This window comes from Bacillus sp. 103mf (genome assembly GCF_900116295.1).
GTDB lineage: Bacteria > Bacillota > Bacilli > Bacillales > Bacillaceae_G > Bacillus_A > Bacillus_A bruguierae.
Genome location: NZ_FPAF01000002.1, coordinates 514,949 through 572,619, shown reverse-complemented (window position 1 = coordinate 572,619; position 57,671 = coordinate 514,949). Strand labels below are relative to the sequence as shown.

The following is a 57,671-nucleotide window of genomic DNA, read 5'->3' as shown; positions in this document are numbered from 1 at the left end:
TAAACCCAGGTACGGCTAATAAATAGAAATAAAAAGTATAGCGCATAGCCGATAATAAACTTCATATTTATTTCTTGTTTCTGTCTCTTCTCTGGAATTTCAGTGTGAGCTCGAATACTGTATGAACGAAATTCTAAGCGTTCCGGATAACGCTTTACCACATCCAACGCCCTAGTGGCTACAGTTTCTGTATCACCTGATTCGAACGAATACTTCACTAATAAGAACTGTGCGTCCATATGCTCCGGCTGAATCGAAAGTAGATGCTCACAGTCCTTGATAGCATCTGCAAACTGCCCACGGTCATAGTAAATCTGGGCCCGATAAAGTAAACCATCTGGGTCATCCGGGCAAATGACAAGTATGTCATTGAATGATTGTAACGCACGTTCTTTATTTTTGATGCGCAAATAATAAATGCCCTGCATGCGTAAAAGCTCTGGGTCTTCTTGATAAAGATCGTATGCAAAATCGAGTGCACTTTTTGCTGCTTCTAAGTTATTATTCATAAGTGTGTGCTGGACTTCTTCACGTAAATGTAAATACGCTTCAAAATCTAGATCATCACTTTTCTTGAAAATATCATAACGCATTTCCTTTGCACCGTTAATTCTCTCTAGAAGAAATTGTACCGTTTCTTCACTATATTCAAACTCTAACTCCTCTTCTTGTTCACTAAAGTGGAATACATTGTCGAGAAGTTCCCAAGTTGAGCGTGGGAAATGGTAATGATATTCTAAAAAATCTATTAATCTATCTTGAATTGCTGCAGCATGTTCTACGTTCCAGATCACATCGGAACTTAATAAGTTTTCCCAATTTTTTGGTTCAATCCGTGCAAAGAAATCGTCATACAGCGTCTCGATTTTTTCCATAAATACGTGAACAGGATGCTCTGAAACGAGAGTCGCAGCAAGTTCAGTGTTCCCATCAATCCATGTAGGAAATGCAGGATTGATATAGGAGTTCTCTTCGTTTTCATCCGTTTTTTCTAGTTGAGAGGGAGGTGTGCTCTGCATTTGTTTTGCATTTTTTATCGCTTTATCAAATGCTTCTCTCAGTCGCTGGTATCCTTCAGGATCGTCTTCGGGATGATAAATCTTTAGAAGTTTTGCATAAGCCTTTTTAATAGCTGGAATATTGTCGGTAGGCTCAATTTCTAGTGTTTCCCAAATGCTCATGAATGACTGATCCACCTTTCTATATTCTCTAAATGCTCTTTTAATACACGAGCAGCTTCTTTCACTTTTTTATCATCTTGCGTTGTGAGCACACTTTCAAATTGTTGTAACAAGGTAGCGACTTTTTGGCGTTCGTCACCGAGTAACTCTTCATAGAGCCGTTCACCTTTTGCGAGCAGTAATCGGTTTTCGGACCGGTCTCGGGGATGAATTTTAATTTCTTTCAATTCCAAAAGTCTGGCTTCGATCTCTTTTTCCGTAAGGTTTCCGGCATTTTGTTGAATAACGGCTCTTTTTTTCTCTCCAGTTGTTGTACTTATCACTTCGACTTCGAGAATACCATTAATATCGTATGTATAACGTACGTCAACAGACTCCTTCCCAGCAGGAGCGGGGGGGATTTTGATTTTGAGTTCACCAAGTTTTAAGTTGTTTTTTACTAGACGATGTTCTCCCTGATAAACATCAACAAGTAGAGATTGCTGTCTATCATTGACGGTATAAAGTCGTTCAACTCTGCTTACAGGAATCGGTGTATTTCTCTCGATAATAGGGAAGAAATATCCGGACTCTTTTGTACCGTCTCTAAGTTCTTGAACAACGTTTGTTCCTAACGTATATGGACAAACATCAGTTAAGATGACTTCTTCTAACGCTTTGTTCCGTTCTTTTAAAGCAACCTGAATCGCAGCGCCTAAAGCAACCGTTTCATCAGGATTAATATTCGCATAAGGCATACGTCCGAACATTTTAGAAATGACGGATCTGATAAGCGGCATTCTTGTCGCACCGCCAATTAGAATGACAGCATCTAAATCATTAGGATTTAGCGACGCATCACGAAGTGCGCGTTCAATAGGATAGCGAAGGCGTAAGAGAAGCGGGGTTACCAATTTTTCAAATTCGCTTCTATTGATATGAGTTTCGTATGTTTTATTATTGATAGCGACTTTCATACCCGCTGTAGGCTTATCACATAATGTGAGCTTACAACGTTCTGCTTGTGTATAAATTAACGATAAGGTTTTTGAATCAAGTGAATCAGAATCGAGTTGGTGTGACTCTAAGAAAAAGGTCATTAGGCTTTTTGTGAAGTCTTCGCCTCCGAGGTAATTATCGCCGGCAATTGATTTAACATCCATCACTCCTTCAAATAATTCCAAAATGGACACGTCGAATGTACCGCCGCCTAAATCAAATACAAGAAATTTTGTTTCTGCCGCTTCCTGGTACAGTCCGTAAGCGATGGCAGCTGCCGTTGGTTCACTAATAAGCCGTTCAACTTTTAATCCAGCAATTTCAGCAGCCAGTTTCGTAGCCTTGCGCTGAGCATCGTTGAAATAAGCTGGAACGCTAATAACAGCACCTGTAACCGATTCATTTAAATAAGCTTCTGCATCTTGTTTTAAAGATTGAATGATAAAAGATGAGAGCTCTTCTGAAGAAAAATTGTATGTATCTAATTGGTATTTTTTCTCTGTCCCCATAAATCGTTTAAACGTTGATGCTGTAACGTGCGGATGGGTAATAAGTCGCTCTTTAGCAATGTGTCCGACTAAAATTTCACCGCTCTCTTCAACGCTGACGACCGATGGTGTAAGATATTCGCCAAGTGCATTCGGGATAAGAGCTGCGCCGTTATCCGACCAATAGGCTACTAAACTATTCGTTGTTCCTAGATCAATTCCAATCGTTGCCATAATAATCTCCTCTCTTTTTCATCTATCTTACTATACCATTATAATGAGGAAAAGTATGAGAAAAATGGAATCATAAGGTTGTATTTCTTGAAGGGGAGGGAATGAAGATCTGGCTATTTTAGTAGTTTAGAATAGGGCAGGGATTTTGGTAGTTATAAATCTAATTTTCAGCATTAACTCAGAAGGTGGATTTTTGCGGAGTTAAATGAAGGATAAAAGGAATCTGAATCGTAAATGCTATTTATGAATTGAATAGCCAGTATATGAAACATGAAGAAGATGAGTTCTATAGTAAATAGGGCTCATCTTCTTCATGTTTCTTTTGATTTAGATAGATGATTACGTTGGGAATGATAATGGCGGAAAGAAGAATAGAAATATAGCATACATAGAATAAGAGAATGTACAGATCAGTATGGTTAGAAACGAAGTGTAGCATAAATGATACATGTTTTATATTGAAAATCATTGGCAATAAATATTTTAATAGATTAATTTACAATATTTTGCTATTATGAAAAATATGGTTAATATAGGTAAAAAAGGATTAACTTGAATATTGAAGCGTACCGCAGAATTTGTAACTGGCTTAATCGGAGGAATCTTTGGATGTCTATTTTCTCGGCTTGTTGTATTTGGTCTTGTTTCCTACGCTACTTTTGGAGATAGCGTATCGTAGGTACATTAGATAATAAAATTATGTAACTATTTCAGTGTTTTAATAAAGTTAGAGTATTGAAATAGTTACATAGAGTAACTATTTAAAACCTAGTGTTAACTGTATGTTAGGCAAGAAGGGGGAATAAAAACTTATATGCGTAGTTTCATTTAATAAGGTTTGAAAGCGCCTTCGTCTTTATAAAACGTAAAAGTTTTTCCAATAAGTAAAAGGGGTTGTCGTATTGAAACAGAAGAAGTTATTGTCACTATTTGTAGTATTTCTTATCTCGTTAACCACGTTTATGCAACCAATGGTAACTTTAGGTGCTGGGAACGATACTGTAAATGGTTCTAAGATTAATCAAGAGTATGTAATTAAGAACCCAGATGGAACTCCAAAAGTAGAGTTCAAAAGAGGTGAACAAGTTACTTATAATATAAACGTAGCAACTAAAGGAGACCCTAATACCGGTGTTGCTTTAGACTACAAAGTTAGATTAGAGTTACAGGATGCTAGGGCTTATCTTATTGAGATTCCAAAACATCAAGGTTATATTAGTGACGTAAAAGGTTTTGTAGAAAATGGTAAAAGGGTAGCGGTTATTTCACTATCAAAAGTACCTAATGATACTAAAGTAACGATTCCTGTCAAGTTTAATTTTCATGACGATGCACCTAACGGTCATACAGTAACCCTAAGTGCAACATTACAGTCAGACACAGGAGAAAATTTAGCTTTTGCTAATGATGTATTGTTTAAGGTTTTTGTACCTGTAACTCCTAAAGTAACAAAAGATGTTGAGGGTAAAGACCATTTAGAAATTGCAAAAGGTAAAGAGTTTAATTACAATTTAAAAACAGTAGTATCAGAAAACTTAAAGGGATATGAGTCTTTAACTCTTTCTGATACATTAGATAACAATTTAACAATTGTAGGTACAAAAGTACTTGTTGATGGAAAAGAATCAGAATTAAAAGCTAATGTTAATAAACAGTTGGTAACATTAAAATTAACTCGTGAGCAATTAGAAGTGATCAAAGGTAAAGAGATTAAAGTTGTAGTTACATCCAAGATTAACGAAAACGCACCTATTGAAATGATAAGTAGCAAAGCAAATATTCGATTAAACGATAACCCTTCGGAAGATTCTAATGTTGTAACGGTAATGCCTACTAAAGAAGAATCAACTAAAGAAGAACCAACCAAAGAGGAACCAACTAAAGAGGAACCAACTAAAGAAGAATCAACTAAAGAAGAACCAACCAAAGAGGAATCAACTAAAGAGGAACCTTCTAAGGAAGAACCAACTAAAGGGGAACCAACTAAAGAAGAACCTAAGCAACCGCAAAAAGAAATTCCTAAGATGAATCAAACTAATAATTCAACAGTTACTCTAATTGGTACATTGTTAGTATTAGGAGCATTATTTTCATTCTTTATTGTAAGACGTAGGAAGAATTCTTAATATGGTAATAAAGAAACCTTCATGCATAAGTATGAAGGTTTCTTTATTACAGTTGAACCATATTTAGAACAGCAGATATTAAAATGTTTAGTATATTTTAATAGGAGACTAGGAGGTTTAATATGAGAAATAAATTCTTATATGTGTTAATCGGATTAACCTTTGTAACTGGGATTGGTTTGATTGTGTACCAACCTCTTTTTAATTATTATGTAATCCCGAAACAACTAGAAAAATCGTATGAAGAAAACTATAACAAAATAACTACAAATGGGATAAAAGAGAACGTATACAATTCAAGTAAAAAGGTAAATGCTTTTGATTACGATAGTGTACAAAGTGTAGACGAGTTTGATTTTAATTCTGTAAAAGGTAAATTAGATAAAAACATGATTATCGGGTTGATTTACATTCCGAATGTACATATTAAACTCCCTATTTTATACGGTACAAATTATGAGACAATGATGCTAGGTGCAGGTACTTTAAAACCGAATATGACGATGGGTGTAGGAAACTATGTACTTGGTAGTCATAGTATGAGAAATAAAGAGTTATTATTTACACCTACAAGAAATATGCGTAAAGGAGATTTAATATATTTAACAGATAAGGAGTATGTATATACGTATAAAACAACTTCAAAAGATGTTATTTCTCCAAAGGAAACACATGTAATGGATGATAAGAATGGGTTAAATGAAGTAACATTGATAAGTTGTTATGACAGTAAAGGGGAAACAAGATTAGTAGTAAAAGGGAGATTAGAATCAAAGAAAAAGCTAGAAGAGGTAGATGGAAAAGTTAAGTCTCAACTAACGAGTTATTAAGAGTTTCAATAATTTAGTGGAGTTAATATAGTCATATAGACACGACTTAGTTAAGTACTTACAATGGATTTCAAGGAGGAAGTGCTCGTAGGACAAACAAGAAATTTAATGAAGAGTTTAAATGATGGTTGAGTTATATTGTTTGGGACAACCTGTAAAACAATTAAGCAGCGAGTATGGGGCTCAGCTCATTGCCATAAAGTTTAGACAAATTTGTATCGATACTAGAAGTTCTATCGGGATGCTATTAATAGAAAGAAAAGTAAGGGCAGCGGAGAGATACACATATCTCGGCTGCCCTAATCGTATACTATATAGAGTTTGTCCGCTTTTTAACAATCGGAACATGAAGAAAGTAATTCATAATTTATATAACTAGAGTCATAGTAAATAAATTGGTTTCCTCCTAAATTTAACCATCCATTTTGTTCGTAATATACTTTATAGGATTCATTATGATGTAATGTTCGAATCACATTGCCGCTTGTAGAAGGTTGATCTCTTACATTCACATTATCACCTGTAATCGTAGCAACACCTATATAGTTGCAATAACAAATATAACTAGGATCATAATAAATAAATTCATTTCCCCCTAAGTTTAACCATCCATTTTGTTCGTAAAATACTTTATAAGACTCATTACGATGTAATGTCCCAATGACATTGCCGCTTGTAGAAGGTTGATCTCTTACATTCACATTATCACCTGCGATTGTAGCAACTCCTATAAAGGAGCTGTTAGGTCCATTATTATTGTTATTAATATTCAAATCTACATAGGCTATATTACAATCGACATTCCCGTTAATGCCTTGTACACTTCCGGTATCTGTGTATTGCCAAATATCACAATCCATTCCTGGACCCCTTGTATTATAACGTGCGACCCACAATAAAGTATTTTGTAAACGAGAAGGGTTTAGACTATTCTGGAAGAAATATAAATTGCTATAAACTCCGGTACTAGTATATCCTGCATTTTTTAATTCTGTTAAAAATGCATTCACAGCATCTGTTAATGTATCCGGATCTAAATTTCTATCATTGACTTCTACATCGACAAATACAGGGGCAGTTAATGTTACGCTCTGTAAATTTTTAATGAAGAAAGCAGCCTCTTGTTTCGCATCATTAACAGAAATTGCTCGAAAAAAGTGGTAAGCCCCTGTCAGGATGCCAACATTATTAGCGCCATTGATGTTGTATTGAAAGGTTGGATCTACATAATTGGTACCTTGCTCAGAACCCTCTGTTACTTTTGTAATCATAAAGTTTACTTGGTTAGGATCATTCTTTACTTGATTCCAATCAATTGTCCCTTCATGGTGACTGACATCAATTCCAAAAGACATAATATAACACTCCTAAACTGTTTATTTAATATTTTGAGGTATTATACTACTTTATATTCTAAATCTTTTAAATTGTTAATGAATGTTTAAAGAGATTTATACCATTTCTACTATTTGTGATAAGTGTGTTTATGTTAATGTTAAATAAGAAAAGACATCCAAAAGGATGTCTTTTCTTGTTTTCTAGATCTACATATTAATTGGTTTTTTACTGTAAAGATGGTGATTCTTAACTAGAAAATTTAATTACTCGAAAATTATCTCCTTGTATATTTCTAATATCTAAAGCTTCTCTATCGTTAGTATGTCCTGTTAAATAAACAGTTTCTGCATCCTTTTTTACTACAAACATTGCATGATAGTAACTTCCGCCTGATTTTTTTTGAAGTTGTATAACATCTCCAACTTCAATATCTCTCATAATATTTAATTTATCTGGTGTAATTACTTTTTGAGTTTTACTCCAAAAAGTATAAAAGTCTTCGACGTTTATCCATGTACTAGATTCAGTGAAAATATTATATCCTTGTTTTTTGCTGTACCAGTAATTTTTATTTGTATCAATTCCTGAAGGTGGTATAGTTGATGGAAGTGTTTCTTTTATTCCACCAGCTTTTAGAATTTGAGAGACATAATTCATACAATCGTTTGGATCCCATTTTGCATACTCAGGATTCCTCTTATTCCACCAGTTCTTCGCATAATCTAATGCATTTTTTATATTAAGTTGTTGATTTTCTGCTAAATTATTAGTCACTAATTCATCTTGGTTTTTTTGATAGTTATCTATTGTTGATGCTAAAGCAATTGTATTGTCTAGTGTATTTTGAGTGACCAAAATGCCAAAAAATAATGTTGTGCACATAATTTTTTTCTTAAATTTCATACAAACATCTCCTTACTGTTGTTTTTGAATTTAATTATATTGTTTTGGTGATATCGCGTACATTTTATATAATTAAGAGATTCCTTTGTTTTATTTTTTTAATAGGTTATTTATGTTAATCCGAAATAAATTTTATTAAACTCGGATTATTTTTATATACTATCAAAAACTTGATATTGTAAATTCTTCCACAAACTAACGAAGAAACCTTTTAAAAAGAGTTGAGAAATAAAATATCAATATACATATAAATCTCCCTGTTTTAATTCATCACAAATAAATTCTATGTTATTGGTGACTGTTGCTGAATCAAATCATCTCGTTTACGAATACAGTATCACTATGATACAATATGGATATTAATGCCAGAAAGGATGATGGGTGGACGATGATTAACTAATCTTATTTTTAAATGTTGAAATTGGATATTTCAATTTATAAAAAATAGGATTAGTCTGCCCATTTTCTATAAGAACGTATTGCTATTTCGTACAATAGCTTATTTGGGTATAAATCATATAACGACTAATCCTGCCAAATATAATTGGGAGGATTTTTTGTTCTCCTTTTATAGAAAGGGATGGATAGTATGAAGGAACTTTTAAAACTAAAAGATGTTTATGTAGAAATCATGGAAAATACTTTGTTAGAACAAATGAATGCTACAGTGAAACAGGGAGACATCATCGGAGTAATTGGAAAGAATGGTGCTGGAAAATCCACCTTGTTACAGTTGATAAATGGAAAAATAGCACCAACAAAAGGACAACTAGAATGGCAACAAACGAACGTAACGATGGCATATGTTGAACAAGAGAAAGAGGCATTTACATCTAAGGAAGTAACAACAGTAGAAGCGGAACTTCTTGCAAAGTGGAGCGTACCAACAAACGATTTTCATACGTTAAGTGGTGGAGAAAAACTTAAAATCCGACTTGCGAAAGGATTTGCGCAAAATCCAACTCTTTTAATGCTAGATGAACCGACAAATCATTTAGATGAAAATAGTACAGAACTTCTTATTGAACAGATAAAAAACTATAGTGGAACAATCATTGTCGTATCACATGATCGTTATTTCTTAGATGCTGTTGCAACGAAGATTTGGTCGATAGAAGATAGAAAACTAATTGAGCATAAAGGGAATTATACGAGTTATATGAAAGCTCGAGAACAAAAAAGGCTCACTCAGCAACGCGAATATGAAAAGCAACAAAAAAACATTGAGCGTATAGAATCACAAATAAAAGAATTAACATCATGGTCGCAAAAAGCACATGCACAGTCAACAAAAAAAGAGGGATTTAAAGAATACTATCGTGTTAAGGCAAAGCGAACGGATGCGCAAGTTAAGTCAAAACAAAAACGTCTGGAAAAAGAGCTTGAAAAAACGAAAATAGAGCGTGTTAAGCCAGACCCAACTGTAGAGTTTTCCATTCAAGCAAATAAAAAGGTAGGAAAGCGTTTTTTAGAAGTGAAACAATTAAAAAAATGTTTTAAGGGAAGAACATTATTTGAGAAAGCTAATTTTACAATTCAACATGGTGAAAAAATTGCAATAGTTGGTCCTAATGGTTGCGGGAAAACAACATTATTGAAGATGATTATGGGACAGGAAACAGTTGAAGGAGAAGTATGGATTTCACCATCTGCAAACATTGGTTATTTAACACAAGAAGTATTTGATTTACCACTTGAAAAAACACCAGAACAATTATTTTATAAAGAGACTTTTGAAGAAAGAGGAAAAGTACAAAATGTAATGAAGCATTTAGGCTTTACATCTTCTCAATGGAAAGAGCCGATCAAGCACATGAGTATGGGTGAGCGTGTAAAGTGTAAGCTCATGGCGTACATTTTAGATGAAAAAGATGTACTTATTTTAGATGAACCGACAAATCATCTTGACTTACCTTCACGCGAACAGCTTGAAAATACATTAGCGCAATATAATGGTACGTTGCTTATTGTTTCGCATGATCGGTACTTCCTTGAAAAAACAGCTAACAGCAGACTCGTGTTTTCAAACAATAGCATCCAAAAGCAATTGAAGGAACCATCTCAAAAAAGAGATAGCCTCGCTGAATTACGTTTAAAGCTTGAAACAGAGAGACAAGAAGTTTTAGGAAAACTCAGCTTTTTAACTCTTAAAGATGAAGAATACATGGAACTTGATAAAAGATTCAAAGAACTTACAAAGCAAATAAAGGAGCTTTAATTGAAAATATTTGTATAAGAATGTATTAGCTGCTCAGAAAAAAAGAAAAGCTGATCTTCCTTAGTTTAGAGGAAATCAGCTTTTCTTTTTTATTTGCTTAGTGTACAAAATTTACGCCATCGCCATCAAATTAAAAATTGGTTGTGGCCCAAAACGAAATTTTCGTTTTGGGGGATTATTTTTTTCTTTCATAAACGCTTTATTTACCAGACAGGTTTTACCCTCGATGATAATTTCCCTTCATTTGCTTCATAAACTAATTTTGTTAAATCTTCTTTGAGCATTTGCATTCGTTCAGCACCGATCTTTTCAATCCAGCGCCCTTCAATCTCAGTTAGTATCTCATCTTTTGTTTTCACCGCTAACCAACCTCGTTCGGTCAAAACAATAATTTTTCCTCTCTTATCAGTGGGATGAGTTTGACGCATTACATAACCACTTTTCTCAAGATGATCCACCATTTTACTCACAGCTTGCTTTGTAATTCCTAAGTATTCAGCTAGTTCTATACCTGTCGCTCCATTAGGGGTGATACGTTTAAACATAAAACCATGTGCAGGTCTAATATCTCCAAACCCTAATTCACTCATTCTGTCATTTAGTTCATCAATCAAAGTACTAAAGGATAATGACAAAAGTGATGTAAGATCCAATTTACTAAATACTTGATGATTCATACTTAAAACCTCCTTGAATAAAGTCAATTAAGTTGACTTTATTTGAAGTCCATTGTACTATACACAATATAGTCAATCAAGTTGACTATATTGTGATGATGAAAGAAATAGGATTCACCGAAATAAAAATGAATAAATTATGATGGGTTCCCTTTCTATGAATTTTATAAACAAACAGATTTTGGTCCATTTGAATTCATATATACACATGATTTCAGAGAAACTGGTGACACTCCAGAAGCGCTAGCTGGAGAAATGGAATACAGTTTTAAAACGACAATATAGATATAAAGTGAAACTTCCATCAGTGGGGGTCTTACTGCCTAAGAATAGCGGGATAAATATGAATCAAAAAAGTATCGCTATTTAAACAAGAAGCAGCAAATAGTAAAGGAACAGCAATTGATTATGCGAAAGAAATTGCCACCTGTTTTGCGGGGTGGTTCAATGTTATGTATTACCCAAAATAAAATTAGAATTACAGAGGTGTGTCTCATGACTAATATCGTTAAAATTAGAGCAAGTGTATTTATTCCAATGTCTTGGACTGAACCTAGGAAGGATATTCAAACAGGAAACGTAATTCAATTCGAAGGTGATTCACGTGAATTTACACCTTATGCTGTAAACGCTATGCGTTCCAGAGTGGAACAAGAAGTAGTTGTAGATTTTTACAAAAAAGAAATTTTCACATATGCGAATACTGGCATAACAACAGAAAGAGTCACAACTTCAGATGGTTCCGTTAATAAAAGAACAGGAAAAGCGAGTACAGAAGGTATTTTGTGTACTGATATTGTATGGGGGTCTGATGACGTCAAGTTTCAAATGGGTGCAAGTGCTAGCAACCCATTAAATGTATATGCACCTCCCGTTGACTACCTATTAACAGTACATGTCAAAAAAGATGGTACTGTCGATATTCAAGGTACACATGATGGATTTCCTTGTTTTGAATTTTATAAGCAAGTAAATTTTGGGCCGTTTGAACAAATTTATACACATGATTTCAGAGAAACTGGTGATACTCCTGAAGCACTAGCCGGAGAAATGGAGTATAGTTTTAAAAAAACAGTGTAGATACTTTATTAGACGTGTACTGAGCGGTGGATGTTGTAGAAGAGGAAAAGTTGTTTCATTTCCATGAAAAGCCGTCCTATAAGAGCAAATATACAAATTGTTTTAGTCCAAGCACAAGAAACAATGGAGCAAGTATTAGAGAATATGGCAATGGAACAACTCGTTACATCATTTATAAAACCTCCTTAAATAAAGTCAATTAAGTTGACTTTATTTGAATTTTATTGTACTATGCACAACATAGTCAATTTGGTTGACTATGTTGTTTTTATTATAAAAGAAATGGGATACCCATTTTTAATGTGTAAATATAGAACAACGTAAGAGTGAGTAACAGGAGGAAAAGAGAATGACAACAGTTTTATTTGTAAAAGCAAACAATCGTCCAGCAGATCAGGCGGTTAGTGTGAAATTATATGAGGCTTTTTTAGCAAGCTATAAAGAATCACATCCAAACGATACAGTGGTAGAGCTTGATTTATACAATGAAGAATTGCCATATGTAGGAGTAGATATGATTAACGGTACATTTAAGGTTAGTAGAGGACTTGATTTAACAGCAGAAGAAGCAAAAGCTGTGGCTGTGGCTGATAAATATTTAGATCAATTCCTTGCAGCTGATAAAGTTGTATTTGGTTTCCCGTTATGGAACTTAACAATCCCAGCTGTACTACACACATATATTGATTACTTAAACCGCGCGGGCAAAACATTTAAATATACGCCAGAAGGTCCGGTAGGTCTTATCGGGGATAAGAAAATTGCACTATTAAACGCAAGTGGCGGTGTATATTCTAAAGGAACAAAAGCTGAAATGGAAATGGCTGTTAAATATGTAGCAAGTATGATGAACTTCTTCGGTGTAAAAGATATGGAGAAAGTAGTGATTGAAGGCCACAGCCAATTCCCTGATAAAGCAGAAGAAATTATTGCTACAGGGCTTGAAACGGCTGTTAAAGTAGCAAGTACGTTCTAATTAACAAAACCCTTGTCACTCAATATGGCAGTACCAACACTTTTATAGCGGTGGTACTGCTTTTTTATTCTACTTTTGGGTGGTAAGAACATAAACGATAGAAAGCAGGATTACATTATAATGGAACGATTATGGACAAAGAACTATATAATGCTGACAATTACAGCATTATTACTATTTAGTGGTTTTTATTTACTCATGCCAACACTACCGATGTTTATTAAACAATTAGGTGGGAGTGAATCTCAAGTTGGATTTATTATTGGAGTGTTTACAATATCGGCAGTCATTTTACGTCCTATTGTTGGCGGATTAATGGATCGATATGGCAGGCGCGTATTTATAATAAGCGGACTACTATTTTTTGCAATTACAATGTATTTTTACGATTGGGTAACAGGCGTTATATTTTTAGTGGTATTACGTATCCTTCATGGAATTAGCTGGGCAATTGCTACAACTTCGATCGGAACGGCTGTGACTGATGTGATTCCACCATCTCGTCGCGGAGAAGGCATGGGATGGTATGGACTGGCAATGACTTTAGGCATGGCTTTAGGACCAATATTAGGTCTTTGGGTAGCAAAATCATTTTCATTTCATTATCTATTTCTTCTATGCACAGCATTAGCACTTATTTCATTCATACTCGCATTTGGTACAAAAATTCCAGCAGTTCAAAGTGCAGCAAAAAAACCAATATCATTTTTTGAAAAAACCGTTTTACCAATCGCTATTGTTACATTTTTTCTATCCCTTACTTTTGGTGGCATTACAACATTTTTACCACTGTTTGCGGCAAAAATTCAAGTTAATGTTGGTACTTTTTTCTTAGTTTATGCTGTCACACTTACAGTAATTAGACCACTTGCAGGGAAGATATCCGATAAACATGGAGAAGGGGTCATTATTGTTCCTGCACTTTGTACACTGATAGTCGCACTATTAGTCCTAGCAATGACAAAAGGGCTTGTTGGACTAGTTATTACAGCTATTTTGTATGGAATTGGATTTGGAGCAGCGCAACCTGCTCTTCAAATAGTAACTATACGATTAGCTCCACCAGAGAAAAGAGGTGTAGCAAACGCTACATTTTTTACTGCTTTTGATTTAGGGATTGGTTTGGGGTCTATTCTTCTAGGATTTGTTTCACAGCTCATGGGATATCAAATGCTATTTATTGTTTGTGCTGTATCTGGATTTATTAGTCTGTTCATTTTTATTTTGTTGGTAAAAAAGTCACTAAAATAATTTTTAATTTATGAAAAAAGCGCTATTCTTTTTGTAGAAATGTATAAAAAGGATAGCGTTTTTTATGAACTTTTCGATGCAAGATGATTTTCATTTGTTTGTTGAAAAACTACCATTATCTTTCTAGGCTGCATATGAAAAAGCCCATTTGTTTAGACAATGGGCTGTTTTTCTCAGGGGCTAGTGAGTACTAACCACTAAGACGGTTTGATGGAAAATTTATTGTAACACAATTGTTTTTATCTGAAAATACGAAATCATATGCAATATTGCATATGATACAAATATTACTTCGTGCTATATTAAAAATGTGGGGGGAATAGTATGCAAAAAGTTTTTGTGGGGAGTTTAGTAGCATTAGCGATGCTAACGTGTATGTCTTTTGAACGTAACGAAGTTGCAATGAATCCTAAAGAGGACACTGAAGAAGGCGATTTAATGTCTATCTTGCCATTTGAGTATTAATAAAAAAGAAACAATCGCTTATAACAGGAGATTGTTTCTTTTTTATTAATTTTCCTTGTAATATATACAAGTTAAAAAACGACATAAAAATCCCTTTCCTTTTAGGGAAGACGAGAGGATCTGGCCGTGCATAGAAGCGGTCATGTTATGTTCTGCATAGCGGTGACTTGTATGTAGAAAAATTAAAATGGATTTATATATAATCTTATCTGTAGTAGTCCCTTTTATATCTAATCTTTTTCTTCGAGCCCATTCATTTTTAGATTCATATAATAAACCAATCTAAATATCAACGGAAAAAACAAAGATCCTATTAGGGATGGAAGAAATACTGTATTAAAAAGTGAACATACTCCCAAAAATATCACCGCAAAAAAGTAGAGCACAATAGCATTCCAATAAACAAAGCGTGAAAATTTAGTTTGGAACGTGTTACCTTTTTTGCAAGGTTTACCAAATATAAATTGGACAAATTTAATCAATGTAATCACTTCTTTCTGTAATAATGAAGGTTTTTATTCTATTAGAAATGGCTTCGCCTAATTATAGTGTGTTAAGAGTTTCAATTCCATCTGTTTTTTTCGTTAATAAAGTGTCTATTGAAAAGCGATTATACAGAAATAGTTTTTAATCAAATGCTTTTCATTTATATTATCTAGACAGTATGAAATGGAAATGTTATATTTTGAATTGCAATCCATTTTTTACTATTTTACTATAGTTATTAAAATAAGAAAGGAGAGATCTTGCGTGCAATGGTATTTAAAAGTACTTAAGAACTATGTAGGATTTCGAGGGAGGGCTCGTCGTAAAGAATATTGGATGTTTTTCCTTATTCATGTAATAGTATTCTGTGTACTTGCATTCCTTGGAGAAGTAGTGTCAAAAACATTTTTGTCAATTGCTGGGATGTATGTGATCGCAATGACATTGCCAATGCTTGCTGTTAGGGCTCGCAGACTACATGATACTGGAAAAACAGGATGGTTACAACTGCTAAGCTTTATTCCTATCATTGGCCGTATTGTTCTCCTTATATTCTTTTGTCAGAATAGTCAAGAAGACGATAATAAATACGGCCCAAATCCTAAGTTTGATGGCAAGTGTTAATATTTTTTACTACATGTGGTAGCGTGCACATGCACAGTATATGAATGGAAAATTAATCGTTATCTAAATTCTTCAAATTAAATTATTCTTTTTAGAATAGGATGAAAAAATATTATTTGGAGGAGAAAGTTGTGGAAAAAGTGATTAGAGAATCTTTGAAAGATATTTTTATAAAGATATTTTCAATCATAATATTTGTTATACATAGTATTGGAATTACATTGTCTTGTTTCTATGCAGTAATACTTGCATTATTTTGGGATGATCCAAGTCTTGATATGAGTAAGGACTATCTACCTATGGTGTGGAAAATGATGTATCCAATATTACTAGGTTTTCTATTCTTGGTAATCGCATTATATGTAAGTGGGACATATGAGAAAAAAACAGATGATGCCATTTCAAAAAAGAGAAAAAAACGAGGGATTTTTCTTTTATTTGCATTGATTATTCCATTGATATTAGTTTGTTTAAGTTTTGTATAATCTTTATTGTAATGGTGTTTACTAGTTTTTAAGTCCAATCTTTATTGATATACAAAAGGAAAAAGAAGACAATCATCTATAGATGATTGTCTTCTTTTTCCTTTTAATAGATTTAACGTATCCAATCTTCAAGAATTCGTACTGTTTTATTTGTTGCATCCATCTCTATTTTCATACCAATTGGAATGGTTAACATCGGGTGGGTGTGGCAGCAATCAAAATCTGCAATAAACGGTATGTTAATGCCATCTAAAACTTCTAATAGAATCTCATAAGGCTTTTTATTTGTACCACTATCGTTAAATTGCTCATGCTTTCCAAGGATTAAACCAGAAATTTTATTAAATACTCCATTGAGTTTTAGTAATGAAAAACTTCTTTCAATAGTAGCAGCATCTTTTGTTGTATCTTCGATAAAAAGGATATCTCCATCTTTTATTTCTGGCATGTATTCGCTACCCCAAATGCCAGTTAAAGTGTCTAAATTTCCTCCAATTACCCTTCCTGTTGTCTTTCCTGCATTTACACAGATCCAATCATTTTTTATACGTTGTTTTTCCTTCGTTTTTTCTTCCCAATTGATAAACTCATCCGTCCAACAAGGCGGCTTTTTAATAGTATATGGGAGCTTCTGTTTCTCTTCTAGCATTTCACTAAAATATTCGTATGTAAAGTTGACAAATGGTTCAAATTCACCAAATGAAGGGATTAATGCAGGTCCATAAAATGTAGTTATTCCAGTTTTGGCGTATATCCCAAGTAATATTGCAGTAACATCAGAATAACCTATCATGATTTTCGGGTCTTTTATAAATGCGTCATAATCAATATAAGGCAATATTGAATTAGAATTCATCCCACCAATGGTTGACATGATACATTTGATGTTCGGATTTCTTATTAACTCATTGAATTCTTCGGCCCGTTCTTTAATATTTCCAGACCGGTAGTTATCGTGTTTTCCAGTTAAATTTCCTTCTATTATATAAAAACCTTTGTCCTCTAAAAATTTTTTGGCTCGATAAAATCTTTTCGGTGCTGTATAAGTTGCTGGTGATGAAGGAGAATAAATTCCAATTAAATCTCCTTTTTGTAATTTGCTAAGTTTCATTGTTTTCTCGCTCCCTTGAAAGGCATTGGCATTTATATTGAAATGAAAAACTAGTGTTTATGTATAATGCTTCCTTCTGTTAAGTTATTTTTGAAAATTACTTTTTACCCAATGTATAATAAATGGAAAAGTGATGCAATATGAATCTTTATACATACAAAAAAGAACAAGTCTATCAATGAGTAGTTCCAATTCAAGAAGGGAAATTGAGATACAGAAACGAATGTTTTGTACTGTATTTCGAGAAAAAATTTGATTGTGGAGGGATTATTTATGTATGTAACAATTTCAGACTTCATTAAGGAATGGAATAGGGAAGCATTACTAACTCAAAAAGTTTTGGATGGTTTGACAGATGAATCCTTAAAACAACAAGTGTATCTAGAAGGTCGTACATTGGGGAGGATTGCGTGGCATTTGACAACAAGTATTCCGGAGTATTTAGCTCATTTCGGATTGAAGATAGATGGAGTAGAAAATGCAGAAAGTGTACCAACCTCAGCGAAGGAAATTGCTGAAACCTTTAAAGATATAAGTCTCGATGCGGCCAAAGTTATTGAAGAACAATGGACAGGTGAATCCCTAAAGCAAATACAAGAAGCATTTGGAAGACAGGAATCAAACGCTACAATCTTAATGGGGCTAATTAAGCACATTGTTCATCATCGTGGACAAATTACAGTTCTTATGCGTCAAGCAGGAATCAAACCATTTGGAGTTTATGGTCCACCAAAAGAAGATTGGATTCATTTAGGCGTGGAAAATCCGCCACTTTAAAAATAGTATAGTGCTACGGATTCATACTTCAACAAAGAATGGGAAACCTTTATAGTTCAGGTTTCCCTTAGATTTATCTAAATATCAACATTAAAATTTACTGAATGAAAAGGAGAAGAGAAATCAAGAAATCATTATTTCTCTTCTTTTTTATGTTAGGATTTGAATGTTGCTAAAAAATGTATAACTAAACTTGAATATTGAATTCAATCATCATCGCATCTTCTTTTTTTACTGCATTTATCTTTACGGCGTTTGTGACAGTCAAAACATTGAGAAAAGGAGTTATCGCTGCATTGTTCTGGATTTTGTTCGCGTGGGTTAAAGCTAGGGTTAGCTAGCACCTCGTATGGTCTCATCATGTCGTAATCTTCGTGTTCAAGAATGTGGCAGTGCCACGGGTAGGTTCCTGTAAATGGACCAAAACGTGCAATAATTCGAGTAACTTCCCCGGGATTGGCGCGAACAGTATCTTTCCATCCTCTCTCGTTTGGATCGGGTGGTATTGGTGGCCCGACTTTAAGGTTAAATCCAGTTGGATCGCCGGTAAATACAGCACGATTCAAAATTTGAAAATTGACAAGGTGCAAGTGAATCGGGTGAGTGTCTGGTGTCGTATTGTACAGCTCCCAAATCTCTATGGTTCCATTATATGGGCTTTCTGTAATGGGCTGATTCCATTCCAGATTGTTTAATAATGGCATAGGGCGTCCAAATTTATCGGTAGCTTCAAGTAAAGTGTTTTTGCGTGTCATTACAGCATCCTGGGGATTAAGTTGTTCCAAGCAACTCAACTTTTCAGGAATTTTACTTTTGTCAGGTTTGTAGCATGTTTGTTTGACGCGAAATTGCATAATCTGCTTCAGATCTCCAGAAGGACTTTCGCCGTCAGGGAACGGGGTTGGTGCGTCATTTGTTAAAATAATATTCTCACCATTATGGTTTGAAAAATCGACAATGACATCGGCGCGTTCCGCAGGGGCAAGGATGAGTTCGGATACTAGGACTGGTTTTTCTAAAAGTCCTCCATCCGTACCAATTTGGACAAAATTTTGCCCAGAGCTCAGCTGCATACGATAAAAACGAGAATTGGAGCCATTTAGGATGCGGAACCGGTATTTTCGCGGTTCAACCTCAAGATAAGGCCATACTTTTCCGTTGACTAAAATTGTGTTACCGAAAAATTCCGGAACAACTGACGGATTTGGTAATGCAGGGTCGATTGGTGGAGGTGGCTGCGGGGCTGGGGGCGGCATATTTCCTGGTTGGGATGGATAAAATAGTTCACCATTGGCATAGAACGAGCGATCTTGAATGACCAACGGAATTTCAAATTTTCCACTAGGAAGATTCAACTTTTTCTCTTCTTCATCTCTGAGAAGATAGAAGCCTGCAAGACCTGCATAAACGTTCAAACGGGTGATTCCAATGGCGTGATCATGATACCAAAGTGTTGTAGGGCGTTGACAGTTTGGATAATAGTAGACTTCAGTCACGAATTTCGTCCCAACATTTTTAAAATCTCTTGTGAACCATGCATCAGGATATCCGTCACTTTCTGGACGAACCCGACCGCCATGTAAATGGACAACCGTCCTAACAGAAGGTTGGTTTGATTCCGCACCATGAACAGTTTGGTCGACAGGCAGCAGGTGTTCAAAGGGCAATTTATTTTTCCATTTTACAAAAATAGGGTGATTTCTTTCTACTTCGAATGTAGGGCCAGGGTACATACTGTTGTACCCCCAGACGGTAGTTGGCGGCAAATCACGATGTAATTTTTGTTTGACTTGCCTCATCGTTACCTCATAGAATGGGATTCCATCATAGTTACCTTTTGGCTTTAAGACAGGAGGAATGGGTAATGCATCTGCAAATTTTTTTAAAGACACTTAACTGCCTCCTTTTTTAAAAATCAAATATTGTTTATCATATATAATATGAATTTAATGGCGGTATAGACGAATTTCTAATAGAAAATGAATGAAATAGGCTTGAATCGTAAAAAAGCAATTCGTCTAAGGAAAAAATCTCATTTACATGAGCTGCGGTGAACCGTACCCTAAATAAGGGATACGGTTTTTACCATTCGTTAAAAATCATAACAGTATAAAAATACATTAAGTTTTTCTTCCATTCATGTACTATTATTTATTGTTTGAGGAAATAAAGCATTTGTTACTTCAAGATAAAGAAGCTTTTCTTAAAGAAGGAGTTAATCATTCACTCTATTGTTCCTATCAAGCAAATGCGATTATTGGCATCATTATTGAGTGGTATCAAAATGATTTTTCTTATAGTACAAGTTATTTAAATGATCAGCTTGTTCAATTCTTAAATATGAGCGTAGACGTCTAGTTCAATTAGTATGGTGAACAGCATTATATAAATACGATGTAAAAAACCACTTTCTTTTTAAGGGAGGACGAGAGCATCTAGCCGTACATAGAAGCGATTAGAGCCTTTTCCTACCACATGTAAGGTTGAAAACAAAAGAAGAAAGCAAGTAGCGGTCATGTTGTGTTCTGCATAGAAAAGACTTATATGTCAAAAAATTCAAAAGGATATATAAATAAATACATAGATAAATAACCCATGAAGAAAGTCTTCACGGGTTATTTATCTACTTATGTAGTAAGAACAATATTAATAGCTTTCGTCAGCCTTAGGATTTGGGCCATACTTGTTATCGCCTTCTTGACTATCCTGGCAACAGAATACAAGGAGAACGATACCACCGATGAGAGGAATAAAGCTCAGCAATAGCCACCATCCGCTTTTTCCGGTGTCATGTAGTCTGCGGAAACCAACAGCTAAGGATGGTAATAGGATTGCTAGAGTATAAAGTCCAAATAGAATGCTAAATATGTCTGCTATTGCCCCAAGTATTGAAAATATAAAGAAGATAATGAAGTTAATAAGGGAAAACATCCAGTATTCTTTACGACGAGCTCTTCCTTGAAATCCTACATAGTTTTTAAGTACGTTTAAATACCATTGCATATAAGGTTCCTCCTTTTTTTATTTTGATAATAATTACGAAATTGTAATATAACATTTCAATTTTATCCTGTCTAGACAATAAAAGGAAAATGCTGATTCTATATAAAAAAACCTTAATTTTTTAAGGTTTTTTTATAAGAGTGGAGCAGAAAGTTTAGTTCTCTTTCTGCTTTGTCAATAACAAACTCCTTAAAACATGCGCCCGGTAACTTTCTAATTTTCGCCCCTCATAATAATTAATTCCAAGCTTTTTCAACTCATACACGTACCAGCCTTTTGTTCCGTAATACATGATGAATCTTCTCCTTTTAGATTTTTAACAGTATATGCTTGAGTAGGAAAAGGAAAGCTTGTTTTACTTATGGAAAGTGTGGATTTTTCTGCATGCTATAATAATAGAATTAAATTCAAAATAGCGGAGGACTTGCGATGCCAATCTACAACAAACTAGTACGTGATCGTATCCCAGAAATTATTGAAAAGACAGGAAAGACATGCACAACAAGAATGTTAGATGAAAAAGAATATATAGAAGAAATGTGTAAGAAAACAGGAGAAGAATTAACGGAATATGTAGAAGCGGAAACACAGGAGCATAAAGTAGAGGAACTAGCGGATTTACTGGAGCTTATCAACGCACTAGCATAGCATGAAGGCGTAACGCTCGAAGATGTGGAAAAAGTCCGCAAAGAAAAAGCTGAAAAGCGCGGTGGGTTCGGGGAGAGAATTTTCTTGATTGAGGTAAGTGATAATTAAGTAGCGGATTGTAGAGCCTGTACTATTTAAGATTCTGTTAATGAAAGAAGAAAAAGGCACTACTTATACAAGTGATGCCAAGCTATTTGTTAATTTCAAAAAAGCTCCTCCCGTATAAGAAGGAGCATTCCTCCATCAAGCCGACTGTCTCTTAGCCTTCTCAAGCAAACTAGCCAAAATATGCGTACGATATGACTCTAGTTTTCTACCTTCATAAGTACGGATACCTAATTTTTTTAATTCACTTACGTACCAACCTTTGCTGCCGAAATGCATATGATCGCTTCCTTTCTTGTTTGGAGTGATTCTGATTGTATTTTTTGTAAAATGATGAATTTCCATAGGAAAGAGGTTAACTTCTTTGTCAAAGACATATATACTAGAAGTAGTATATATTGAGGTGGATTGAACAGCGTGATTATTGAAAAACACGAAATTCAAATTGATCAGATTACGAGTGGCAAGGTCAATATTTTTACGTTTTATCGTAATAAGAAGCAAATTGACCATCCGTTTTTACAATTGCAGGATCCTTCTCTGACTGCAAATTATTTTTTTCATTTTCATCTAGATGCGGAAAGCTTGCGTCTCTTACATGAAGAGTTTCCAAGTATTTATCCGTACAATCGGAAAGAAAGTATTCAGCAGTGGACGGATAACATGAAGGATGAGTTAAAGCGCCTTATTCAAACAGGTATGTGGAATAAGCGTGTTCGATTTGGCAATCGAATTGTAGAAGTTGTGTTTCTGTGGTGTGAAGAAGATATAGTGTGAAAAAGAAGCGGTGTAACGCTTCTTTTTTTAGCGCTGGAATAAGACAAGCTTTCCGCTTGAAGATGTGCAGCGGTGCGTGTGTTCATACAATTGTTTGTCTCGTAAAAGGGTTTCACCTTTTGATTTTGCTTCTGCTTCTGTCGTAGCCTCAAATGATTCATCTAGTACTTTGGAACCGTCTTTTTCGAAAACTGTTAGTGTGTATATGCCCATGAAAATTCCCTCCAAAAATAATCAGAATGTTATAACTATTGTGTCACAAAATGGGCAATTATGCAAAAGAAATATGTGACATTATTTGTAATAAGTAAGATGGATTATTTAATGATGCGCAAGGTCACTGGGGAAATGGAGAGGTAAAAATTTCATTTAGTAATGGCATAACTAATGGCATAGGTGATAACAATTTTAATCCAGATGGTACTGTAACACGTGAACAGTTGACTGCGTCCTTATATAGAGCTATTCCGGTATCTTCAAGGCCGCTTCAAGTAAACTAACTAGTTAAAACCGATTCATTCGAGTCGGTGTTTTCGTTTTGGGGAACAATAAATTTCTTAACTCGATAGCGATGTGGGAATGCCCTTTTTTAACTTTTTTCGACGAAATATGACAAATTAAAAGTGTTTTATTTGTTATGATATTTTTGCATAATTAGAGAAATATGGAATTATGAAAGCATGTGTTTACGAAAAAGGAGAAATATCATGACAAAATTAAGGTAATCTCTTTTGATAGAGAACAAAAGAGATTGGTAGAAGTAGAGGAAAGTAAGGGTAGGGATGAGTCAGGTGATGGAAGATAATCTTAGAAGAATTCAGTATTTGCTGAAGGCTGGCGATGCTGATCGGGCAATGAAAGAAGCCGAAATGCTTATAAAGGAAGACCCAGAAGACGCTTCAGGGTACCTTTGTTTAAGTTATGTCTATTTTTATGGATTTGGCGATAATGATAATGCAAGTAAGTATTTAGAAGAGGCGCTCAAACTGGATTATTTAAATGAGCAAGTGCTCTCAGTAGGATTAGAGATTTTCTATGGTCAAAATAATTATAAGAGAGTAAGAGAACTCGCAGAGATTGGAATGAAAAATTACCCTGAAAATGGAAAGTGTTATTTCTATATGGGTGAAGCTGTTAGATGTTTTGAACCCGTTAAGAATTCACTCGTGTATTTCGAGAAAGCGATGGAGCTCGATCCTGAAAATGAAATTTATGTAGGAAATTATGCGTATATTCTTTTTACCTCTTTCCCTAAACGGCAAGAGGAGGCATTACAGGCAGAACAGCGTGCTTTGGATCTAGATCCAGAAAATACGACTAATCTTGTTTTGTTCGCAGTTGCAGCGACGTATAAGGGGAATTTTAAAAAAGCAAGGATGTTAGCGGAAGTCGCGGTGCGGCTAGATCCAAATAATAAAGACGCATATACGATTTATAAGAAGACGGTTGGGACAAAAAATAAGTTTTGTGATTTCACCGCAAGGGTTGCACATGTTTTAGGTCTACCTATCTCAAAATTCTGCTCGTTATTTACGTTTGTATATTTCAAGAATAAAAACATATATTATTTTTTATACTTTTTAAGTTCATTTGGTTGGGGGATTCTGCCTATATATTTAATAGGTTGGTATGCAGGTAGCGTTTATATTGTATTTCTTGTGATGTATTTTATCTCTTCTAACATCCAACAGAAGATCTACAAAGAAGTTGGTTTAGGAACATCGTTTGATGCGAAAGATAATCTACGCAGAAATCAAATTACAAAAGAGCAAGAAACGTCTAAAATGGCACATACAGTTGAGAAAGTAGAACCTACGACAATTGCAACAAAGGAGTTATCACCAGAAGAAATTGAGTCACAGCTAACAAGTAAAGAAGCTATGTCTGAAAAACAACCAACTGAAGAAGTAGCTATGCAGCCGCAGTTATCATCGGAAGAACATAAGGAAATTCAATCGTATTCAAATATTGAATACCCACGATACAACAAGTGGTATATTTGTTTGTTAATTATACTGTCTCTTACTCTCGTTTTGCGTGTTGGGAATGTATATAACCCTTATCATAAAGAGGATAAAAATATGGAGCCGAATATTGGCGAAGAACAGAAGAAGAGTTATACCTCTTATCATAAAAAGAATAAAAATGCGGAGCCGAATATTAACGAAGAACAGAGGAAGAGTTTCATTATATCTAAGGATAAAATACCGAAAGAAGAAGAACTGGACCTAATTGGTAAGATTTCGTCAGCATTATGTTCATTAGAAACAAGTGACTTTAGTGAGAACTCGCTTCGGCAATTTGTAACGGATAATTATGTGCCTGTTATGATGGAAAAGGTAGGACAACCAAGTATACAGAAATTAAGATCTGAACATCTTGCTAGAGTATATAAAGAAGGGACAAAGGCATACTTATTAATGAAAAGTGATGATAGTACTTTTATCATAGAAATGTTAGAGGGAAAAATTAATCGTATTTACGGCGAAAATTGGGATAATAGTGAGCAAGAAATAAAAACATATAATGAATTACTTCATAACTTTATAGTGCAAAGTATGCAGCAAAAGTAAAATAAGCCAGATGCTAAAAGCATCTGGCTTATTTTGGCTTAGGTATGGGGTACATTCTTTCTGAAGTTATAAGATAGAACTTTCACTTTATGTTTAACAGTTTGGACGTAAAAAGGTATAATTCTAAAGGAATGTCTTTACAAACAGAGAAAAATTTTCATGAAAAAGGGGTAATGAGATTAGATGATAATAGGGATCATATGTTTAATTTTAGGAATAGATTTAATTTGGTGGAGTAGAGGGAATTTATGGTTATTGGTACCTGGCATTCTATTTACAGCTGTGGGTGTTATATTAACTGTGACGTTTATTTGGTTGGATAAAGAAGTAAGAAAATCAAAGAAGAATAGTTAGAAGTTATATGAATGCAAAAGTGAAACTTCCATAGTGGAAGTTTTTTTGCAAGATTTCACTGATTGAGTTCTCCTTTAGTTCATGAATTTATCCGCCTATCATGTTGGAATTATTCACAAAGGATCAGGTCTTGGTATGGCAGTTGGATTTGTAAAAAAATCAACGCCTACTGCAATATGTCTCGAGGTAATTTTCCTTTTTCATTTTCTTCAATAAAAATACGTTTAAATTCGTCCGTATAAGTAATTCCTTTCTCACTCACAGATTTTACGCATGGATTCCTTGATAGAGCTTGAACTTCTTTTTCTGTAAATAATTTTTTCGTCATTTTGAAATTTCTCCGATTCTAATTTTTTTCTTATTATACAAGAAATATCCTATAGAACAGACTTTTTTTTAAGTGTCTATTCTATAGGATACATTTTAAAACGAAGCTTCTTTTGTTTTATTCGACAAAATACTACAACGTGAAAGCATCTTGTTTGTTATGATAATTTTTGTTGATTAAAGATTTATATTTTTTGAGTTGCAGTTATTTTTTGCTATCGGGAATACCCGCCCAATTGTAATAGCTATATAAAAAGCATGTATCGGGTAGTTGGGAAGATAAGGGGGCGATTCTCCTTGACATCGTCCAATCGTTAGAAGTTTCATATTATACATAAAGTGAAACTTTAATCAGTGGGGGTTTTCTTCATCCCCCACTGATTATTAGTTGAACCAATCGGGCTTTTACGGGCAGTTTATCTCCCACCTAACTTCTTTAGAAAAGCGGAAGCGGCTCGTCCAGAATCGCAGGACGCCCACGCCTCTGACAGAGAGGCGCTTTTTGCCTCGTCCGAGGGGGCGAAACGACCGGAGACTCTAGCCGTTAGAGCTGGACAATGCTTTCTCAGAATCTTGAGGTGGGAGTATTACTGTCCACGAATAGCGGGATAAATAAAAAAGAGGGTGAATGAAGTGGAGAAATATTATGACAAAATTAAAGTAATCTCTTTTGATAGAGAGCAAAATAGAATGGTAGAAGTAGAGGAAAGTAAAACGAGTTTTGCAGATGTTGGCGGGATGGAAGATATTAAGAAGCAAATTAATATGGATTTCATCATGCCAATTAAGAATCCTGAATATTTTCAAGCATTTGGTAAGAAAACGGGGGGGAGTTTGCTGTTTTATGGTCCTCCTGGCTGTGGGAAGACGTTTTTAGCGCGTGCAGTAGCTGGGGAAATTAATGCGAATTTTATTCATTTGGAGCTACAAGCTATCCTATCTATGTGGTCAGGTGAAGCTGAGAAAAATTTACATGAGGTTTTTGAAGAAGCGCGGAAAACAAAGCCTTGTATTTTGTTTATAGATGAGTTAGATGCATTTGGCGGGAATAGACAGAAAATGGGCGCCCATCATCAACGTACATTAGTGAATCAACTGCTAGTAGAACTGGATGGAATGAATTCTTTTAATGAAGGTGTCTATATTATTGGAGCGACGAATACACCGTGGTATATTGATCCGGCACTCCGCCGTCCGGGACGTTTTAATTCACTTGTTTTTGTGGCACCGCCGAGCTATGAAGAACGTCTGACAATACTAGACTTAAAGACAAAAGATAAGCCTCGAACAGATTTACAGCTTGATATTGTCGCAAAGTATGCGGAACATTTTTCAGGCGCTGATTTAACGTTTTTAGTTGAGGATGCGATTAATCAAGCAATTCAACGTTCATTTGAAACAGGGCAACTGCAGCCGCTTTCCAACGAAGATTTGTTAGAAGCAATGAAGAAACGTCAGCCAACAACTTTAGATTGGTTTTCAACAGCGAAAAACTATGCAACATTTAGTGATGTAAATAAAGATTTTGATAAAGTGCTCGATTATATGGAAGAGCATAGGTTGAAATAGAAAATAAGGGCAGGGATGAGTCAAGTGATGGAGGATAACCTTAGAAGAACTCAGCATTTGGTGAAGATTGGCGATGCTGAACGGGCAATGGAAGAGGCTGAAATACTTATAGAGGAAGATCCAGAAGATGCTTCTGGATACCTTTGTTTAAGTTATGTTTATTTTTATGGGTTTGATGACAAAGATAATGCAAATAAGTACTTGGAGGAGGCGCTTAAACTCGATCATTTAAATGAGCAAGTTCTTTCAGTGGGATTAGATATTTTCAGTGATCAACAAAATCTTGAAAGAATAGAAGAACTAGCGGAAATCGGTATAAAAAATTATCCTGAAGATGGTCAGTATTACTTCTATATGGGCGAAGTTTTTAGATGTCGTGAAAGCGTTAAGGATTCACTTGTTTATTTCGAGAAAGCGATGGAGTTGGATCCTGAAAATGAAATATATGTAGGAAGGTACGCGTATGTTCTTTATGCATCCTTCCCTAAACGAAAAGAGGAGGCATTAAAAGCCGAAAAGCGTGCCTTAGAGTTAAATCCAGAAAATACGTTCAATCTCGTTTTATTTGCAAATATAGCAAAACATAAGGGGAATTTTAAAAAAGCAAGGATGTTAGCGGAAGTCGCGATGCGGCTAGACCCAAATAATAAAGGAGTATATGAGCTTTATAAGAGTATGATTGGGACAAAAAATAAGTTTTGTGCGTTTACCGCAGGCTTTTCACATGTTGTAGGTCAAGCTTTTGTGAAGTTTTGTTCGTTATTTAGGTTTGTACGTTCCAAGAATCCAAAAATATTTTATTGTTTATGCTTGTTAAGTTTGTTAGGTTGGCTCATTTTGCCTGTATATGCAACTGGTTGGTATGCAGGGAGTGTTTATATTGCAATTCTTGTTATGTATTTTATTTCTTCTAGAATTAAAAAGAAAATTTATAAAGAAGTTGGTTTAGGAACATCATTTGATGCGAAAGAAAATCTACGTAAAAATCAATTTACAAGAAAGCAAGAAATTTCTAAAATGGCACGTACACTTGATAAAGTAGAACCTGCGGTAGTTTCAACGCCGAAATTATCACAAGAAGAAGTTGAATCACAATTAGCAAGTTTTTGGAGCACTGGAGCTGTGTTTGAGAAACAGCCAACTGAAGAAGTAGCTGCAGCCACACAACCGCAGTTATCATCGAAAGAGCATAAGGAAATTCAATCGTATTCCAATATTGAATCTCCGCGGTATAACAGATGGCAAATTTATTTAATCATTACGCTGTCTCTTACTCTCGTTTTCCGTGCTGTGCAAGTATTTAACCTTTATCATAAAGAGGATAAAAATCCGATGCCAAATATAAGCCTAGAAGAGAAAAAGAGTATTACTGAGTCTGCACATAACGTACTTAAAATAGATCAAACGAAATTAAATGTGCCTATGGTTACACTCATATTCCATTCATTAAAAATAAGTGACTTTAGCGAGAATTCGCTTCGCCAAATTGTAGCAGATCAGTATGTACCAATTGTTATGGAAAAGGCAGGACAACCAAGTGTAGAGAAATTAAAAAATTCACATCTTGATAGAAATTATGAAGAAGGAACAAATACATACTTATCGGTGAAAAGTGATGATAGCACTTTTATATTAGAATTTGTAGGGAAGGAAATTAATCATATTTACGGAGAAACCTGGGATAATAGTGAGCAAGAAATGCAAAGGTATCATGAATTACTGAATAAGTTGGAAACACAAGGTGTGGAAGCGAAAGGTAAAAAAGACTAAAGTATAAGCAGGACAACGTAACGAATGATAAAGATAAGCTGGATGTTTTTTTACATCTGGCTTATTTTTGTTGTTTTAATAAGGACGAGAGTATCTAGCCGTTTCGGGCGCATCCCCAATTCGAAAAAAAGTGTTAAAATAAAGTGAAACTTTACCTATTAGTGGACTGTGAATGAGTGAAAAAACAACAAAAACTATTTTTTTAGGTAGGCGAGAGCATCTGGCCGTGTATAGAAGCGGTCAGTGACTTTTTTGCTACATGCGAAGTTAAAACAAAGAGAAAAAGCGAGTGTAGGCTCTTTTTTTTCTGCATAGCAGTGACTTAGATATTGAAAAATCAAAATGCATTTAGGCAGTAAGTTTCCCGTTTCAAGATTCAAAGAGAAACGAGGAAGATCAAAGCCAGTATGGACTTGATTGGGCAGAGTATGACGGAGAAAGGACGTTACGTTGTGAAAAAAGTAAAGTTTATTCATGCGGCAGATTTACATTTGGATAGTCCGTTTAAAGGGATGGAACTGAATGTACCGGCTTTTATATGGAAAAGAATGAAGGAAAGTACGTTTCGTTCGTTTGCGCGCATCATGGATAAAGCGATTCAAGAGCAGGTTGATTTTGTTTTGCTTGCGGGTGATTTATATGATGCAGAGACGAGAAGTTTGCGAGCGCAGGTGTTTGTTCGTGAGCAAATGAAGCGTCTGGCGCAGTATGATATTCCGGTGTATGTGATTCACGGCAATCATGATCATTTAGGCGGAAGCTGGGCGGCAATTGAGTTTCCAAGTAATGTACATATTTTCACAGAGCCTTATATAGAAGAAAAATCATTTTATAAAAACGGGGAGCTCCTTGTCTCCATTTACGGATTTAGTTATCAGCAGCAAGCTGTGACGGATAATATGACAGAGCAATATAAAAAGATGACAGGTGCACCGTTTCATATCGGCATGCTTCACGGAAGTGTGGAAGGAGATGCGGATCATAATCGGTATGCGCCGTTTCAAATTCGTGAACTGAAGGAGAAAGAGTTTGATTACTGGGCGCTTGGTCATATACATAAACGTGAAGTGTTAGCAGAAGAACCATGCATTGTGTACCCTGGCAATATTCAAGGGCGGCACCGAAAGGAAACAGGAGAGAAAGGTGCGTATGTTGTTTCCTTGTCTCAGCAAGGGACAGAACTGACATTTTTCCGTACGAATGATGTTGTTTGGGGTGAGGTTTCTATTCCTATTGATGTGTTAGAAACGGTCGATGATCTTATTCATACGTGTACGGAGAGCATGAACGGTATGCGAAGAGAAGAGGAAGGTTTGCTTGTGACGATGACGTTTACAGGACAAGGACCGCTTGCTTCTTATTTGCGTGATGAGAAGCGCGTAGAAGAAATTCTTCATATTGTCTCATCTGGCGAGGAGCGCAGTAATTTTGTACATGTTGTGAAATGGAAGAATGAAACGATTTCGTTTGCGGAAATTGAGAAGTTGAAGAAAGAGAATCATTTTATTGGGAATGTGCTGCAGGAGCTTGAATCGTTCTCGAGTATGGATGAGGTGCTGCGAACAATTTGGACTTCACCTGTTGCAAGGAAGGTGCTCCATTCGTTTTCTGAAGAAGAAAAGAAAGAGATTCAAAAGGGCGCCGAGAATATTATTTTAGAGCAATTATTAGAACAAGAAAGGAGTAAGGGATGAGAGTTGAGAAACTTCATATTTACGGATATGGAAAATTAGAAAATGTCCGGCTGAACCTTTCTATGCTTACCGTATTGTACGGGGAAAACGAGGCGGGGAAGTCGACGATTCGTTCGTTTATGAAGAGCATTTTATTTGGTTTTCCAACAAGGGGGCAGCGCCGCTATGAGCCGAAGGAAGGCGGGAAATACGGCGGTGCGATTACGGTTTCTACTAGGGAGTACGGTCGATTAAAAATTGAGCGTCTTCCGAAAACGGCGGCCGGGGAAGTGACAGTTTATTTTGCAGATGGAAAAACAGGCGGTGAGGAAGTTTTAAAGCTGCTGTTAAAGGGAATGAATGAGCAGTTGTTTGATTCTGTGTTTTCCTTTGACATGCATGGGTTGCAAAACATTCACAATATCGGCGAAGGGGATATTGGTAACTACTTATTTTCCGCAAGTGCAGTTGGCAGCGATGGGTTGTTACGCCTGGAAAAAATGCTTGAGAAGGAAATGGAGCAGCGCTTTAAGCCAAATGGCCGCAAGCCGGAAATTAATGTAGCGTTGCAGGAGTTAAAAAATCTGCAAGATCAGCTTGCAGATTGGCAAGGGAAAATTGCGGCGTATGAAGAGCTTGTCGGAAAGAAAAAGAGTATGGAAGAGCGCCTTTCTATTATTCGTACCGAGCAGCAAGAAGCGGGGAAACGAAAGCAAGATTATGAAGTGCTAGAAGCGTTGCAGCCGCTCTTTTTAGAAAAGCGTGCGTGTGAACGATTTTTACAGCAACATGCAGGACTTGCGTTTCCAGTTGATGGTTTGCGGCGTTATGAAGGGATAAAAGCACGGCTTGAACCGCTTCAATTGCAAGGAGAGGCGCTGCAAAAGAAATTAGATAGTGCAAAGTCTGAAATAGACGCGTTGCAAGTAAATGAGGAGTTGCTTCAGCAAGATATGTACGTAGAAGAACTTCGTTTGCAGCATATGTCTTATGAAGCAGCGCTGCAAGAAGTGCGGGATTTGACAGGGCGTATTTTACATATAGAAGAAGAAATACAAGATTTGCAGCAGCAAATCGGCGCAGCATTTGCACGTGAGGACGTTCTTTCTTTTCAGACGAGCTTAGCTATGAAGGAAACGATTACGCAAATGGTGCAGCAAGCAAAAGAGTTAGAAAAGCGTAAAGGGCAGTTAGATGAACGGTTTAAAACAGCGCAGGAGCAGTTAGAGGAACAGGAAGAAGCAGTGAAAAAGCTGCAGTCGCAAACATTACCGGTCCAGGAGCGGGAAAGATATTTGCCAAAAGTGCAAAGTGCAGCGTCCCGGCAGAAACGAAATCGCAGTGCGGTACAGATGAATAAAACGGCAATGGCATTGTTCGTTATGGATGTTTTGCTACTGCTTGCCGGTGTTTTCATGGATAATCGTAAGTTATTGTTTGCAGGGGTCTTTTTGTTAATTGGTCTTGTTGTTTTTTATGTAATGTATAGTAAGGGAGCGGATGAACAGGAAAGCGATGAAGCGCTTGAAATCAGGTATCGCCTTGAGAAAGACGATGAAGTGCGGAAGCTATTGGAGCGTGAGGAATTTAAGTTAAGGCAAATTGAGCGCGGGTATGAACGTGTTCTTTCTGAATATGATGAGTGGGAACGTGATTTGTTTGGTGTGAATGAGCAAGTGAAATTGTATAAAGAGACGTACGCACTGCCACATCATTTTACATATGCTCACATCTTGCCGGCGTTTGAACGAATAGAAAAGATGCAGCAATTGTACCGCGAATTAGCGAAGCAGCAAGAACGAAAAGAATTACAGGGAGACATGATTTCTCAATTTGAACATAAACTAATGAAGCTAACGGTTGTTACAGAAAGAAGCGTGGATACACCGTCGTTATTTTTGTATGGTTTAAGTAAAGATGTGCAGAAAGAAAAGGAAAAACAATTGCAGAAAAAGCAGCTGACAGAAAAGGCTATAGCGTGGGAAGAAGAGTATGCTGGAGTAGAACAGCAGATTCATCATCTATTGGAAGAACGGCAGCAGCTTTGGGACATTGCTGCAACACCTGATGAAGAGGCTTTTTTAACGGCGGCAAAGCAAGCGGAGCAGATGGAAGAGAAGCAGCAGCAGCTTGATCGGTTAATTCCGCAAATGGATGTATTGGAAGGGCGATTAATGACGTCAGCGCTAGAGAGCGGTTATCGTCTAGATGGATATGAAGAGGAGCGACAAAAAGAGCAGGAGCAAATAGATAGGCTAATGCGGGAGGAAAAAGAATTGACGCATACACTTGCAGCTCTGCGCCACGATATCGCACAGTTAGAAGAAGGCCGTACGTACGGTGATGTCCTGCATGAGTGGGAACTGAAAAAATCAAAAGTGCGTGAACAAGTGAAAAAGTGGGCAGCGTATGCGGCGGCAAAGGCGGTATTAAGTAAAACGAAGAAGTATTATCATGAAGTGCAGTTGCCGCGTATTTTGCAAAAAGCAGAAGAGTATTTTGTATATTTAACGGGCGGAAACTATGTAAAAGTCTTTTCGCCAGATGCAGAAGAGCCGTTTATTGTAGAACGAAAAGATGGACTGCATTTTTATAGTCATGAATTAAGCCAAGCGACAGCGGAGCAGCTCTATTTATCGCTGCGGTTTGCACTCGCGCATACGTTTGAAGGGCAGTATCCGTTTATTATTGATGATAGTTTCGTCCATTTTGACGTGCTGCGAACAGAGCGAACCGTGCATCTTATGAAGGAATTAGCGAAAGAGCGGCAAGTCATTTTCTTTACTTGTCACAAGCATCTTTTATCTTTTTTTGCAGAAGATGAAATTCAGCGATTAAAGCAGTAAGGGAAAAGCGATGTAATATATAAATACAATTTGAAAAAACAACATATCCCCCTCTCTTTTTACGTGGACGAGAGCATCTGGCCATGCAGAGAAGCGGTCAGGGCTTTTTTCTGCCACGTGCAATGCTAAAATAAAGATAGAAAACGAGTGCAAGTCACTTTTTGCATTGCATAACAGGGATTTATATGTTGAGAAATCAAAATGGATTTATATATGCTATACTAACTATATCGATGACGGTGGAGGAAAATATATGAAAAAGAAAATTGCACAATATGAAGTTGGTGAGCAAGTCGAGTTATATTTAATGATTAAATCGGCAACAAAAGGGATTGCAAGTAACGGGAAACCATTCTTAACGGTCATTTTGCAAGATCAAAGCGGAGATATTGAAGCGAAGCTGTGGGATGTGTCACCTGAAGTAGAGCAGCAATATGTAGCAGAAACAATTGTGAAAGTAGCGGGAGATATTCAAAATTATAAAGGCCGCATTCAACTTCGCGTCAAACAAATTCGTGTGGCAAATCCAGGTGAAGTAAATGATATCTCTGATTTTGTGGAAAAAGCACCGCTTAAAAAAGAAGATATGGTTGAGAGAATTACACAATACATATTTGAAATGCGTAACCCTAATATTCAGCGCATTACGAGACATTTGCTGAATAAGTATCAAGGAGAATTTTTAGATTACCCAGCTGCAACGAAAAATCATCATGAGTTTGTTTCAGGACTGGCATATCACGTTGTGTCGATGCTTGACTTAGCAAAAGCAATTGCAGCGCTATATCCGTCTCTTGATAAAGACTTATTGTATGCAGGCGTGATTTTACACGACCTCGGTAAAGTCATTGAATTATCAGGTCCAATTTCCACAACATATACGTTAGAAGGAAATTTACTTGGCCACATCTCCATCATGGTAAATGAGATTGGCAAAGCAGCAGACGAACTAAAAATTGAAGTAGAAGAAATATTAATTCTTCAGCACATCGTCTTATCACATCACGGCAAAGCAGAGTGGGGCAGTCCGAAGCCGCCGCTTGTAAGAGAAGCAGAAATTCTTCATTATATTGATAACTTAGATGCGAAGATGAATATGATGGACCGTGCACTGAGTCGCACGAAACCAGGTGAATATACAGAGCGTGTTTTTGCGCTTGATAATCGTTCGTTTTATAAACCGACGTTTCATAACTAAAAAGATTGAAAAAAGATTCTACTGCTATGGTAGAATCTTTTTTTTGATTATTGAAGTGTGAAATAGAACAAAAAATAATCCGTTTTACTGCAGAAGAAATTATTCTGATAAAATAATCCGCATCCAATTTTCGATATATTACAAAAATATTGAAAATTACACCAATCGATAATAATATATAAATATCGACAAAAAGAGTCGGTAACTTATACATAATAGGGAGGGACTACGTTGAAAAAGAACAGAAAATTACAAACTTTTTCAGTGTTGGCAACAGGGGCTATGCTTAGTTCTATGTTTGCTTTCGGTGGTCATGCTGCGTATGCAGAATCATCACCAGCGCCGTCTAGCTTCATAGATGAGCATTTAATACCGGAAGAACGCTTGGCAAATGCGTTGAAACAACGCGGGGTTATTGATCCATCTGCATCACAAGCAGAAACTTCAAAGGCTGTAGAAAAATATATAGAGAAGAAGAATGGCGAAAATCCTGGAAAGGAAACAACGCCAGAAGACAGCCTTACGCAAGAAGCTACTGACTTTATGAAAAAAGTAAAAGATTCAAAAATGAAAGAGAAAGAGCAGCAGCATCAAACTGAGAATGGTGCAACAAATGGACAAGCACCCGGATTTAATGCTGGAAAGTTAAATGGTAAAGTGCCAACGTCTTCAGCTAAGCAAGCGCAGTATAACGGTGCTGTTCGTAAAGATAAAGTTCTTGTTTTACTTGTAGAGTTTAATGATTTTAAACATAACAATATTGCTCAAGAACCAGGATATATGTTTGCGAATGATTTTAATCGTGAGCATTATCAAAACATGTTATTTGGTGATGAGCCATTTACGTTATTCAATGACACGAAAATTAAAACATTTAAGCAATATTATGAAGAGCAATCTGGCGGCAGCTATACAGTCGATGGTACTGTAACGGAATGGTTGACTGTTCCAGGTAAAGCTGCAGATTACGGCGCTGATGCTGGCACTGGTCATGATAATAAAGGACCTCTAGGACCACGTGATTTAGTAAAAGACGCGTTAAAAGCAGCGGTAGCAAAAGGAATGAATTTAGCTGATTTTGATCAATTTGATCAATATGATTACAACGGTAACGGTAATAAAAATGAACCTGATGGAATTATTGATCATTTAATGGTTGTTCACGCTGGAGTTGGCCAAGAAGCTGGCGGCGGAAAATTGAAAGATGATGCAATTTGGTCTCACCGTTCAAAACTTGGTGCAAAACCTTATGCAATCGATGGAACAAAAGCATCTGTTCCAAACTGGGGCGGAAAGATGGCTGCATATGATTACACAATCGAGCCTGAAGATGGTGCAGTTGGTGTATTTGCTCATGAATTTGGTCATGACTTAGGTTTACCGGATGAGTACGATACAAAGTATTCTGGACAAGGTGAACCAGTTGAAGCTTGGTCTATTATGAGCGGCGGCAGCTGGGCTGGAAGAATTGCTGGAACAGAACCGACAAGTTTCTCTCCGCAAAATAAAGAATTCTTCCAAAAAAATATGAAGGGTAACTGGGCAAACATTGTTGACGTAGACTATGATAAACTTCGTGGTATCGGATCGGCAACATATTTAGACCAAAGTGTTACAAAGTCAAAACGTCCAGGAATGATTCGTGTAAACTTACCTGATAAAGAAGTGAAAAACATTGAACCTGGTTTTGGAAAGGAATTTTATTATAGTACAAAAGGAAATGACATCCATACAACATTAGAGACGCCATTATTCGATTTAACAAATACAACGACTGCAAAATTTGATTACAAAGCATTCTATGAACTAGAAGCAGCGTATGATTTCGTTGATGTATATGCGATTACAGAAGATGGAACGAAAACAAAGCTTGATAGAATGGGTGACAAAGACATCAAGAATGGTGTGGATACAACAAATGATAAGTGGATTGATAAATCTTATGATTTAAGCCCATTCAAAGGTAAGAAAGTAAAACTACAATTTGAATATTTAACAGATGTTGCTGTAGCTTACAGAGGATTTGCACTTGATAATGCTACTTTAACGGCAGATAATAAAGTTGTTTTCTCTGATGATGCAGAGGGGCAACCAAGCTTTGGATTAAAAGGCTTTACTGTTTCTAATGGAATTGAATATAAGAAACATAACTACTATTTAGAGTGGAGAAACTATGCTGGTTCTGATGAAGCACTGCAATACGGACGCGGCCCAGTTTACAATACAGGGCTTGTTGTATGGTATGCAGACCAAAGCTTTACAGATAACTGGGTTGGTGTCCATCCAGGCGAAGGATTCCTTGGAGTAGTAGATTCCCATCCAGACGCGATCGTAGGAACATTAAATGGTCAACCGACTGTGAAAAGTAGTACGCGTTATCAAATTGCAGATGCTGCGTTCTCGTTTGATCAAACACCAGCGTGGAAAATAAATTCGCCATCACGCGGAGTATTTGATTATAAAGGATTACCAGGCGTGGCTAAATTTGATGACTCTAAAGTATATATGAACAACTTAATTCCAGATGCAGGACGAAAAGTTCCAAATCTTGGACTGAAATTTGAAGTAGTAGGTCAAGCTGATGATAAGTCAGCAGGAGCAGTTTGGATTCATCGCTAAGGTGAAAGTTTCTTCAAAATAAAAGAGTCATAAAATCTCCCTTCCTTTCATACAGTGAAACTAACAAAGCTTGTCTGATGAAAGGAAGGAACTAGAATGGAAACTTTACCATGGTGGATTTATCTTGTTATTATTGGAATTGTTGTGAGCGGTTATATGGTCTTATATACGTCCAAAAAAGAGCAAGAAATTGATAATGAGTTTATTGAAAAAGAAGGCGAAGTGTATATGAAACGCCTCGCAGAAGAACGGGAGCGACGTCATCTCGATAAGGATGAGGATTCCGTTTTGCTTTAATACTTATGAAAGAGGATGTGTAGCCGAATGGTTGCCATCCTTTTTTTCATTGTGGTGCTTTGAAATAAAGTTGAATGGTTTATAAAAAAGAAAAGCTAAAATATCTTATTTTAATCAAAATAAAATATTTTAGCTTTTCTTCTTGAATATCCAATTTGAAGGACTCTTGTTCTACATATCTTAATGTATTTTGGGGCGTACTCTATCTATATGATAAATAATTATAAAAAATAAGTCTACATTTTTCATAATTTTCTTATTATATTTAGGCTACTGAGCTCAGCGAAATTTATGTAGGTGCTATATGAAAGGAGCATAGAAATGAAATCTAATCATGTTCCAGTTTTAATTATTGGAGGCGGTTTGACAGGGCTAACCTCTGCATTATTTCTTGCGCATCATAAAGTTGATTATTTACTTATTGAAAAGCATGCTACGACTGCGATTCATCCGAAGGCAGGGGGAATTACTTTTCGTACGATGGAATTATTCCGAGAATTAGGTTTAGAAAAAAACATTCGCGCCGCTGGAAAGTTACTAGAGAACTGCCGTGGAAGGATTACTGTAAATACAATGGCTGAAGCAGACCCTGAAGAGTTAAAAAGGACTAGAATAGCTCAGTACGAAAGTGATGAAAGTATGGCCGCAATCATTAAAAAGATTAGCCCGTCAAAGAGAACATCGTGTTATCAAATTGATTTAGAACCGATGTTGCTGCAAGAGGCCCGGAGGTTAGGAGGGAAGCTGTGGTTTCATCATGAACTTGTTTCTTACAAGCAGGATAATATAGGAGTAACTGCTATTGTACGAGATTGTGAAACGAAAAAAGAACAAATTATTCACAGTGATTATTTAATTGCAGCAGATGGGGCCAAAAGCTCTATACGTAAACATGCAGGTATTCCAACTACTGGTCGTGGTAATATCGGAGGTCATTATATAAACATTTACTTTGAAGCGGATTTGAGCGATCTCATACAAGGAGATGCCTTTATTTTCTCTATGATTTTACACCCTGAAGTTTCAGGTGCACTTCTTCCAGTTAATAATAGCGATCGGTGGATTTATCATGTTGCCTATAATCCTTTAAAAGGAGAAACATCTGAAGATTTTTCTGAAGAGCGCTGCAAAAAAATTGTTCGAAAAGCCATCGGGAGATCAAATCTTAATGTGAAAATATTAAGCATTTCACCTTGGGAAGCGACAGAGAGTACAGCAGTCCGTTTTCAAGATAATCGTGTTTTTTTAGTTGGTGATGCTGCTCATCTTATGCCGCCTACGGGAGGATTCGGTTCAAACACAGGTGTTCAGGATGCTCACAATTTAGCTTGGAAATTAGCTGCTGTTATACATGATGAGGCGAATCCGAAATTACTGGAAACCTACCATGAGGAGAGGCATTCCGTTGTACAATTAACCACGGATTACGCAAGCAGTATATTGCTCCGTGCTATGAATAAACAAGAAGATAACTTGAATAACATAGATAGTCTAGCTGTTACTGCAGGGTACAAATACTGTTCGGCAGCAATTATAAATCAAGATGCAACTCCGCATAGAATGGATCTTTTAGAGCTTGGCGGAAGACCAGGAACACGCGCTCCGCACATGTGGGGTACTTATCAAGGAAAGCGTATTTCCATACTTGATTTAGTGGGGAGAAGCTTTGTGTTGTTTACTGGTTCAGAACATAACTCTTGGTCAACTGCGGCACATACTGTTGCTGCTCATTTAGGAATGAGCATTCATGTGTACCGAGTTTGTCCAAAAGGAGACTTTGTTGATCAGGACAACATCTTTGGGAAGTTATATGGAATAAATCCTGAAGGGGCCGTACTCGTAAGACCAGATGGATGTATTGGATGGCGTACAGAAGGAGGCGTATTAGCCCCTGACTTGGTGCTTGAAGAGGTGATGAACTGCTTATTAGGCAATTCATCTTTAAATGAGAAATAATTTTGAGGCATAATATTGAACTACTATTACGATAAAGAAATAAAATACTAATTAACTATATATGTACAAGTTAAAAAACGACATAAAATCCTTTTTTAGGAGAGGACGAGAGCATCTTGCCATGCATAGAAGCGGTCAGGGCCTTTTCCTACCACATGCAAGGTTTAAAACAAAAGGAGAAAGCAAGTAACGGTTATGTTGTATTTTGCATAACAGCGATTTATAAAGAAAAGTGGAGCCGACTGTTTAAGCCTGCTGGCTAAGGTTCTTTCACACAGAAGGTGTTTTTTACCTTCTCGTGTGGAAGGTTCTTAGACATGAGGGCTTAGGAGGCAGAGATAGACAAAGATGTCGGAAAATTAAAATGGATATATATAGTAAAGGCTCTTTAAATTTAGAGAGCCTTTTTTTACATAAAAAAATGTTACATGTATATAAAGCATCCGATAGTTTATTAACGTTTAGAATCTTTCGTAGCATTAAGTTTTGAAATTCTTTTCCCGTCTTTATAGTCAAGACAAGAAACCTCAATCCACAATCCATCAAATACCGTAAAGTAGAAGCCATAACTATTACCTCTTATCTTATAAGGTTCTTTATCTATTTCAATACCTCCCTCTATTAAGCGATTATATACTTGATCAACTTCATTTGGTTCTTCTACTAAGAAACCAATATGAAAAGCTTCTGGGTATATCGCATCTTTTCCCCCTTTAAACGCTTTTGGATCACTTAATACAAGAATAAATCCATCATTATCACTCATGACTACAAGAGCTTTTCCTTTCGCTTCTAAAAATTGAAAATCAAAAAATGTTTCAAAAAAATCTCTTGCTGCCGATAAATCATTCACACATAAATTTAAGTGATTTAATTTCATCTACTCATCTCCTTTTAAATGTGGGAGTGTCAGGAAAATGCGGATTTACAACGTTAAGCATATTTTTCTGGTGACTATCTTGATCTTAACGAATCTATTGAGACTTGTTGTTATTTCGAATTACAGATTATTTCATATAGATTACTATAAGCATCCATAAAGCCAAAGCACTAACGATAGCAAGTGCTATACGCGTAGATAGTATCCGTACTTCGAAGTCGGTTTTCTTGGAAGGTTCAGGATATGCAATTACGTAAATGCCCTTTAATAGAGCGAGCCATGCAATGATTGTGATGAATCCCTGCCAGTTGAGTGCCCATACATTATGAAGGATAACAGTGCCTAACCCTAAAAAAATAGATAGAAGGCCATACATAATCCCAAATCCTCTGTCTTCGACTACTAATTTTTTCAGCTCACGTAGTACCGATGGACGTACGAAAAGTATTCCTGATACGATAACTATCATCCATCCCCAAAACAGTCCTAAAAAGGTGCTTGCTTCCATTATTATCTCACTCCTTTTCATTCTATTTATATTTCAGCCATTTCCACCTTTAGAACAGTTTCATGTGTAAGCTAAAGGATGTTGTGAATTTATGCATAAGGAGGAGTCTATGGTATGAGTACTAAAAACGTTCATTTATAGTACTAATATCCTTAAAAGTACTTATTTTTCAGTTCCAAAACGTATTCTGGAAAGAAGATGTCGATTTTTTTTATTGCACGAGCGAAGTAAAATAGTTCCACAAACATGTAATATATGATAAAATAATAGAAACGTATGTTCTGTTTTACGGTTATATATGTTAAACATTTTAGAAAGAGGTGCTTGTGATGATTTTAGGTATTAACCCGTATGTAGTGACGAATGGTAATGGACAAGAGGCTGTTAAATTCTATGAAAGCGCATTGGATGCAAAAGTTGTAAGCCTTCAAACGTTTGGAGACATGCCTGAAAATCCGGAATTCAAGGTTCCTGCTGAGGCGAAAGACCGTGTGTTACATGCGCATTTGAAAATTGGTAATACGGATTTGATGATCTCTGACACATTCCCAGGCCAGCCACACCAAGTTGGATCACAAGTGACTATCGCTATTCGCATAGAAAATGCAGAAAAATCAAAAGAAGTGTTTGAAAAGTTACAAGACGGTGGCCAAGTAGTAATGCCGCTTCAAGAAACGTTCTGGAGTCCATTATATGGCCAAGTGAAAGATAAGTTCGGAGTAGAGTGGCAAGTTTCAACGCTAGGTGCTAATATGTAAGTCATTGCTAGGAAGAAACGGGACTGACCTATCTTTAGGGTCAGTCCCGTTTTTACGTGCCGTCGATATCGACGATTTTCGCAATATATCGGCGATTCGACATGATATAAAGACCCTTCGACAAAATTCAACACAACAGTCATCAAGCCCAGCTGGAACAAAGGTACCATCTTTTCTTTTTCCCTAATTGGTGTACTATAAGAAATAGGAAGATACGAAAAAGGGGATTTTCAAATGGAATTTCAGGAACAAAAAATATTACCAGCGGTTCGGCAAATAAAAGATTTAGAGAAGCTGTTACATAGTTCATATGAATATATTGTAATTTTAGATATTCATGTTGGTCAGTTGAAAAGTGTTGTGGCATTAGCAAAGCAGTATTGTAAAAAAGTCTTTTTACATGTGGATTTAATTCATGGCTTGCAAAGTGATGCGTATGCAACGGAATATGTATGCCAAGAGTTTCGTCCGTACGGTGTGTTATCTACAAAGTCTAGTGTGATTATGAAAGCGAAGCAAAAAGGTGTCGTTGCGATTCAACGGGTTTTCTTAATTGATTCTAGTGCAATGGAAAAGAGTTGTGTCCTTTTAGAAAAGACAAAGCCAGATTACATTGAAGTGCTTCCAGGGGCTTTAACGGACGTAATTGCGGAAATGAAAGAGCGAACTGAATTATCTATTTTGGCAGGCGGATTTATTCGTACTGTGGATGATGTGGAAAGGGCTCTAGCAGCTGGTGCAACAGCAATTACCACGTCGAAAAAAGAGCTATGGAAACATTTTCATAGAAAGTGACAAAAATGTGAAAAAACTAATTGACACCGCTTTCAAATAGGTTTAACATTATAGATAAGTTAATAAACGTGACGGAGAAAAGAAGAGATCCACATTTCATTGTTTCTATGATTTTATAGAAGCTTGTATTTGTGGATTTTTTCTTTTGAAAATTTAATTTTTCTCTTTCACTGAAAGCGCTTTAATTTGATTATGGAGGGGTTATATGTCACCATTTTTAGGGGAGTTAATAGGGACAGCATTACTAATCATTCTTGGCGGCGGCGTTTGTGCTGGTGTTAGTTTGAAGAAATCATTTGCACAAAATTCAGGATGGATCGTTATTACGATGGGATGGGGCTTAGCGGTTTCGGTAGCTGCTTATGCAGTTGGATCGATTAGCGGAGCGCATTTAAATCCAGCAGTAACAATTGGACTTGCGTTTAAAGGAGCATTTCCTTGGAGCGACGTACCAAGTTATATCGCAGCACAAATGATTGGGGCAATGATTGGGGCATGTATTGTATACTTACATTACTTACCACATTGGAAAGAAACAGAAGATGCAGGCACAAAATTAGGCGTATTTGCAACAGGACCAGCAATTCCAAACACATTTGCAAACCTTTTAAGTGAAATGATTGGGACTTTTATTCTAGTATTTGGTATTTTAGCAATTGGAGCAAATAAGTTTGCAGATGGTTTAAATCCGTTTATTGTAGGTTTCTTAATTGTAAGTATTGGTTTATCATTAGGAGGGACAACTGGTTACGCAATCAATCCAGCACGTGACTTAGGACCTCGTATTGCACACTTCCTTCTTCCGATTCCAGGAAAAGGCGGATCGAACTGGAAATATGCATGGATTCCAGTAGTAGGACCGATTTTAGGCGGATCATTAGCGGGATTATTCCATCAAGTTGTATTTGAAGGAAAGCAAAACTCAGCACTTATCTATGTAGCAATTGCAACAGTGATTGTTCTAGCAATCTCTTATATGGCAAGCAAACAGAGCGGGAAAAATACAAATAGTAGAAAAGTAGCATAAGGGGGAAATAAACATGGAAAAATTTATTCTTTCATTAGACCAAGGAACAACAAGTTCACGTGCGATTCTTTTTAATAAAGAAGGTAAAATTGTACATGCTGCGCAAAAAGAGTTTACGCAGCATTTTCCAAAGCCAGGTTGGGTTGAGCATAACCCGCAAGAAATTTGGGGATCTATTTTAGCGGTTATTGCAACTTGTTTAAGTGAAGCAGAGGTAAAACCGGAGCAAATCGCTAGTATCGGTATTACAAACCAACGTGAAACAACGGTTGTATGGGAAAAAGAAACTGGCAAACCTGTATACAATGCAATCGTATGGCAATCTCGTCAAACAGCAGAAATTTGTGAAGAGTTAAAAGAAAAAGGCTATGGCGACATGGTTCGTGAAAAAACAGGTCTTTTAATTGATGCATACTTCTCTGGGACGAAAGTAAAATGGATTTTAGATAACGTAGAAGGTGCAAGAGAGAAAGCGGAGCGCGGCGAGTTATTATTCGGAACAATTGATACATGGCTTGTATGGAAATTATCTGGCGGCAAGGTTCACGTAACAGATTATTCGAATGCATCTCGTACATTAATGTATAACATCCATGAGTTAAAATGGGACGAAGAGCTTCTTGACATGTTAACAGTACCGGCAAGCATGCTTCCAGAAGTACGTCCATCTTCTGAAGTATATGGTCACACGGTTGATTACCATTTCTTCAATCAAAATGTACCGATTGCAGGTATTGCGGGTGACCAACAAGCAGCACTATTCGGCCAAGCTTGCTTCGGTGAAGGTATGGCGAAAAATACATACGGAACAGGCTGCTTTATGTTAATGAACACAGGTGAAAAAGCAGTAGCATCTGAGCATGGTCTATTAACAACAATCGCATGGGGCTTAAATGGAAAAGTTGAATACGCATTAGAAGGTAGTATCTTCGTAGCAGGATCTGCAATTCAGTGGCTGCGTGATGGACTACGTATGTTCCAAGATGCAAGTGATAGTGAAGCATATGCAACGCGCGTTGAGTCAACTGACGGCGTATATGTTGTACCTGCATTTGTTGGACTCGGAACACCGTACTGGGATAGTGAAGTACGCGGAGCAGTATTTGGTTTAACACGCGGTACGACGAAAGAGCATTTTGTCCGTGCAACGCTTGAATCGTTAGCATATCAAACAAAAGATGTATTATGTGCAATGGAAGCAGATTCTGGCATTGAGTTAAAAACATTACGCGTAGATGGCGGCGCAGTGAAAAATAACTTCTTAATGCAGTTCCAAGGCGATATTTTAGGCGTGCCAGTAGAGCGTCCAGAAGTAAATGAAACAACAGCTTTAGGAGCTGCATATTTAGCTGGTCTTGCGGTTGGATATTGGAAAGATCAAGAAGAAATCGCAGCGCAGTGGAATATGGATAAGAGCTTTACACCAGCAATGGAAGCGGGTACAAGTGAAGAGCTATATGCTGGCTGGAAAAAAGCAATTGAAGCAACAAAAGCTTTTAAATAATTATAAACAGTGTTACAATGATGATAAGTTAATAATTCGGTAGGAGATTTGGAGAGACCACAACACGCTATAGAAGTGATTCTATGGTGATGTTTGTGGTCTCTTTTTTCGTAATAAAAGGGAGGAATTACCATGAAATTTTCAAGTCAACAGCGTCAAAATGTTTTAAATGAAGTAAATAAACAAGAATTAGATGTTATTGTCATCGGCGGAGGAATCACAGGAGCAGGGATCGCATTTGACGGAGCAAAACGCGGATTATCAACAGTTGTGTTTGAAATGCAAGACTTTGCTGCAGGTACATCAAGTCGTTCTACAAAGCTTGTTCACGGTGGTTTACGTTATTTAAAACAGTTTGAAGTGAAAATGGTAGCTGAAGTTGGGAAAGAACGTGCCATTGTATATGAGAACGGTCCTCACGTAACAACACCTGAGTGGATGCTGCTTCCATTCCATAAAGGCGGTACGTTCGGCGCATTTAGTACATCAATCGGTCTTCGTGTATATGACTTTTTAGCAGGCGTTAAGAAAAGCGAGCGCAGAAAAATGTTTAGCCGCGAAGAAACGATGAAGAGAGAGCCGCTCGTGAAACAAGAAGGATTACAAGGCGGCGGTTACTACGTAGAATATCGTACAGATGATGCACGTTTAACAATTGAAGTGATGAAAGAAGCAATCAAACATGGCGCAAAAGCAGTCAACTATGCAAAGGTAGACGGCTTCTTATATAAAGATGGAAAAGTATGCGGCGTACGTGTAGTCGACTTATTAGGCGGAAACGTATATGAAGTGTACGGTAAAAAGATTGTCAACGCATCAGGTCCTTGGGTCGATACACTTCGTGAAAAAGATAATTCGAAAAAAGGGAAAGTACTACAGTTATCAAAAGGTGTGCACCTTGTTATTGATCAAAAACGTTTCCCATTAGGGCAAGCAATCTACTTTGATACGCCGGATGGACGTATGGTCTTTGCGATTCCGCGTGGAGGTAAAACGTATGTAGGGACAACAGATACATTTTATGATAAAGACGCAGCGGTGCCAAAAATGACGACAGAAGATCGCACATATATTATTAATGCGATTAACTACATGTTCCCGAGCGTAAACATTACAGAGAAGGATATTGAATCAAGCTGGGCCGGTGTTCGTCCATTAATTTATGAAGAAGGAAAGAGCGCATCTGAAATTTCTCGTAAAGATGAAATTTGGACTTCTGAATCTGGTCTAATCACAATTGCCGGCGGAAAATTAACAGGATACCGCAAAATGGCAGAGATGGTAGTAGACTATGTAACATCTTTAATGCAAAAAGAAGGGCACGGTTCATACCCAGCAAGTGCAACGAAACATATGCCAATCTCTGGCGGTCATGTTGGCGGTTCTAAAAACTTCCCAACATTCATAGCGAAAAAAGCACAAGAAGGAAAAAAATACGGTTTAACTGTAGAACAAGCAGAGCAATTTGCAAAATTCTACGGTTCAAACGTGGATGTACTCTTCGAATTAGCGAAAGAATATAAAGGAGAGGCAGAGCGTCATAACATGCCGCTTGACGTACTTCTTCCACTCGTATACGCAATGGAATTCGAAATGACAACAAAACCAGTTGATTTCTTCGTACGTCGTATGGGAGCAGTATTCTTCAACATTCATTGGGTATATAAATGGAAAGATGCTGTTATCAATTACATGGCAGAAGCTTTAAACTGGAGCGGAGAAGAGAAGCTGCAGTATACAGCTGAATTAGACGCAGCATTAACAGATGCAGTTGTTCCGGTCGATCAACAAGATCAGGCATCTGCACTAGCATAAAATAAAACCCACATCATTTCTAAACTTTTAGAAATGATGTGGGTTTGTTTTATATGAATGTTATTAAAAAAATTACAATTGAACATAAAACCAATATGCGATATATTGGTTTTATGAAAAAAGATATGATTAAACCCATTAAACGTATGTCATTTAGAGATGAAGTATATCTAACCTTAAAAAAAGCAATCATTACATTAGAAATGCAACCTGAGCAGCGTTTAAATGACAAAGAGTTAGCAGAAGAATTCGGAATTAGTCGTACTCCGGTTAGAGAGGCATTGAAACGCCTTGAGGATGAAGGACTTGTTGAATCTATTCCTGGTTCAGTTACTCGCGTTGCACCATTAAATCTTGAGGAGGCGAAACACGCATTTACTGTGGTAGCAGTTTTACATTCTTTAGCTGCTCGTTTAGCAGTTCCACTATTAAAAGAGTCGGATATTCAAGAATTAGAATTCAGTAATAAGGCTTTGCGATTATCTATTGAAAAAAAGGATACTATAAAAGCAATTGAAGCTGATGAGTTATTTCACAATGTTTTTTTAGATGTAGCAGGAAATCCCGAAATCATTCGTGCGTTAGAACGAAGTATATCTAAGATTCAGCGTCTTGAAATTGCTCAGTTTGCTTCTATAAATGGCCTAAAGTCAGTAGAACAGCATCAACAAATTATAGAGGCGTGTAAACATAAAGATAAAGAAACAACAGCCCATCTTGTAGAACAAAACTGGTTAAGTCTTGGGAAGTTACTAACTCATGAAGCAAATTGAGGTGGGGAATTTGCGTCCGGTTTTTTTAGGTATTTGTGCTGCTTTCTTTTTTGCTTTCACATTTATACTGAATCGAGCGATGGAATTATCAGGTGGTAACTGGATATGGAGCGCTTCACTAAGGTTTATTTTTATGGTGCCATTCCTTTTGTTTATTGTTATAAGTAGAAAGAAACTACGATCGTTATTACAGGTAATGAGAGAAAATCCAGGAACATGGTTCTTATGGAGTTTTGTAGGATTTGGCCTATTTTACGCTCCATTATGTTTTGCCGCTGCACATGCACCAGGATGGATAATTGCTGGAACATGGCAAATTACGATTATATCGGGATCTTTATTAGCTCCTTTTTTCATCCAAACCATCCAAACACTAAATGGAATTCTTAAGAAAAGAGGGGAAATACCAATAAAAGGGATGGGTATGTCACTTATTATTCTTCTTGGTATTGTTCTTATGCAAATGGAGCAAGCGAAATCTCTTGCTGTGAAAGATATTTTGCTAGGCATTATTCCTGTAATTGTTGCTTCTTTTGCTTATCCACTTGGTAATCGTAAGATGATGGAGGTTTGTGGAGACCGTCTGGATACTTATCAACGTGTACTTGGCATGACATTAGCTAGCTTACCATTTTGGTTTTTACTATCTTTGTATGGCCTTTTTACAACAGGAGCACCTAGCAAGGAGCAAACGATGCAATCTATCTTAGTTGCTATTTGTTCAGGTGTAATTGCAACAATTTTATTTTTCAAAGCAACTGATATGGTAAGAGGTGATATGCAAAAACTAGCTACTGTGGAAGCAACACAATCTATGGAAGTACTTTTTGCTGTTATCGGAGAATTAGTTTTATTACATTCTTCATTTCCTTCTATTTTATCTTGGAGCGGTATGTTTATAATCATGTTAGGAATGATAGCACATAGCTATGTTTCTCATAAAGGTGAAATGAAACATAATCAAGATATTGGTGCCTAAATGATGTTTTAGAACCACTATAACGTTGTAGAGTATATAGTGGTTTTTCTTTATTCCTTTTTTATTTTTGTAGATTGAAACAAATTTCTTATCATGTAATCTTAAAACCCCTCACTTCCTTCTATATAAATACAAATTAAAAAATCGACATAAAATCCTCTTTCTTTTTAGACGGGCGCGAGCATCTGGCCATGCATAGAAGCGGTCATGTTGTATTCTGCATAACAGCGACTTATGTGTCGGAAAATTGAATATACACAAAAAATATGAAATATTACATATATAAATATATTGAAGTCTTTATAGATACTTATTATAATTTACTTAAGTATAAAGCTTTGTACATCATTATTTTGATAGTTTTGTAGGAAGATGTTAAAAAACGGAAAAGTAGAGGGGAAATGAATGAAAATTTTAAAAGGAATGTTAGTGTCTACAATAGCAATTACAGCTTTTACGGGACTGGGGAAAACTTCTCATATAGTGAGTGCTGCTTCAAATGATTCAGTAGTACAACAAGAAAAATCTAATGTAGAAAAAAGAGACGAGAAGCAAATCACTGTAAAGTTTAAAAATGGGATCAATTTACCGTATGAAGATGGTATAGAAAAACGAATACAACATGAAAAAAATGATGTAGTACTAGAAGGTGTTTTTTCAGAATTTTCGGATTTGAAGTTGACTCGCTTATTTACATCTGTAAGTTCTGAAGACATTCAAAATCTAGATGAACATACAAAAACATCTGATAATCATTCATCTGCTAATTTATTAAACTATTATACACTTCAAGTTCCTAAGGGTGTACAAGCAGAACAATTACTAGAAAAGCTAAAAAAATCTTCCTTAATAGAAGATGTCTATATTAACGAACCGCAAAAATTAACACCGCCTGAAATACAGATACCGAATGTATCTCTTAATCCATCTGATGACCCTAGAGTTAAAAGCCAAGGATATCTTACAGAAGCACCATATGGAATTAATGCACCTTATGCATGGGGCATAAAAGGCGGCGATGGAAAAGGGATAACATTTGTAGATATGGAGTACGGATGGTTATTAAATCATGAGGATTTAATAAATCAAAATATTAAACTTATGTCTGGGCGAAATTTAGATCAGCACGTTGCTCATGGGACTTCAGTATTAGGAGTTGTTTCAGCGCAAGATAATAATATAGGTAATATTGGCATTACACCAAAAGCTACAGTAAAGGTAATCTCTCAAATAAGGGATAATGGTCAGTATAACACAGCAGATGCCATATTAAGCGCTGTAAATAATCTAAACGCTGGTGATGTTTTATTATTAGAGGCACAAGCATCTTATCCTGGATATGGTAATAAATATTTACCAGTTGAAGTGCGACCAGAGGTATTTGATGCCATTCGTACTGGAGTGGATAAAGGGATCGTAATTATAGAGGCTGGATCAAATGGTTCGATTGATTTAGATGAATTTAAAGATAAAGATGGAAAACAAGTCTTAAATCGTAATAGCAAAGATTTCAAAGATTCAGGTGCAATCATGGTCGGAGCTGGTTCATCAACCGTCCCTCATGAACGTTTACGGTTTTCAAATTATGGAAGTCGAATTGATGTATATGGTTGGGGTGAAAATGTAGATACAACTTCTGCGGAACCAAGTAGAGCTCTTACAAATTTATATAAGTCTAACTTTAATGGTACATCTAGCGCTTCACCAATTATTGCTGGGGCAGCCACTTCCATACAAAGTATTGCTAAGGAACATTTGGGTCAACCCTATAAACCAAGTGAGTTAAGAGACATCTTAAGTAACACAAACACAGGAACACAATCTAAAAATCCATCTGTCGATAAAATTGGTGTTTTACCAGATTTAAAAGCTATATTGTTAAAATTAGGATTTCAACCAAATGGAGAAAATTCAGCTTCAAAACGCTAGCGAGGACAAGAGTCAAATAACCAACATATACAAGTAAATCCGTTAAGCTTTAATACGACTATTGAAGGAAATCTTAACGACAATGATAATGTAGATATCTATACTTTTACGATGAATTCACTGCAAAATATAGATATTTCCTTATTAAATGAAAAACAGATTGGAATGACATGGACACCTTATCACGAATCCGATCTACAAAACTTTGTAGCATATGGGCAAAATGAATCTAATAGCATTAAAGGAAAATACAACGCGAAATCAAGGGAATATTATTTGTATGTCTATAAATATGAAAATAAAAATGGGTCGTATTCATTAAACGTAAAATAGACTTTGTGTATATGTATAAGTGAATCAATAGAAATTCTCAAAATGAAATATCCCCCAATTGTTAGACATAACTAATAATTGGGGGACATTTTTTTATGAACAAATATCTATCTTTTTATTTCGCTGTAAATATCCCATTATTTTCGGAGATTGATTTGCAACGTAATATATGCAACGCTTGCTTATGGCTCATATTACTAGTTAAGTAGGAGTCCTGTTCCATGTCCATCATAAGATCTCGTAATATCCCCAGAACGAAAATTTTGTACATTCTGTTTGTTTTTATTGTTTTGAGGTAATTCTGAATTCTTAAGTTGATGACAATGTGGGGGAGGACCACATGTATGGTGAGCTCTAGTAAATTATTAAAACAAGTACAAAGTCTAATTATGTAACACATAACTGGAATTTTTTATTTAAAATAGGTAATCCCTTTAATCATTTTTTTACTAGAGCACTGCTCTTTAATTCTCTTTTCAATACCTTTCCTAAAGCATTTTTCGGTAATTCCTTAACGAATATTACTTCTGGGATTTTATAGCTCGCTAATTGTAGCTTACAGTGTTGAATAACATTTTCTTCTGTTAATGATGTGTGAATGTCTTTTATAATATAAGCTCTAGGAATTTCTCCCCAAAAATCATCTGGAATTCCAACTACTGCAACTTCTAACACACCACTTATTTTATGAATGACTTCTTCTACTTGATCTGGATACACATTATCACCACCATGTACAATAACATCTTTGTATCTTCCCATTATATATAAAAATCCGTCTTCATCTAGCATCCCCGCATCACCCATGTAAAACCAGTTATTCTTTACTACTTTTCTTGTTGCCTTTTCGTTATTCCAATAACCTTTAAACATATATGGGCTTTTTACAATAATCTCTCCAACTTCATTCGTAGGTAATTCTTCTCCTGTCTCTGGCTGAATAATCTTGACTTCCACATGTTTAATAGGTTTTCCTACAGAAGAAATTTTTTCTTTTCCCATATCTGGTCGCCATGAACTTACGACCCAACTTTCTGTACTTCCATATGCTTGTACCATGAATATTCCTTTTTCTGCATACTTTTGTATAAGACTTGCAGATACTTTTGTTCCACCACTTTGCGCTGCTTTGAAAGAAGAAATATTCCGTTCTTTTTTATGAAATTCATCAAGCATATAACTGTATACAGCTGGAAACGCAAGCATAGTTGTAATCTTCTCTTTTTCAATTGTATCCCAAATGAGACTAGGATGTGAATCAGATAGAAAAATCATCGTAATACCGTGATAAATACAATTTAATATAGAAAGTACACCACTCATATGAAAAAGCGGATGTACGGAAAGAAAACGTTCGCCTACTGGAATCTCCCTTTGGCCTGCAATTTCTGTAAAATAATAATGTAAATTTCTATGACCAATGACACATGCTTTCGCATTTCCAGTTGTTCCAGAAGTAAATAAGAAGATCGCATCGTCATCTTCATGAACTTCTACCATTGGTTCTGTTTTCGACTGGCCTTGTAATCGTAATTCAAATGAATTTGATACTTCTATTCTTTCTCCAGTTTCTAGTACATGTTGAATTTCTTTTACTGCTTCAATTTTAGATAAAATTTCGTTAAATTCAGGATCATAAAATAATACTTTTAGCTTCGCTTCTTTTGCAATCGTTTCTAATTCATAAACAGTAAGCTGATGATTAAAAGGTATTAGTACGGCACCGATTTTTAAGCTTGCCATCATAATCGTTGGAAACATATGATTATTTTTACATAAAACTCCGATACGATCTCCTTTTTGTACACCACTGTTTAACAAGTAATGTGCAAGCTGATTTACTCGTTCGTTATATTCTTTAAATGAATATCTTTCCCCTCCACTAACAAGTGCTTCAATATTTGGTGATTGTGTTGCTCGTTTTTGTAATAATTGTTGCATTGTAAGCAAGAAAAACACCCCTTTTTATTTTTAGAATTTAATTTTACTATATTAACTATTAATTTGTTGAAAAATAAATTTGGTGAATTTAATTAAACAATATCCCTTTACCTGGTGGATTAATATATGAGATTTTTTCGTTTTGGGGGAACACTAATTTCTTAAGTTGATGAATGTGAAGCGGGAATCCTATAAGAAGGTGGTGTTATCAATCGCATTGTTTACAAGCAAGTCCCTCTAACAGTAGAATATGAACTAAGTGAGTACGGATGGAGTTTACAAGACATGTTAGATACTTGGGGAGAAAAGCATATTACGAAAGTATATGGAGATAAATTTGCTGTTTTAGGGGATTGTATTTTAAACGATAAATTGAAATAATAGAGCTTCAAAAATTATATAATTATACTAAGGAAAAGAATGAGGAGATTATTTATATGTACCGTATTATGATTGTAGAGGATGACCGAAAAATTGCTGAGTTACTTCAGTCCCACATTAAAAAATATGGGTACCAAGGAACCCTCATAACTGACTTTGATACTATTTTAAATACATTTCAAGAGCTTCAGCCACATTTAGTATTATTAGATGTAAATTTACCAAGCTTTGATGGTTACTATTGGTGCCGGCAAATCCGTGCGATTTCCACATGTCCTATTATTTTCATCTCTGCTCGCAGTGGAGAAATGGATCAAGTCATGGCTCTAGAGTACGGTGCAGATGATTATATTACAAAACCTTTTCATTATGAGGTTATAATAGCAAAAATTCGTAGTCAGCTTCGCCGTGCATATGGTGATTATGCCCTGAAGGTAGAAGAACGCACAGTAGAACAGGCGGGGTTAATTTTATATCCAGAAAGATTGGAACTAACATTAAAGGGAAAGATGGTTTCTCTTACAAAAAAAGAGGCAATCTTATTAGAAATTTTATTACAACGTTATCCACGCGTTGTCAGCCGTGAAGCAATCTTAGATAAGATTTGGGATGATTATACATATGTTGATGATAATACATTAAGTGTGAACATAACACGCATGCGCAAAAAGCTAACAGAATTAGGAATTCAAGATGCACTGGAAACAGTTCGAGGAGCTGGATACAGGTTACATATTACATGGGATGACGAGGCATTAAAATGAAATTATTTTTCCGTGATCACATCCCGCTTATATTGTATACAGTTGTACAATTGTTTACTGTTTTACTTGTCTATTGGTATGACGGCTACAATCATTGGCTAACCGCACTGTATGCCGTGTTCTTAGGATTGGTCTTATTAATTGGCTATTTGCTATATCGTTACTTTACTCACCGTAACTTGTATGTCAGGTTATCTAATCTCCCTAAAACATTAAATGAATCAATCCAAAAAGCCGATTCTACTCCTTTATCTGTCGCAGTGAATAACGTATTGCATGCACAATATCTTTATTATCACAATCAATTAAAATTATGGGAGAAGAAAAAACAAGAACATCTCACTTTTATGAACCAATGGGTTCATCAAATGAAAACTCCTCTTTCTGTCATTGAACTTATTACACAAGACGCTGATGATGAACGGTTTGAAAGCATAGCTGAAGAAACGGATCGAATGAGACAAGGGCTCGAAATGGTACTTAATATGGCACGTCTTGAAATATTTGAACAAGACTTTTATGTAGAGAAAGTTACGTTACGAGAATTAGTAAATGAAGTGATTCATGAAAATAAACGTTCTTTTTTACGAAATTATGTATACCCAGAAATAAAGGTTGAATCCAATCTTACAGTAGAGACCGATGCCAAATGGCTACGCTTTATCCTAAATCAAATATTATCTAATGCGATTAAATATTCAGCTGGAAATCGAGAAAAAATTACGATTTCTGTCTTCACAGAAGAAAGAGGTACTATCTTACAAATCCAAGACCGCGGAATCGGTATTCCTAAGTCTGATTTGCCGCGCGTTTTCCGTCCGTTCTATACGGGAGAAAACGGAAGGTCATATAAAGAATCTACAGGTATGGGATTATACCTGGTAAAAGAAGTCGTTGAAAAATTAGGTCATACAATTAAATTACAATCTGAAGTAGGAAAAGGCACAACTGTGCAGATTATTTTTCCAACTGCTTCTCGGTAGCTGATGAATGGAACCCCATTCATCTTTTTTTTTAGAAATCTTACACTTTTGTAAGACAAATGAAAGATGATTCAATATGAGGAACAATAAAATTAGATTACACTGAACAACAGAAAAGCAGTTTGGAAGGAGAGAAAACATGGAGATTTTAAAAATTTGTGATCTTAGTAAAACTTATACAGGAAAAGTGTCGTATGATGCGCTTTCTAATATTGATTTAACAATTCAGAAGGGGGAATTTGTTGGCATTATGGGCCCATCAGGAAGTGGGAAAACAACGTTGTTAAATATGATTTCAACTATTGATTCTCCAACATCTGGTGAAGTGCTTATTAATGGAGAGAATCCATATAAATTATCACAAGATAACTTAGCATTATTTCGTCGTCGTGAATTAGGATTTATCTTTCAATCCTTTAATCTTCTTAACACATTAACAGTAAAAGAAAATATTGTTTTACCTTTGACGTTGAATGGAACGAGTCTAGAAGATATGAATACACGAGTGGCAGCTATCGCAGAGAAATTAGATATTACACACATTTTAAATAAACGTACGTTTGAAATTTCCGGTGGACAAGCACAACGAACAGCTATCGTACGCGCTCTTATTCATAACCCAAAATTAGTGCTTGCGGATGAACCTACAGGAAACTTAGATTCAAAAGCTGCGCGAGATGTAATGGAACTATTATTGCAGCTGAATAAGGAAGAGGAAGCAACAATGATGCTTGTCACACACGATGCAATGGCTGCCAGCTATTGTGACCGTGTCATCTTTATTAAAGACGGTACATTTTATAATGAAATTTATTGCGGAGATAGCCGCGAAGCGTTTTATCAAAAAATCATGAATGTATTATCATTACTCGGAGGAAATGCTCATGACTTTTCAACAATTCGCGTTTAATAACGTAATGCGTAATAAACGAATTTATATGGGTCACTTTTTTAGCAGTACATTTGCAGTTATGATTTTTTTCACGTATGGACTCATTTCGTTTCATCCTAATTTACAAGGAGAACTGACAAGTATTAGTACAACGATGAATACACTTGGAAAAATAGGCTTTCAAGTATCTCAATATTTAACGTTTTTCTTTTCGTTCTTCTTTATTCTATATTCTGTTAGCGCATTTTTAAAAACCCGAAAAAAAGAATTTGGGATCTTAATGATTCACGGAATGTCCCATCGACAATTCAATAAGCTCATTTTCATGGAAAATATGCTGATTGGCTTCTTTTCTATTGTTACAGGGATCGGAATTGGTCTTATTTTTTCTAAATTAATATTGTTAATTAGCGCTTCTATTTTAGCGATTAACAATGGGTTATCATTCTACGTTCCAACGAAAGCCATAGAATTAACTGGTATCTCCTTTTTTGTGTTATTTCTTCTCATTTCACTTTTCACGTCAAGAATGGTGAAAGTGAATGAACTCGTGGAATTATTAAAAGCAGAAGAAAAACCAAAGCCAGAGCCAAAAGCATCTATTTGGCTAGCTTTATTATCGATTATTTCGATTTCTGCTGGTTATGCTGCTGTATTTCATCTATCTGTTGGAAAAGATTACATGACCTCTAATCAGTTACTGATGTTAATTGGAGGAGGTGTCGTTCTTGTCGTTATCGGCACATACTTTTTATTTACACAATTAAGCGTTTATGTTATGCATGCCTTGAAAAAGAACGAGCATACATTTTTTAAGAAAACAAATTTGCTCACAATTTCAGAGTTAATCTATCGGTTACGCGATAATGCAAAAACATTTTTTATTGTAGCTATCATTTCTGCTGTAGCTTTTACTGCGATTGGCATATGTGCTGCAATGGCAAATGCAGGTTGGGGAGAGAGAATGAGCCCCTATGCCTTTCAATATGAATCTTATGCTGGTAATCCATTGGAAAAACAACATATTTCCGAAATAAAACAACAGCTAGATGATGCTCATTTTCAATATACGCTCGTATCACCTAAATTTATAACAACCGCAAACGGTAGAACACTAATCAAATTAACAGACTATAATGAGTACGCCAAAAAATTTGGATACAAAACAGAAACATTACAACATGAAACTGACAGTTTAGTCATACTACCAAAGGGCTTAAAACCTCAAGAATTTGCAAAATTAGCAGCGGAGAAAAACATTGAATTAAATCACGGTAATGTAAAAGTTACACTTCAAATTATAAAACGTGCGGAAGTTCAAGAATTAAAAGGGTACTATGATTCTAAGATCGTTGTAAATGATTCCATCTATAATCAGGTGATAAGCCAAAAATTATCAGAAGAGTACATGGTCCGTCCAGAAGTAACTGAATACGGATTTATTATAAAAGATTGGCAAAAAACGC

General features: G+C 36.0%; 48 protein-coding genes and 7 pseudogenes (2 of these 55 running past the window's edge). 39 read left to right on the top strand and 16 right to left on the bottom strand.

Annotated features, from left to right (window positions below; genetic code table 11):
• Both BM350_RS09370 and BM350_RS09365 read right to left on the bottom strand, forming a co-directional pair.
• Window positions 1-1,181, bottom strand: partial view of a J domain-containing protein gene (locus tag BM350_RS09370; RefSeq protein ID WP_090918311.1) — the 5' portion only. 118 nt of this gene lie to the left of the window's left edge; only the first 1,181 of its 1,299 coding nucleotides appear in the window; it begins with the start codon at window positions 1,179-1,181; its stop codon lies off the left edge, out of view.
• The gene (locus BM350_RS09365) at window positions 1,178-2,881 is read right to left on the bottom strand and encodes a molecular chaperone HscC (protein WP_090918313.1); all 1,704 of its coding nucleotides are present in this window, start codon (window positions 2,879-2,881) and stop codon (window positions 1,178-1,180) included. Before BM350_RS09365 ends, BM350_RS09370 begins: the two co-directional genes overlap by 4 nt.
• A gap of 902 nt (window positions 2,882-3,783) precedes the next feature.
• Between BM350_RS09365 and BM350_RS09360 the strand changes: the two genes are divergently transcribed.
• Entirely contained in the window at window positions 3,784-5,007 is a 1,224-nt protein-coding gene (locus BM350_RS09360; RefSeq protein WP_090918315.1) for an isopeptide-forming domain-containing fimbrial protein, read from the top strand.
• Window positions 5,008-5,129: 122 nt separating this feature from the next.
• The gene (locus BM350_RS09355; protein ID WP_090918317.1) at window positions 5,130-5,837 is read left to right on the top strand and encodes a class A sortase; all 708 of its coding nucleotides are present in this window, start codon (window positions 5,130-5,132) and stop codon (window positions 5,835-5,837) included.
• Between the two features lie 332 nt (window positions 5,838-6,169).
• On the opposite strand, the gene BM350_RS09350 is transcribed toward BM350_RS09355, so the two are convergent.
• Complete coding sequence (locus BM350_RS09350; protein WP_090918318.1) at window positions 6,170-7,192, bottom strand: GH25 family lysozyme; 1,023 nt, start codon at window positions 7,190-7,192, stop codon at window positions 6,170-6,172.
• A 229-nt stretch (window positions 7,193-7,421) separates the two neighbouring features.
• Window positions 7,422-8,078 (bottom strand): amidase domain-containing protein, encoded by a 657-nt coding sequence (locus tag BM350_RS09345; RefSeq protein WP_090918320.1) that lies wholly within the window; start codon window positions 8,076-8,078, stop codon window positions 7,422-7,424.
• A 589-nt stretch (window positions 8,079-8,667) separates the two neighbouring features.
• On the opposite strand from BM350_RS09345, the gene abc-f reads away from it, so the two are divergent.
• The gene (abc-f, locus tag BM350_RS09340) at window positions 8,668-10,296 is read left to right on the top strand and encodes a ribosomal protection-like ABC-F family protein (protein WP_090918322.1); all 1,629 of its coding nucleotides are present in this window, start codon (window positions 8,668-8,670) and stop codon (window positions 10,294-10,296) included.
• A gap of 203 nt (window positions 10,297-10,499) precedes the next feature.
• On the opposite strand, the gene BM350_RS09335 is transcribed toward abc-f, so the two are convergent.
• Entirely contained in the window at window positions 10,500-10,973 is a 474-nt protein-coding gene (locus tag BM350_RS09335; protein WP_090918323.1) for a MarR family winged helix-turn-helix transcriptional regulator, read from the bottom strand.
• A gap of 138 nt (window positions 10,974-11,111) precedes the next feature.
• Here BM350_RS09335 and BM350_RS09330 point away from each other — a divergent pair.
• The 6 genes and pseudogenes from BM350_RS09330 to BM350_RS26865 form a co-directional block, all read left to right on the top strand.
• Window positions 11,112-11,258 (top strand): annotated as a pseudogene (locus BM350_RS09330) (DUF3238 domain-containing protein); the annotation flags it as partial.
• Between the two features lie 210 nt (window positions 11,259-11,468).
• A complete protein-coding gene (locus tag BM350_RS09325) occupies window positions 11,469-12,053 on the top strand; it encodes a DUF3238 domain-containing protein (protein WP_090918324.1) in 585 nt (194 codons plus the stop codon).
• Window positions 12,041-12,242 (top strand): annotated as a pseudogene (locus tag BM350_RS27465) (hypothetical protein); the annotation flags it as partial. The gene BM350_RS09325 and the pseudogene BM350_RS27465, both read left to right, overlap by 13 nt.
• Before the next feature lie 160 nt (window positions 12,243-12,402).
• Window positions 12,403-13,029: an FMN-dependent NADH-azoreductase gene (locus BM350_RS09320; RefSeq protein WP_090918326.1), complete on the top strand. Its 627-nt coding sequence runs from the start codon at window positions 12,403-12,405 to the stop codon at window positions 13,027-13,029.
• 120 nt (window positions 13,030-13,149) lie between these two features.
• On the top strand, window positions 13,150-14,280 hold the full coding sequence (locus BM350_RS09315; RefSeq protein WP_090918327.1) for an MFS transporter: 1,131 nt from the start codon (window positions 13,150-13,152) through the stop codon (window positions 14,278-14,280).
• A gap of 324 nt (window positions 14,281-14,604) precedes the next feature.
• The gene (locus BM350_RS26865; RefSeq protein WP_170857670.1) at window positions 14,605-14,745 is read left to right on the top strand and encodes a hypothetical protein; all 141 of its coding nucleotides are present in this window, start codon (window positions 14,605-14,607) and stop codon (window positions 14,743-14,745) included.
• 230 nt (window positions 14,746-14,975) lie between these two features.
• On the opposite strand, the gene BM350_RS27460 is transcribed toward BM350_RS26865, so the two are convergent.
• The gene (locus tag BM350_RS27460) at window positions 14,976-15,227 is read right to left on the bottom strand and encodes a hypothetical protein (RefSeq protein ID WP_090918329.1); all 252 of its coding nucleotides are present in this window, start codon (window positions 15,225-15,227) and stop codon (window positions 14,976-14,978) included.
• A gap of 268 nt (window positions 15,228-15,495) precedes the next feature.
• Between BM350_RS27460 and BM350_RS09305 the strand changes: the two genes are divergently transcribed.
• On the top strand, window positions 15,496-15,855 hold the full coding sequence (locus BM350_RS09305; RefSeq protein WP_090918331.1) for a DUF805 domain-containing protein: 360 nt from the start codon (window positions 15,496-15,498) through the stop codon (window positions 15,853-15,855).
• Window positions 15,856-15,986: 131 nt separating this feature from the next.
• Window positions 15,987-16,340, top strand: a complete 354-nt coding sequence (locus BM350_RS09300) for a hypothetical protein (RefSeq protein WP_090918332.1) — start codon at window positions 15,987-15,989, stop codon at window positions 16,338-16,340.
• A 112-nt stretch (window positions 16,341-16,452) separates the two neighbouring features.
• Here BM350_RS09300 and BM350_RS09295 read toward each other — a convergent pair whose 3' ends face one another.
• Window positions 16,453-17,451, bottom strand: coding sequence for a S66 family peptidase (locus tag BM350_RS09295; RefSeq protein WP_090918334.1), 999 nt, complete (start codon window positions 17,449-17,451; stop codon window positions 16,453-16,455).
• A gap of 273 nt (window positions 17,452-17,724) precedes the next feature.
• Here BM350_RS09295 and BM350_RS09290 point away from each other — a divergent pair, with 273 nt between their 5' ends.
• The gene (locus BM350_RS09290) at window positions 17,725-18,228 is read left to right on the top strand and encodes a DinB family protein (RefSeq protein WP_090918337.1); all 504 of its coding nucleotides are present in this window, start codon (window positions 17,725-17,727) and stop codon (window positions 18,226-18,228) included.
• Window positions 18,229-18,434: 206 nt separating this feature from the next.
• Here BM350_RS09290 and BM350_RS09285 read toward each other — a convergent pair whose 3' ends face one another.
• A complete protein-coding gene (locus BM350_RS09285; RefSeq protein ID WP_090918339.1) occupies window positions 18,435-20,120 on the bottom strand; it encodes a multicopper oxidase family protein in 1,686 nt (561 codons plus the stop codon).
• Window positions 20,121-20,403: 283 nt separating this feature from the next.
• Between BM350_RS09285 and BM350_RS09280 the strand changes: the two genes are divergently transcribed.
• On the top strand, window positions 20,404-20,586 hold the full coding sequence (locus tag BM350_RS09280; RefSeq protein ID WP_244547961.1) for a TetR/AcrR family transcriptional regulator C-terminal domain-containing protein: 183 nt from the start codon (window positions 20,404-20,406) through the stop codon (window positions 20,584-20,586).
• Window positions 20,587-20,874: 288 nt separating this feature from the next.
• Here the strand turns inward: BM350_RS09280 and BM350_RS09275 are convergent, their stop codons facing one another.
• Together BM350_RS09275 and BM350_RS09270 are read right to left on the bottom strand one after the other, a co-directional pair.
• Window positions 20,875-21,231: a DUF805 domain-containing protein gene (locus tag BM350_RS09275; protein WP_090918341.1), complete on the bottom strand. Its 357-nt coding sequence runs from the start codon at window positions 21,229-21,231 to the stop codon at window positions 20,875-20,877.
• A gap of 154 nt (window positions 21,232-21,385) precedes the next feature.
• Window positions 21,386-21,523, bottom strand: a complete 138-nt coding sequence (locus tag BM350_RS09270; protein WP_090918343.1) for a DUF2639 domain-containing protein — start codon at window positions 21,521-21,523, stop codon at window positions 21,386-21,388.
• A 137-nt stretch (window positions 21,524-21,660) separates the two neighbouring features.
• Here BM350_RS09270 and BM350_RS09265 point away from each other — a divergent pair.
• Window positions 21,661-21,987, top strand: a pseudogene (locus tag BM350_RS09265) (nucleoside triphosphate pyrophosphohydrolase).
• Between the two features lie 135 nt (window positions 21,988-22,122).
• On the opposite strand, the gene BM350_RS09260 reads toward BM350_RS09265, so the two are convergent.
• Window positions 22,123-22,263 carry a YflJ family protein gene (locus BM350_RS09260; RefSeq protein ID WP_090918344.1) on the bottom strand — a complete coding sequence of 47 codons (141 nt, stop codon included), beginning with the start codon at window positions 22,261-22,263 and terminating at the stop codon, window positions 22,123-22,125.
• Window positions 22,264-22,401: 138 nt separating this feature from the next.
• Between BM350_RS09260 and BM350_RS09255 the strand changes: the two genes are divergently transcribed.
• The gene (locus BM350_RS09255) at window positions 22,402-22,761 is read left to right on the top strand and encodes a hypothetical protein (protein WP_090918346.1); all 360 of its coding nucleotides are present in this window, start codon (window positions 22,402-22,404) and stop codon (window positions 22,759-22,761) included.
• A gap of 27 nt (window positions 22,762-22,788) precedes the next feature.
• Here BM350_RS09255 and BM350_RS09250 read toward each other — a convergent pair whose 3' ends face one another.
• Window positions 22,789-22,974, bottom strand: a complete 186-nt coding sequence (locus tag BM350_RS09250) for a YhzD family protein (RefSeq protein WP_090918348.1) — start codon at window positions 22,972-22,974, stop codon at window positions 22,789-22,791.
• A 119-nt stretch (window positions 22,975-23,093) separates the two neighbouring features.
• Between BM350_RS09250 and BM350_RS09245 the strand changes: the two are divergent.
• From BM350_RS09245 to BM350_RS26860, 3 genes and pseudogenes are all read left to right on the top strand, one after another.
• Window positions 23,094-23,261: pseudogene (locus BM350_RS09245) on the top strand (S-layer homology domain-containing protein); the annotation flags it as partial.
• A gap of 294 nt (window positions 23,262-23,555) precedes the next feature.
• The gene (locus BM350_RS09240) at window positions 23,556-25,334 is read left to right on the top strand and encodes a tetratricopeptide repeat protein (RefSeq protein ID WP_139207728.1); all 1,779 of its coding nucleotides are present in this window, start codon (window positions 23,556-23,558) and stop codon (window positions 25,332-25,334) included.
• Window positions 25,335-25,517: 183 nt separating this feature from the next.
• The gene (locus BM350_RS26860) at window positions 25,518-25,688 is read left to right on the top strand and encodes a hypothetical protein (protein ID WP_170857669.1); all 171 of its coding nucleotides are present in this window, start codon (window positions 25,518-25,520) and stop codon (window positions 25,686-25,688) included.
• Between the two features lie 175 nt (window positions 25,689-25,863).
• Here the strand turns inward: BM350_RS26860 and BM350_RS26135 are convergent.
• Window positions 25,864-26,016: pseudogene (locus BM350_RS26135) on the bottom strand (HTH domain-containing protein); the annotation flags it as partial.
• 623 nt (window positions 26,017-26,639) lie between these two features.
• Between BM350_RS26135 and BM350_RS09235 the strand changes: the two are divergent.
• The 8 genes from BM350_RS09235 to BM350_RS09200 all read left to right on the top strand — a co-directional run bounded on the left by BM350_RS09235 (window position 26,640) and on the right by BM350_RS09200 (window position 39,943).
• Window positions 26,640-27,584 (top strand): ATP-binding protein, encoded by a 945-nt coding sequence (locus tag BM350_RS09235; protein ID WP_090919295.1) that lies wholly within the window; start codon window positions 26,640-26,642, stop codon window positions 27,582-27,584.
• 27 nt (window positions 27,585-27,611) lie between these two features.
• Window positions 27,612-29,354, top strand: a complete 1,743-nt coding sequence (locus BM350_RS09230) for a tetratricopeptide repeat protein (RefSeq protein ID WP_090919298.1) — start codon at window positions 27,612-27,614, stop codon at window positions 29,352-29,354.
• A gap of 452 nt (window positions 29,355-29,806) precedes the next feature.
• The gene (locus tag BM350_RS09225) at window positions 29,807-31,048 is read left to right on the top strand and encodes a metallophosphoesterase family protein (protein ID WP_090919355.1); all 1,242 of its coding nucleotides are present in this window, start codon (window positions 29,807-29,809) and stop codon (window positions 31,046-31,048) included.
• Window positions 31,045-33,873 (top strand): ATP-binding protein, encoded by a 2,829-nt coding sequence (locus BM350_RS09220; RefSeq protein WP_090919301.1) that lies wholly within the window; start codon window positions 31,045-31,047, stop codon window positions 33,871-33,873. The genes BM350_RS09225 and BM350_RS09220 overlap by 4 nt, the downstream gene beginning before the upstream one ends.
• A 253-nt stretch (window positions 33,874-34,126) precedes the next feature.
• Window positions 34,127-35,071, top strand: a complete 945-nt coding sequence (gene yhaM / locus BM350_RS09215) for a 3'-5' exoribonuclease YhaM (RefSeq protein ID WP_090919304.1) — start codon at window positions 34,127-34,129, stop codon at window positions 35,069-35,071.
• A 231-nt stretch (window positions 35,072-35,302) separates the two neighbouring features.
• The gene (locus BM350_RS09210) at window positions 35,303-37,690 is read left to right on the top strand and encodes an immune inhibitor A domain-containing protein (RefSeq protein WP_090919306.1); all 2,388 of its coding nucleotides are present in this window, start codon (window positions 35,303-35,305) and stop codon (window positions 37,688-37,690) included.
• A gap of 96 nt (window positions 37,691-37,786) precedes the next feature.
• Window positions 37,787-37,987, top strand: coding sequence for a sporulation YhaL family protein (locus BM350_RS09205; RefSeq protein ID WP_090919309.1), 201 nt, complete (start codon window positions 37,787-37,789; stop codon window positions 37,985-37,987).
• A 321-nt stretch (window positions 37,988-38,308) separates the two neighbouring features.
• Window positions 38,309-39,943 (top strand): FAD-dependent oxidoreductase, encoded by a 1,635-nt coding sequence (locus BM350_RS09200; RefSeq protein ID WP_090919312.1) that lies wholly within the window; start codon window positions 38,309-38,311, stop codon window positions 39,941-39,943.
• 454 nt (window positions 39,944-40,397) lie between these two features.
• On the opposite strand, the gene BM350_RS09195 is transcribed toward BM350_RS09200, so the two are convergent.
• Complete coding sequence (locus BM350_RS09195) at window positions 40,398-40,823, bottom strand: VOC family protein (protein ID WP_090919315.1); 426 nt, start codon at window positions 40,821-40,823, stop codon at window positions 40,398-40,400.
• 127 nt (window positions 40,824-40,950) lie between these two features.
• Window positions 40,951-41,331, bottom strand: coding sequence for a hypothetical protein (locus BM350_RS09190; protein ID WP_090919319.1), 381 nt, complete (start codon window positions 41,329-41,331; stop codon window positions 40,951-40,953).
• Between the two features lie 329 nt (window positions 41,332-41,660).
• Between BM350_RS09190 and BM350_RS09185 the strand changes: the two genes are divergently transcribed.
• The 8 genes and pseudogenes from BM350_RS09185 to BM350_RS09150 all read left to right on the top strand — a co-directional run bounded on the left by BM350_RS09185 (window position 41,661) and on the right by BM350_RS09150 (window position 51,244).
• The gene (locus tag BM350_RS09185) at window positions 41,661-42,089 is read left to right on the top strand and encodes a VOC family protein (protein ID WP_090919322.1); all 429 of its coding nucleotides are present in this window, start codon (window positions 41,661-41,663) and stop codon (window positions 42,087-42,089) included.
• A 234-nt stretch (window positions 42,090-42,323) separates the two neighbouring features.
• Window positions 42,324-42,884: a glycerol-3-phosphate responsive antiterminator gene (locus BM350_RS09180; protein ID WP_090919324.1), complete on the top strand. Its 561-nt coding sequence runs from the start codon at window positions 42,324-42,326 to the stop codon at window positions 42,882-42,884.
• A 205-nt stretch (window positions 42,885-43,089) separates the two neighbouring features.
• Entirely contained in the window at window positions 43,090-43,911 is an 822-nt protein-coding gene (locus BM350_RS09175) for an MIP/aquaporin family protein (protein WP_090919327.1), read from the top strand.
• A 13-nt stretch (window positions 43,912-43,924) separates the two neighbouring features.
• On the top strand, window positions 43,925-45,415 hold the full coding sequence (gene glpK / locus BM350_RS09170; RefSeq protein WP_090919330.1) for a glycerol kinase GlpK: 1,491 nt from the start codon (window positions 43,925-43,927) through the stop codon (window positions 45,413-45,415).
• Window positions 45,416-45,547: 132 nt separating this feature from the next.
• Window positions 45,548-47,230, top strand: a complete 1,683-nt coding sequence (locus BM350_RS09165; RefSeq protein ID WP_090919333.1) for a glycerol-3-phosphate dehydrogenase/oxidase — start codon at window positions 45,548-45,550, stop codon at window positions 47,228-47,230.
• Window positions 47,231-47,343: 113 nt separating this feature from the next.
• On the top strand, window positions 47,344-48,003 hold the full coding sequence (locus tag BM350_RS09160; RefSeq protein WP_090919358.1) for a GntR family transcriptional regulator: 660 nt from the start codon (window positions 47,344-47,346) through the stop codon (window positions 48,001-48,003).
• A complete protein-coding gene (locus BM350_RS09155; protein ID WP_090919336.1) occupies window positions 47,990-48,982 on the top strand; it encodes a DMT family transporter in 993 nt (330 codons plus the stop codon). Before BM350_RS09160 ends, BM350_RS09155 begins: the two co-directional genes overlap by 14 nt.
• Window positions 48,983-49,387: 405 nt before the next feature.
• Window positions 49,388-51,244 (top strand): annotated as a pseudogene (locus BM350_RS09150) (S8 family peptidase).
• A gap of 438 nt (window positions 51,245-51,682) precedes the next feature.
• Here BM350_RS09150 and BM350_RS09145 read toward each other — a convergent pair.
• Window positions 51,683-53,194, bottom strand: a complete 1,512-nt coding sequence (locus BM350_RS09145) for a class I adenylate-forming enzyme family protein (protein ID WP_139207759.1) — start codon at window positions 53,192-53,194, stop codon at window positions 51,683-51,685.
• 192 nt (window positions 53,195-53,386) lie between these two features.
• On the opposite strand from BM350_RS09145, the pseudogene BM350_RS09140 reads away from it, so the two are divergent.
• From BM350_RS09140 to BM350_RS09120, 5 genes and pseudogenes are all read left to right on the top strand, one after another.
• Window positions 53,387-53,566 (top strand): annotated as a pseudogene (locus BM350_RS09140) (winged helix-turn-helix transcriptional regulator); the annotation flags it as partial.
• A 56-nt stretch (window positions 53,567-53,622) separates the two neighbouring features.
• Window positions 53,623-54,330 (top strand): response regulator transcription factor, encoded by a 708-nt coding sequence (locus BM350_RS09135; protein ID WP_090919341.1) that lies wholly within the window; start codon window positions 53,623-53,625, stop codon window positions 54,328-54,330.
• Complete coding sequence (locus tag BM350_RS09130) at window positions 54,327-55,313, top strand: sensor histidine kinase (protein ID WP_090919344.1); 987 nt, start codon at window positions 54,327-54,329, stop codon at window positions 55,311-55,313. Before BM350_RS09135 ends, BM350_RS09130 begins: the two co-directional genes overlap by 4 nt.
• 139 nt (window positions 55,314-55,452) lie before the next feature.
• Window positions 55,453-56,223: an ABC transporter ATP-binding protein gene (locus BM350_RS09125; RefSeq protein WP_090919347.1), complete on the top strand. Its 771-nt coding sequence runs from the start codon at window positions 55,453-55,455 to the stop codon at window positions 56,221-56,223.
• A protein-coding gene (locus BM350_RS09120; RefSeq protein WP_090919349.1) for an FtsX-like permease family protein crosses the window boundary here: on the top strand, window positions 56,198-57,671 show its 5' portion. Its footprint extends 524 nt past the window's final position; 1,474 of the gene's 1,998 nt are visible here — the first part of the coding sequence; its start codon is at window positions 56,198-56,200; its stop codon lies beyond the right edge, outside the window. The genes BM350_RS09125 and BM350_RS09120 overlap by 26 nt, the downstream gene beginning before the upstream one ends.

Bases quoted from the DNA above. Each gene is read 5' to 3' on its own strand.
- BM350_RS09270 (WP_090918343.1), bottom strand. From the start codon at position 21,523: ATGTATTACGGAACAAAAGGCTGGTACGTGTATGAGTTGAAAAAGCTT.
- BM350_RS09275 (WP_090918341.1), bottom strand. From the start codon at position 21,231: ATGCAATGGTATTTAAACGTACTTAAAAACTATGTAGGATTTCAAGGA.
- BM350_RS09335 (WP_090918323.1), bottom strand. From the start codon at position 10,973: ATGAATCATCAAGTATTTAGTAAATTGGATCTTACATCACTTTTGTCA.
- BM350_RS09345 (WP_090918320.1), bottom strand. From the start codon at position 8,078: ATGAAATTTAAGAAAAAAATTATGTGCACAACATTATTTTTTGGCATT.
- BM350_RS09260 (WP_090918344.1), bottom strand. From the start codon at position 22,263: ATGCATTTCGGCAGCAAAGGTTGGTACGTAAGTGAATTAAAAAAATTA.
- BM350_RS09320 (WP_090918326.1), top strand. From the start codon at position 12,403: ATGACAACAGTTTTATTTGTAAAAGCAAACAATCGTCCAGCAGATCAG.
- BM350_RS09355 (WP_090918317.1), top strand. From the start codon at position 5,130: ATGAGAAATAAATTCTTATATGTGTTAATCGGATTAACCTTTGTAACT.
- BM350_RS09200 (WP_090919312.1), top strand. From the start codon at position 38,309: ATGAAATCTAATCATGTTCCAGTTTTAATTATTGGAGGCGGTTTGACA.
- BM350_RS09315 (WP_090918327.1), top strand. From the start codon at position 13,150: ATGGAACGATTATGGACAAAGAACTATATAATGCTGACAATTACAGCA.
- BM350_RS09290 (WP_090918337.1), top strand. From the start codon at position 17,725: ATGTATGTAACAATTTCAGACTTCATTAAGGAATGGAATAGGGAAGCA.
- BM350_RS09165 (WP_090919333.1), top strand. From the start codon at position 45,548: ATGAAATTTTCAAGTCAACAGCGTCAAAATGTTTTAAATGAAGTAAAT.
- BM350_RS09230 (WP_090919298.1), top strand. From the start codon at position 27,612: ATGGAGGATAACCTTAGAAGAACTCAGCATTTGGTGAAGATTGGCGAT.
- BM350_RS09365 (WP_090918313.1), bottom strand. From the start codon at position 2,881: ATGGCAACGATTGGAATTGATCTAGGAACAACGAATAGTTTAGTAGCC.
- BM350_RS09125 (WP_090919347.1), top strand. From the start codon at position 55,453: ATGGAGATTTTAAAAATTTGTGATCTTAGTAAAACTTATACAGGAAAA.
- BM350_RS09295 (WP_090918334.1), bottom strand. From the start codon at position 17,451: ATGAAACTTAGCAAATTACAAAAAGGAGATTTAATTGGAATTTATTCT.
- BM350_RS09205 (WP_090919309.1), top strand. From the start codon at position 37,787: ATGGAAACTTTACCATGGTGGATTTATCTTGTTATTATTGGAATTGTT.
- BM350_RS09155 (WP_090919336.1), top strand. From the start codon at position 47,990: ATGAAGCAAATTGAGGTGGGGAATTTGCGTCCGGTTTTTTTAGGTATT.
- BM350_RS09160 (WP_090919358.1), top strand. From the start codon at position 47,344: ATGAAAAAAGATATGATTAAACCCATTAAACGTATGTCATTTAGAGAT.
- BM350_RS09250 (WP_090918348.1), bottom strand. From the start codon at position 22,974: ATGGGCATATACACACTAACAGTTTTCGAAAAAGACGGTTCCAAAGTA.
- BM350_RS09130 (WP_090919344.1), top strand. From the start codon at position 54,327: ATGAAATTATTTTTCCGTGATCACATCCCGCTTATATTGTATACAGTT.
- BM350_RS09185 (WP_090919322.1), top strand. From the start codon at position 41,661: ATGATTTTAGGTATTAACCCGTATGTAGTGACGAATGGTAATGGACAA.
- BM350_RS09240 (WP_139207728.1), top strand. From the start codon at position 23,556: ATGGAAGATAATCTTAGAAGAATTCAGTATTTGCTGAAGGCTGGCGAT.
- BM350_RS09175 (WP_090919327.1), top strand. From the start codon at position 43,090: ATGTCACCATTTTTAGGGGAGTTAATAGGGACAGCATTACTAATCATT.
- BM350_RS09190 (WP_090919319.1), bottom strand. From the start codon at position 41,331: ATGGAAGCAAGCACCTTTTTAGGACTGTTTTGGGGATGGATGATAGTT.
- BM350_RS09180 (WP_090919324.1), top strand. From the start codon at position 42,324: ATGGAATTTCAGGAACAAAAAATATTACCAGCGGTTCGGCAAATAAAA.
- BM350_RS09350 (WP_090918318.1), bottom strand. From the start codon at position 7,192: ATGTCTTTTGGAATTGATGTCAGTCACCATGAAGGGACAATTGATTGG.
- abc-f (WP_090918322.1), top strand. From the start codon at position 8,668: ATGAAGGAACTTTTAAAACTAAAAGATGTTTATGTAGAAATCATGGAA.
- glpK (WP_090919330.1), top strand. From the start codon at position 43,925: ATGGAAAAATTTATTCTTTCATTAGACCAAGGAACAACAAGTTCACGT.
- yhaM (WP_090919304.1), top strand. From the start codon at position 34,127: ATGAAAAAGAAAATTGCACAATATGAAGTTGGTGAGCAAGTCGAGTTA.
- BM350_RS09220 (WP_090919301.1), top strand. From the start codon at position 31,045: ATGAGAGTTGAGAAACTTCATATTTACGGATATGGAAAATTAGAAAAT.
- BM350_RS09135 (WP_090919341.1), top strand. From the start codon at position 53,623: ATGTACCGTATTATGATTGTAGAGGATGACCGAAAAATTGCTGAGTTA.
- BM350_RS09195 (WP_090919315.1), bottom strand. From the start codon at position 40,823: ATGAAATTAAATCACTTAAATTTATGTGTGAATGATTTATCGGCAGCA.
- BM350_RS26865 (WP_170857670.1), top strand. From the start codon at position 14,605: ATGCAAAAAGTTTTTGTGGGGAGTTTAGTAGCATTAGCGATGCTAACG.
- BM350_RS09325 (WP_090918324.1), top strand. From the start codon at position 11,469: ATGACTAATATCGTTAAAATTAGAGCAAGTGTATTTATTCCAATGTCT.
- BM350_RS26860 (WP_170857669.1), top strand. From the start codon at position 25,518: ATGATAATAGGGATCATATGTTTAATTTTAGGAATAGATTTAATTTGG.